Below are 55,774 nucleotides of genomic sequence, written 5' to 3' on the forward strand. Positions count from 1 at the left end.
GTTTCGGTAAACAAATCTATAACTTCTTTCAGTTTCGAACCATCGCATTGCGCCATGTAGTGATAAGCCAGAACGAGCATAGAGTCGCCGGAGAGAATGGCCGTGTTGGCATCCCATTTTTTATGCACGGTAGGCCTACCGCGCCTGATCGCGGCATTATCCATCAGATCATCGTGCAACAACGTGTAATTGTGGTAGGTTTCGATGGCGCAAGCCGATGAGAGTATGCTCTGCGGATCGTCTTTGTAAAGGTTATAGGCAAGCAACATAAGTGTAGGACGTATACGCTTTCCGCCCAACGAAAGCACATATTTAATGGGCTCGTAAAGTGTATGTGGCTTGCGTGCATACTGCAAATTGTCGAGATATTCGTTGAAGATATTCAGGATTTCGTCTGCTGTCATTATCGTTGATCATTTAGTTTTATTACAGTTTAAATACCACCGGTATGGCGAAGAGCGTACGACAAGGTTTGGCATTCTCTATACCCGGTTTCCATTTAGGCATCATGCGCATGACGCGCAGTGCCTCTCTGTCGAGCAAAGGATGTATGGATTTCTCCAGTTTAATATTCACAATGGAGCCGTCTTTGTTGACTATAAAGGAAACGACCACCTTGCCTTCTATCTGTTGTTGTTGCGCCAAAATGGGATACTTCAGGTTTTTGGTGAGCCATTTCATAAACTCTACCATCCCTCCGGGGAACTCCGGAAGCTGTTCTACAATACGGAAATTAACCGGCTTTTCATCGTCCATGGGGATTTGAGGCAATGCTTGTGTTACGTTGTCATCCTTTGTAAGGCCCTCACCATCGCCGATAAGCAGCGGATTAGTATCGGGAGAAAGCCTTTCTTTGCCCTCCACAGGGCGGTCGACGGGTTTTATTCTTTCGGTAACCGATGGAGATGTTGGCGACGGAGCGGTCGAAATCATGTCTTTCCTGTCCATATAAGGTGCCAAATCCATCTCGTTTTGCAGCTCGTCGAGTATAGACTGTCTGTCCTGTTTTGCCGGTTTGTTGTTGTCGGTATATTCGAATGCGACAAATAGAACCGCAAGCACAAGTATCAATCCTAATAGAAAACCTGTGGTACGCTTGCCCTCCAAATCTGCTCTATTTGTCTTTTTCGCTTCCAAAATACACTTACAATAATCAGTATGTTATTCCGTTATATACATCGTAAATCATTTACAAAAATACTGTAGATATTTGAAAAAAGTGTATCTTTGCCCATAAATTAATGAAATTAGATGAAAAAAGTTGCTTTAGTTCTCCTTTTTTCGCTTATTGCGACAATGGTTTATGCTCAAGAGAGCCGAACTGTATATAATTTTCTGCGCCTTCCTGCGGGAGCTCATGCGGCAGCTTTAGGCGGCGATAATATAACGATAATAGAGGATGACGAGGCGCTTATTTTCAACAATCCGGCACTGTTATCCTCGGTGAGCGACAAGACAATTAACCTGAACTATATGAATTATATGGCCGGAGTGAATGTTTTGAGCGCTTCTTTCAATAAGATAATCAAAGAAAAACTCTCTTTAGCGGCATCGGCCCAGTACATCGATTACGGTAAGATGAAAGAAGTAGACGCGAACAACGTGCAGACAGGAGAGTTTACCGCAAAGGACATTGCCGTTAGCGGTTATCTTTCGTACATGCTTACCGACCGTTTAGCGGGCGGAATTACGGCAAAAATCATCACTTCTTATATCGGGAATTACAATTCCATAGCCATGGGAGTGGACTTAGGAGTAAACTATTACGACTCAGAACGTGAATGGTCGCTCTCTTTAGTGGCCAAAAATCTGGGCGGACAGCTCAAAGCATTCGACGTAGGTTATGAACCTATGCCTCTCGATTTGCAATTTGGCGCAAGCAAACGATTGATACACACCCCGTTCAGGGTGTCGGCAACGCTGGTAGACCTTAACCATTGGAATTACAAGTTCATCAATCATGCCGTGTTCGGCGTAGATGTAATTCTGTCGCCTTCTATCTGGATCGGCGCAGGGTACAACTTCCGTCGTGCCGACGAGATGAAAATAGCCAACACAGACGGTGAAAGTAACCACGGTGCAGGGCTTTCTATGGGCGGCGGAATTAACCTCGAACGCTTTAAGATTAATCTTGCATACGGCAAATACCATGTGTCGAGTTCTTCTTTAGTTATCAGTTTGGCCTATAATTTATAATAGGTGTTGCAGCAAGAACAGGCAAGAAACGTTTCCGAATATACTGAAAATATGAAAAAGATCATCATAGCAATCGACGGATACTCGTCGTGTGGTAAAAGTACGATGGCCAAAGATTTGGCCCGCGAGATAGGTTATATTTATGTAGATACGGGTGCCATGTACCGTGCAGTTACGCTCTATGCCCTTCGTAAAGACTTGTTCCGGCCCGATGGCAGCGTAAAAACAGGGGAGTTGGAGGCATGTATGCCCGATATCGATATCTCTTTCCGGTTGAACAAGGAAACTATGCGCCCCGATACTTATCTGAACGGCGAGCTTATAGAGCACGAAATACGCACGTTGGAGGTAAGTTCGCACGTGAGTCCTATAGCAGCCGTTCCGTTTGTACGCCATGCTCTCGTGGCACAGCAGCAGCAGATGGGGAAAGAAAAAGGCATTGTGATGGATGGCAGAGATATCGGAACCACGGTATTTCCGCATGCCGAACTGAAGATATTCGTAACGGCTTCGGCAGAAGTAAGGGCACAACGTCGCTTCGATGAGTTGAAAGCAAAAGGCATGCCTGCCCGTTTTAACGACATTCTACGTAATGTGCAAGAACGCGATTATATTGATACACACCGAGAAATATCCCCCCTTCGCAGAGCTGAAGATGCCATATTGCTTGATAACAGCAACATGACGATCGACCAACAACGGCAATGGCTTATCGACAGGTATAACGAATGTGTGGGATAGGTATGCCCTGTATCGGTGCCACACCGTATGTCTGTTGCCGTTACATGGGCAGCCTGTTTATAGAATGTTAAATGTTTGGTGCGGATATATAAAAATCGTACCTTTGACGTCTAATTATATTAGCGGCGGTTTGCTGCCCGTGCGGCGGCGATGCCTGCCGGATTTTCATATCGATAATAACCCTTAAAATGAAACAATCGATAGTAAAAATAACGATTATCATCTGCCTGATATCTTGTTGTGCCATGCTTTCGCAGGCTGCGCCGAGTGCGGATAAGCCCGTTGCGGCAGACACTTCGGCTGCGCAAACCGACTCCATAAGCATGGAAGACCGGCTGAACAGCTCTCTCGCAGCGGCTTCCGATACCGTTACAATGCCTGTGGAAGAAGGAAGCATACACCATTCGCTGAAAACAAAGTTTATCGAAGGCAATGCCGGATTTATGTCGCTCGTGGCATTGGCATTGGTAATAGGCTTGGCATTCTGTATAGAAAGGATTATTTATCTTAGCCTTTCGGAGATTAATGCCAAGAAGTTAATGGCCGATGTCGATGCAAAGATTGCCGACGGAGATATCGAGGGTGCCAAGAATTTGTGCCGAGATACGCGCGGACCTGTAGCCTCTATCTGCTATCAAGGGCTTTCGAGGATCGATGAAAGTATCGATAACATCGAACGTTCCGTAGCTTCATACGGCACGGTGCAGGCATCCAACCTCGAAAAAGGGTGCTCGTGGATTACGTTGTTTATAGCCATGGCGCCGTCGCTCGGCTTTTTAGGAACGGTAATCGGCATGGTTATGGCGTTCGATCAGGTGCAGATGGCGGGCGATCTCAATGCTACAGTTGTGGCAGCCGGTATGAAGGTGGCCCTTATTACAACCATCTTCGGTATCATCGTGGCATTGATATTGCAGGTATTCTACAATTATATCCTTTCGAAAATAGACCATATTACCGGTCAGATGGAAGAGTCGGCCATCACACTCCTCGATTCTATCATGAAATATAAGCTAAAACAATGAATATAAACGGTTGGAAGAGGCTTTCTGCAGAGCAGATTTCGCAACGCATATTGTATGTGTTGACAGCTGTAACCGTACTTGTATTCGGCTTATTCTATTCGGTTGGCTTCGACAGGCTGTTTACAGATAATCCCGACTTCAACGCTCCGCTTTTCACAGATGTACTGTTAGGGCTGATATATTTTATGCTCTTCGTGGCGTTTGCCGTAGGTGTATGTGCACTTGTGGGAGAGAGCAGGAAACGCAGAGACGAGGAGCGTGTAGTCAACGGCATACCCGCGACCAAGATATCCGTTGCTGTTTTCGGCGGTACTCTTGTTCTGTTGGTGCTTTTCGGGTTGTTGGGATCGTCGGAGCCCATAATGATTAACGGAAGAATGTTTACCGATCGTCTTTGGCTGAAAGCCACCGATCTGTTTATAAATACCTCTTTAGTGCTGCTGTTTATAGTAGTTGTCGCCGTTATTTACGGTTCCACGAAGTATTATCGTAAGAAAGAAGGCAAATGATAATTAAGAAACGTCGGCATCGGGTGCCCGGACTTAACACCACGTCTACGGCAGATATCTCGTTCATGCTGCTCATCTTTTTCCTCGTAACCACATCTATGGATGTGGACAAAGGCCTTCTGCGGCAGTTACCTCCCGCACGTAACGAGAGCAAACAGCAGATAACGGAGATAGACAGGCACACGCTGATGACGATAAAGATAACTTCTGCCGACGAAATTCGGATAAACGATCGCCCTGTAAAGGCATCGGAATTGCAACAAAAGGTGGAGGCATTCGTGTCGCGCCTTGGAGATAAGCATCTTATTTCGCTCGATACTGATCCTTCAGCAAGCTATCAGGCGTACATAAATGTACAGAACGGCCTTGCGGCAGCCTATCGCAACGTGCGCAACAGATTGGCTTCGAGGCAATTCGGAAAGCCGCTCGAGGCCTGTACTTCGCAACAGAGAGAGGCTATACGTGATGTGTGTCCCATGCGGATCATGGAAAATTATGGCCAAAAGGTAGGGGAGAGCAAGCCATGAGCATATTTGAACGACGCCGATACGAGGTGCCCGGGCTCAATACAGCCTCGTTGCCCGACTTGATTTTTACGGTTCTGTTCTTCTTTATGATCGTAACGCACATGCGTAAGGTTACGCTCAAAGTGCAGTATCGTGCGCCCCATGCCACGGAACTTACACGACTTACCAAGAAAACAGCCGTATCTTACGTGTACATAGGCAGGCCTGAAAGGCAGTTGCAAGCGGTGGCCGGCAGCAGTACACGCATACAATTGAACGATAAGTTTGCCACAGCGAACCAGATTGTCGACTACATCGAGGCCGAAAGAAACCGTATGTCGCCCGAAGACAAGCAGCAAATGACTGTTTCGGTCAAGGCCGATAAAAGTACTAAAATGGCTGTAATTACCGATGTAAAGCAAGCTCTTCGGCGTGCAAATGCACTAAAAATCAGCTATTCGGCTACCAAGGAGCAATAAAATATGTGCCGGATTATTACTTTTTAGAATATAATTGTTGTAAATATAATTATTTTATTCTAACTTTGTGAGCAAATTATAATATAGTATGACGCATCATAATTTAGATTTATTGGATAGGAAAATCCTTAAATTAGTGGCAGAAGACGCCCGCATTCCATTCCTTGAAGTGGCACGAGCATGTAATGTTAGCGGCGCTGCAATACATCAACGTATTCAGAAACTTACTAATTTAGGTGTCTTAAAAGGTTCGCAATTCATCATCGATCCCGAGAAAATAGGCTATGAAACATGTGCTTATATAGGCTTATACCTAAAGGATCCCACTAAATTCGATGAGGTTGTAGAGGAATTGAAGCGCATTCCGGAAGTGGTGGAATGCCATTATACCACCGGTGGTTTCGATATGTTCATCAAGATATATGCACTTAATAACCATCATCTGATGAATGTTATTCACGATAAATTGCAGCCCTTGGGGCTTTCACGCAGCGAAACAATCGTTTCGTTCAATGCGGTTATCGACCGTCAATTGCCGATTATCGACCTTCCGATGGCCGAACAAAGCAATGAAAACGAAGAATAAACGAAAATGATGGATAGGTTTATCCATCATTTTTTATTTGATATAGTCTGTAAAAGCGTATTCATACGCATGTTTGTCGTCCTTTTCGTGTTTTTCTTTTTGTACTGCTTTCCATCCTTCATAAGGCGGGAAATAGGCGTCGGCATGCTCCGGAACATCGTTGACCTCGGTTAATAACAGCCTGTCTGCTATGCTCAAAGCCTGCTTGTAGAGGCTTGCACCACCTATTATATATATGTCTTCCTCCGGCGAACAGTGCTTCAAGGCCTCGTCGAGCGACTTGTAGCAGTCGCATCCGGCAAATGTATCTTGGGTTCTGCTTAGCACAATGTTTCTTCTATTGGGCAAAGCGCCCTTCGGAAGCGACTCGAAAGTGCGTCTGCCCATAATAACTGTGTGCCCTGTAGTGAGCATCTTAAAACGCTTGAGATCGTTGGGAAGCCAATAAATCAGTTTATTTCGGTAGCCTATGGCACGATTCTTGGCCACGGCGGCAATAATGTTAATTCGCATATCGTTAGCTGATAATAAGGAAATGAGAATAAGATACGGCAGCCGGAAAGGCTCTCCGCCCTCTGTTCATACCGACACTTGTGCACTTATATGCGGCAACGGATCGTAATCTTTGAGCTCGAAATCTTCGAAATGGAAAGCAAATAAGTCTTTTACATCGGGATTTAAAAGCATTTTGGGCAATGCTCTGGGGGTGCGAGACAGTTGTAGTTTCGCCTGTTCCAAGTGGTTCAAATACAAATGGGTGTCGCCTGTGGTATGGATAAAGTCGCCTGCTTTCAGTCCTGTAACCTGCGCCATCATCATCAAGAGCAACGCATAAGAGGCGATATTGAATGGAACTCCGAGGAACGTATCGGCACTTCGTTGGTATAATTGCAACGAAAGACGGCCGTTAGCCACATAGAATTGGAACAGACAATGGCAAGGCGGCAGCGCCATATCGTCCACTTCAGCCGGGTTCCATGCACTTACAATCATCCTACGACTATCGGGATGTTGCCTTATCTGGTTGAGTACGTTCTGGATTTGGTCTATTGTACCGCCCTTATAATCAGGCCATGAGCGCCATTGATGGCCGTATACCGGGCCTAAGTCGCCGTTCTCGTCGGCCCATTCGTTCCATATTCTTACGCCATGTTCCTGCAGAAACCGCACATTAGTATCGCCCTTAAGGAACCAGAGCAGCTCGTAAATGATGGATTTCAGATGGAGTTTCTTTGTTGTAAGCAATGGGAAGCCCTCTTCGAGGTTAAATCTCATCTGGTTACCGAATATGCTTATGGTGCCTGTTCCCGTACGGTCGCCTTTCTTTACGCCCTCTTTAAGGATGCGGTCAAGTAGGTCAAGATACTGTCTCATATTTATTTGTCGTTGATAAGTTTATAAAGTTGCGGTGCTACATCGGGCATATAGGTGCTTTTAATGCGCCATTCTTGGGGATAAAGATTATTGGAACGGCTGCCAAGATGCTTCTCGAAGCCTAACGGCATGCCCATGTAAGTTATCAATACGAAACCTTTCGGGGTGCCGATAGGTAACGTTACGGCTTCTTTACGCAGGAAACGTATCGCTTGTTCGTAAGGAAGTTCTGCGATAGGGAACGCTTCTCTATCGAGTAGGAGCGACAAAGCGAGCGATTGGTCGGGTACGATATCCTTGCCTTTTACCTCGCCTAAGCGTATTCCGGCATGGAGAACGCGCAGCTTATCGGCAACTGCGTCGTACAAAGACTGCATGTCTTTCGGAATGGCGATGAGGCTGTAGCCCTCTTGCATGATATTGAAATCGTCGCTATTCTGTAGCCATATCGTATTGAGTTTTACCGGCTGCCGGCCTTTATTCTGCTGTTTAACGGTTGTCGATGGCTTTCTGTCGACCTTACCCCCGGGCTTTCGCAGCACTGCCATGAACAAACCTTCGCCCTGAACGCAATCTTTATCGCCGACGTATCTCGGTATAAAGCGATAAACCGGTGCATCGAAGCCCGATAGAAGTGATCCGCAGATGTTCCACTCCTTGCAGATGTCTACGCCGACCGGTTCGCCTTTCAGCTCTTTACATATCCATTGTACGTTCTCCTCGTTCTCTTTAGCGTTGAAAGTGCAGGTGGAATACACGAGCAGACCGCCCGGACGAAGGCATTCCCAAGCACTTCTAACGATCTCACGTTGCAATCTGCTGCACTTATCCACGTTGCCTATGCTCCATTCTTTTATGGCATTGGCATCTTTACGGAACATTCCTTCGCCCGAACAAGGCACATCGCAGAGAATTACATCGAACATCAAGCCGGCCTTGCGGTACTCTTCAGGATAGTTATTCGTAACGATTACTTCCGCTATACCGCATTTTTGCACGTTTTCAGACAATACCTGTGCCCGCTGTTTGACAGGTTCGTTGCACACGAGCAGGCTACCTGCCGGCAATACCACGCGTGCCAAGGTGGATTTTCCCCCCGGGGCGGCACACATGTCGAGCATGGTCACCGGCCCTGTAATATGTTGCCGGAGCACTTGGGCGAGAAACATAGACGACTTTTCCTGTACGTAGTACACCCCTGCATGCAACAACGGATCGAATGTAAAATTAGGTCTGTCGGCGAACCAGTGCCCATGTTCGTACCATTCCACTGTGCCCTTGCTGCCACAGATGGCGAAAGACGCCCCCTTGAACGGATTTGTACGCACGAAAGCATGCGGCTCTTCCGCCAGTCCTTGCAGCAACTGTGCGTACAGTTCGCTACCCATAAGTTTTTCGGTATAAGCTTCAAATTCTTTTGGAAGTTTCATCCGATTGCGCTATATTTATCTTGCAAAATTAGAAAAAAAAATGTTTCTTTGCAACTTATTCATCCTCTGTTGCGTCAAACTCATAGAAAAATTAAAAATAAAATAAATATGAAAAAGTATCTCATTGCATTGATTTTGGTGCTGGCATGTACTGCCACAACCGTCGAAGCTATTCCCAAGCACCGGCATCACCTGCAGGTAACGGTGACGGACACTAATGATAAACAACCCCAAGAGAGCATCGAAGCCTATTCGGATACCGCTTCTGCTGCCGATACAGGCAGTAAAGACACCGTTTACACCGTAGATACGTCGGCATCGGGTTCGTATAATCCCGCCGATTATGATAATCCCTTCGATTATCTTATATACACTCCGGGAAGCGGAATTGCCAAGACTATCTTTGTTATAGGCATCTCCATTTTCTTGTTGCTCATTATTTTGGCGCCGTTTATCGTGATTATTTATTTGATCAGGTATCTTATCAAACGTCACAACGATAAGGTGATGTTGGCCCAAAAAGCAATGGAAACCGGTCGTCCTATCCCCGATGAAGTAACTCAAACGGTACATCGAACGTCTGAATACAATCGCGAAAAAGGCATTAAAAATATATTCTTGGGATTGGGACTGATGGCTCTGTTCTATTTTCTTGGTGCCGAAGCGCTTGTCGGAGTAGGTGCCTTGGTAGCTTTCATGGGTGTCGGACAGTGGGTAATCTCACGCAATTCACGCAACAACCGTAACGACAACGAACAAGAGTTTTAAAGGGTGAAAGGTTTAGACGATATCTCTCTCGTTACTCAGGCGGCTGTATTTCACGACAAGAAGGCCTTCGGCAAGCTCGTTGTGAAGTATCAGTCGCCTATACGCAGGTTCTTTATTAACCAAACAGCGGGCAACGAGCAGTTGAGCGACGACCTTGCACAAGACACGTTCATAAAGGCTTACACCAATATAAGTAGATTTCGCGGGCTGTCGAGCTTCTCTACATGGCTCTATCGCATAGCCTATAACGTGTTTTACGACTATATTCGTAGCAGTAAGATTACCGAAGATATCGATACGCCCGCCGTGGTCAGGTGCAATACCGCCGGCACTGATACCAACTTGAAGATGGACATTCACGTGGCGCTTGCCATACTTACCGATGCCGAACGTACCTGCATTACTTTACAACTGATGGAAGGACAACCGATAGACCACATTACCGAGATTACCGGAATGGCACAAGGAACGGTGAAATCGCACCTCTTTCGGGCCAAACAGAAACTCTCTACCTACTTAAAACAAAACGGATATGATGGAAAATGATGATAAACTCTTGCAACAGTTCTTCGATACACACCGACAGGACATAGCCGACAACGGATTTAGCCGGCACGTTATACGTAATCTGCCGGTGCGTGTAAATCGGATAGGACGTATATGGACAGCACTTTGCACGGTTGCCTGTATCGTTTTTATCTTTGTATCAGGTGCTTTAGATTGGCTTCTCAACCGGATTATAAGTCTTTATGGCGATGTTGCCGGCATGGTGTTGTCGGCGCGTCCCGGCCTGTTTACGCCGTTCCTTGTTTACGGTGTTGTGTTTGGCATTGTGGGCTTCTTTACTTATAAGGTAGCTTCGTCTGATCGATTGGCCATGTAAAGCAATTTTTAATTCACAATCTATAATTCATAATGATATTCCATACATGCAGAGAAGCTCAATTATGAATTATGAATTGTGAACTTCGAACTACCGTAGGTATTATCTGCGATATGTATCTTGATACCCCTTAAACGAGATGTCCACCACGTTTTCGGGGCGTATGCGGAAATTGTAATCGTCCGTCACATGGTCTATATTGTCGGTAACTCGCAAAGTAAACGTACCTTCCTGCCAATGTGTGAACCTGTTGTCTTGTCTGTAATATCTGTAATCTTCCACCCAAGAACCGAAATCTCCTGCAGTCAATACCCGTATGGGTTCGGTAATGTTGTATTGTATTTTCAGTTTGGGTGTCTTATAGCTTTCCATCGTTCCTTTTCCGGCTATGGTGAAATCTAAGGATTTATTATTTTTGGCCGCCCAATTTACGGTCCATGTTTCGTTCGTACAGCTGAAGGCATACCGATAGGGTTCGTCTCTGTCGTCATTATTTGCGTTTCTTTCATCGTTTGAAAAGTAGTAAGACGCCTTCGGAGCACAATTGCTTTCGCTTATAGTCCATGTATCCGAGTCTGCATCTTTTATTTTCAAATTGTAAAAAATGGTATCTCCGTTGATGCCCGATGATGCTTGGACAGTCCACGTACTGCTCTCGAAATCTTTGAATGTTACCGTGTAATACGGTCTGCTGTCGCGGTTCATCGAAACAAGGTTATATATCTTTTGGTTATGCATCGGATCGGTTCCCTCTTCAAGTTTAGCATATTTAAAGTATAGTTCTTTCACCGAATCGCGCTTTTCGGGTGTATCTTGCCGGATATATTCCCCAAATTGTCGGGCAAAACGCAGCAAATCGGTGAAACAGGTGAGCGTTTGTTCGGTATATCTCAATACTATACGGCCGGAAGAGGTGGCACGATAGTCATCTCCCGATGTCCAACACCCCGTTAAAAGCAGGCAACCGAGTGCCGCAAGCAATATCTTTGTTTTCATAACTTTTTTGTTTTTATGGTTTTAAAATCTGTATCCGGCACCGCAACGCAGTACGCCCAATGCCCCTACTCCAAACTCGGCGTAGCCATAGAGACGCTTGCCGACCATCGCACCAAGTAGGGTTGCGTGCACGATAGGGTTTATCTTGTGGCTGAAACCGGTGTTGTAAAAGCCCTTGTACATGCGGTCTGTGGCTCCTATGGCTATGCCGCTGTAGAATTGTTCTATCGGGGCAATAGAGTAATAGTATCTGCAACTTGCCAATAAAGTGATATTGTGCATGTGGAAAGAGCCATTTCTATTATTCGAGATAATATCGTATCTGTGTCGGTAAGTGTGCTGCCATGCGGCTTGTGCGCCCAATGCCCAATGGTTAGACAGGTGATAATGGTAGGTTATATCTACGCTCAAGGTCTGACGTATCTCGGAGAGAGTATATTTACCGCTATTGTATTCGTAGAGTGGACTACTCCTGTCGAGCTCCATAGAAGGCATGTCGTCGAAGCTCTTGTGGTTGGTATAGTAGCCTATACCGATAGAAAACTCGTTCTTGGGAGTAGAAATTGCGGTCTTGGAAACTTCTTGCGCCTGAAGAAAGTATGCAGAACAGACTGCGAATGCAATTAAAAAAGTGCGTTTGTTTATCATGAATAATGTTTTTTTACATGGAAAACGCAGGGAATAGAAAAATCTTGCATCGTTCTATGCAAGATTTTCTATTTTTGCAGTTAGCTATATAGAAACAGGCTATAGAATACGTATGAATATGGAACACTGTAAAAATAAAAAAGGTATATGTGCCTTTTCGCTCCGCCTGATGGCGCTTTTGGCCGTCTTGGTGGCCGTAAGTTGCGGCGTAGAAGATAATGACACCGGCACCGGCGGCGGCATTTATAACAACTCCGGTGCATCTTCGGGCGGCGTCTACGGCACATACGAGGGTAAATGGAAGGCCGATAATCGGGATTTGGGCACGGCCGTATTGAAAGTAGATAGCCATTTGGAGTTCTCAGGTTTGCCGCTTACCGAACTTCTCAGCAATATCGTGACCAAAGAGGAGGTAGCTTCGGCCGCCGTATCTGCCGCGGGCGATGCCTATAGAGTGCCTTTCATACAGACCGCTTACTCGGCTACGTCGCTCTATTTCAATATAACAAAGCTCGATTATACGTTTGTCTACACCCTCGAAGGTACCCCTCATGAGGTGGAAGTTGTGATGGCTGCCACCGGTTCCGTGGCCGTGTACGACAAACAGAACGGCAGTTTCGTGGTGCTGTTGAAGGTAATCGGTTTCACTGTAGACGGTGTGAAGACGGCGAATTACGGTAAGGAACAAACGCTGATGTTTAATTCTACGGCGAGAAGAAGCGCAAAGTGAAGTCGGAACAAGAGCTTTTGCAAGCCATAAACGGGGGAAACAGGGCGGCCATGCGCGAGCTGTACGACCGCTATTCGGGCTATGCCATGGCGGTAGGGTTGCGCTATATGGCCGATGCCGATGCCGTAAAAGACGTGCTGCAAGACAGTTTCGTAAAGATATTTACCGGTATCGGGGCGTTCGAATACCGTGGAGAGGGCTCGCTCAAGGCATGGGTATTGCGTGTAGTTGCCAACGAATCGCTCACTCAACTGCGCAGATATCATCATTTCGCGGTAACAGACGAGATGCCCGATATGCCCGATGAGAATGTTCCCGATACCGAAGATGTGCCCCTGAGCGTAATAATGCAGATGATAGAGCGGTTGCCTGTGGGCTACAGAACGGTTTTCAATCTCTTTGTTTTCGAACAGAAAAGCCATAAGGAGATAGCTCTGTTGCTCGGTATCAAGGAAAATTCTTCGGCTTCGCAGTACTTCCGAGCCAAGAATATGCTGGCAAAAATGATTGAAGAATATAAAATAACTACAAAGATATGAAAGAAAAAGACTGGACAGAACGGCTTCGCAAGCGTATGGCAGACCATCGGGAACCTGTCGACGAAGGTCTGTGGGCGGCGATAGAACAGTCGCTCGATGCCGGTAGAGGGCGCTCTAAAAGGGCAGTCTTCATATCTTTGCGCCGCAGGATGGCGATTGCAGCTGCGGCGGTAGTGCTGCTTGTGGGCACTGCCTATGTGCTTCTGCGTCGGCAGGGTGGCGAGGCAGGGCAGACGGTCCGCGTGTATCGTGCAGACAGGAATATGGGGTATCGGCCGCAGGCAGGCACTCTATCGCCCACAGGCGTACTGTCTGTTCCCGATAAGGGTATCGTTTATTCGCCGAAGGTTTCAGAACCGCAGGGAACATTGCCTGTAAACGGTACGGACGAACAGCTTGTTTTAGCACAGAATACTGTAGAGAAAACACCTGTGGAACTACCGCCTGACTCAAGCGAGTATGCTGTTTCTCATCAGAAGAGTACGTATTTGCAAACTGTACCTTATATATATAACGGTGACGGACAGCCTGTCTTGCGGCACCGGAGCGAAGAAGCACGGGTGTCGATGAACCTCTATGCTTTTAATTCCATGGGCGATTATCAGGGGCGTACCGGTACGATGATGACTGAAAACATGATTGGCATTTACGATATTCCCACCCCGCAGCCCGGAATGATGTATGCTAAACACGAGCCGGTATATATGGCCGATACGCACGAAGAAACGCATCATCGGCAGCCGATAGCCTTCGGATTGTCGGTAAGCTACAGGTTAACCGACCGTTGGTCGGTTGCTTCGGGCATGGTTTATACCCGTCTGTCATCGGATTTCGATAAGATTATTGGTGCCGACCGTATTACCAAGCGCCAAACATTGCACTATATAGGGGTGCCGCTCACGCTGAATTACCGTATTTGGGGCAATAAACGATTGGCTGTTTATGCCGGTGCAGGCGGAGAAGCCGATATGAACGTGGCTGCCAAAACGACAACCGAGGGCGTTAATCATACTATCGATAAGGATAAAATGCAATGGTCGATGAACGCATCTGTAGGCATTCAGTATAATATATTGCCGCAGTTGGGGGCTTATATGGAGCCCGGAGCGAAGTATTACTTTAATAATGGGAGCGCTATGGAGAACTTCTTCAAGGATAAGCCCCTAAACTTTAGCCTGCAAGTAGGCCTGCGTTTCAATGTTAAATAAAGAGAAACGCATCGCTGTTTCCTGTTTTTTCCTATCCTATCCGGTATGCATTGAGCGTTGCAACGATATGTTGAACCTCTTCGTCGGTAAGCGTTTGGTTACATGGAATGCTCAGTTCCTCGCGATGTATCTTCTCTGTAACGGGGAAAGAGCGGTCGTTCCACTCCCGATAACATGCCTGACGATGGGGCGGAATGGGGTAGTGAACGATGGTTTGTATACCCTTTACGGCCAGAAAATGCTGCAGATGGTCGCGCCGATGGCATAGAATAGGGAAGACATGCCACACGTTATCGGCCGTATTTGCTATGGGTAAAGTCAATAGAGAGTTCTCTATGTGCTGCAAATAATACTGTGCAATCTCTTTACGCCGTGCATTCTCCTGATCCAGATACTTCAGTTTCACGTTCAATACTGCGGCCTGAAGCTCGTCCATACGGCTGTTGATGCCCCGATAAGTGAACACATATTTGCGCGAAGAACCGTAGTTGGCGAGCGTGCGCACGGTGTCTGCCAGCGTTGTGTCGTCTGTTGTAACGGCTCCGGCATCGCCCATAGCGCCCATATTCTTACCGGGGTAGAAGCTGTGAGCTGCAGCATGTCCGAGCGAACCCGTATGTCTGCCGTCGGTAAACGTACAGCCATGCGCCTGTGCATTGTCTTCTATCAGCCGTAGACCGTACTTCCGGCACAGTTCGCCGATAGGTGCGGTAAAAGCGCAACGCCCGTACAGGTGCACGATCATGATGCCCTTAGTGCGCCGAGTGATATGTCTTTCTATGATAGATTCGTCTATATTGAACGTATCTGGGCATGGTTCCGCCAATACAGGTACGAGCCGGCACTCCGAAATGGCGAGAATGGAAGCGATATAGGTGTTGGCCGGCACGATTATTTCGTCGCCTTCGTTCATCCAGCCCATCTCCATATAGGCGCGAAGAATAAGTTTCAGCGCATCCAAACCGTTGGCACAGCTCACGCAGAAGCGCGTTCCGATGTAAGCGGCATAGGCTTCTTCGAACGCTTTTACGGCGTTTCCCCGCAGATACCATCCGCTTTCAACCACCTTGTTTACAGCCTCTTTGAGTTCTGCAAGGTGCATCTCGGTAACTCGTTTCAGGCTAAGATATTCTATATCGTACTGTTCCATCGGTCGTATATGTTTTAATTAACACTGCCGTTTCCCTCATCTCTCCTCGCTCTTTTCTTTTCCTTCCTCCGTTCTCTCTGCGGTTATAAGCTGTAAAACATCCATCCTTCACCTCTCATCCTTCATCTGTTGGGCAGGAAAGACTTGCCACTCGTACCAGTCCCAGCACAGTCCGCGACCGCCGAACCCCTCCTTTTGACGGATCAGAGACTCGTTCAGATAGCGTCCTCTGTCCTCTGTAGAGCGGCCGAAATCAAAGTATCGGCAGTCTGCATAGTCTTGATTGATCAGACAGTCGCATATGGCATCGATGGCGCCCCACCGCTTTCCCTCCGGATTGGCTGCAATGTACTGGGTGTGGACAACCTGTTCGGTTGCGTAAACCACGATGCCTGCCACCGTCCGTCCGTCTTTATACGCACAGTAGAGTGCGATATTGTCGGGGAAACGCGATGCGAGCAATTCTATTTCCTGCAAGGAATGTACGGGCTTTACGCCGTATTTTTGACTGAGATTTTCGGAGAGTATCTGCCAAAAGTCTGCGAAATCGTTGCTTTTCTTTACCGTTACACCGTTTGCAACTGCACGTTTAAACGCCCGTCTGCGCATGTAACTCCACTGCAAGGGATGCCCCATATCGATAACGGTACCTATATCTCGTGCGGCAAGATGTGCGTCGCAGGTGCGAAAGATGGCATAAAGGTCTTCCTCGGCAGGCATAAGATGATACACCCAAGGCACGCATTTGTAGAGCATATGGCGGATGCCTTGCGCAGCAAGATAGGCATTGAGTTCTTGAAAGAGCGTTATGATACGGGCAGCAGAAGCATCTATTCCCATTACGAGACCGCCGTAAGTGAGCCCCATGTGCGACTGTATAGCGTCGCCGTTTATATTGGCCGGCAGCACTGCATATAACTTCCCGTTGAGGTAGAACATCAGTGAATGATCCTTAAAACGGTCGCTGTGATAGTCCATGTAGCTACGGTCGAAGAGGAAAGTGCCGTTCTTCGATAGCGCTACGAAAGCATTCCACGCCTCTCGATCTGTGTTTTTATCATATCTTTTGATGTCGAACATTTGCGGTATTCCTTATGTATGTCAGAAAATCATCGTACTCCCGAATGTAATCTTCCTCACAGAAAGGATCAGAAGCCAGTACCAAACAGACCGCTCCGGATGAGAAATCGTTCAGCGTTCTCCATGTTCCAGTGTCGACAAGCAGCCCTTGATAGGGATGATTGAGCAAGTAAGAACGCCGCTCTTTGCCGTTATCGAGTGTGACGTTGAAACTGCCTGCCACCGCTATAATCAACTCCAAGCAATGCTTATGGGCATGCCCTCCGCGATTCTCCCCGCCCGGTATGTCGTATATCCAATATGTCCGTTTGATATCGAAGGGCATATCCTTGCTTCCTTCGGCCACTGTAAGGTTGCCTCTCGGATCGACTATCTTCGTTAGTTCTATGATTTTCCCGACCGATATGCTCATGATGTTTGTTTATTATATAACGCAGATTTTCGATTTTAGTATAGAAAAAACGATTTTTATAGGTCTTGTATTTGCGAATAGCGGTGTATCTTCGGATAAAAGAGTGTTTTTGCAAGGGGGATAGAATGCCTGTTTAATGAGGATAGGCGGATGGTCTGTCGGACATAGGCAGTATGCCTGTTCGGCGAATTTTGTATGGATAGGCCGTACGGTGCGTATCGGAAAAGGAGTAAAACTGCGCGTGTTCAGCGTATAACAGTATCGGCAAGGCGTTTTGCCTTGGCTCTGAGAGCATCCATGTCGGCATCTGTTTCGCCGTAGCACAGTACTACTCCCATGCGTCGCCCTACGTGTTGGGAGGGCTTCCCGAATATCCTAACGCGGGTATAGTCTTCTTTCAGGGCATCTACGAGGTTGTATCGTGGCTCGTGGTTGGCGTCTTCTTTGGCAAGAACCACGGCAGAACAACCGCTGTGTTCCAAATGAATACCGGCGATGGGCAGCCCCATAACGGCACGAAAATGGAGTTCGAACTCGCTTAGGTTGGTGGTGTGTGCCAGCGTTACCATGCCTGTATCGTGCGGACGCGGCGAAAGTTCCGAGAATATTACTTCGTTCTCTTCGGTCAAGAAGAACTCTACACCCCAGATACCTGCACCGGTGAGCGCCCTTGTAACCTTGTAGGCCATGTCTTCGGCGTGCCTTAAAGCGGTGCTATCGATACGGTATGGTTGCCAACTTTCGCGGTAATCGCCGCCTTTCTGCACGTGTCCGATGGGCGGACAGAATAGTGTCGGGCCATTCATTTGTGTTACTGTGAGCAGCGTGAACTCGCTTTTAAAGCGGATAAACTCCTCGATGATGAGTTCTTTCACATCGCCCCGACTGCCTTGCATGGCATTGTCGAATGCTTTATGTAGTTCGTCTTCGGCGCGTACGATGCTCTGTCCGTGGCCCGAGGATGACATTAAAGGTTTGACAACACAGGGAAATCCGATCTTCAGAGCGGCACTCTTGAACTCGTCGAAGGTGCGGGCGTAGAAATATTTTGCCGTGCGCAATCCCAATTCCTTTGCAGCCAAATCGCGTATGGCCTTACGGTTCATGGTGAAATTCACGGCACGTGCGCTCGGTACAACCTGTATGCCTTGGCGTTCGAAATCGAAAAGACGCTCCGTGCGGATGGCTTCTATCTCAGGTACGATGATATCGGGGCGGTGTTTCCTTACCGCTGCGTCCAACATATCGCCGTTGAGCATGTCGAATACTTCGCGCTCATCGGCCACCTGCATGGCAGGGGCGTTGTCGTATTTGTCGCAGGCTATGACGAACTGACCGGCTCTCTTGGCTGCGATGGTGAACTCTTTACCCAGTTCGCCGGAACCCAAAAGCATGATTTTTTTCATAAGGTATCGGTGGATTTTGATGTGTGTATGAACTGTTTTACGGTTTGCCATTCGGGTGTGACGGCAAGTCTGTGCAGGTTGCGGTCGATATTTTCCATCGTTGTTTCCGGCTCCTCGCCCCGTTTCTTGGCAATGGTATAGATAGAAAGTTGCTCGTTTCCGAAGAGTCCGAAGTAGCTCTTGAGCGCCTGTTCGTCGTCTGCGGAAAGCAAATGGAGTATATGTTCGATGTAATGTTCTACTTTGTGGTTCACGCAATCGGGCTCCTTACCTAAGCGAATAAGGAACGATTGCAGTTCTGTAGCAAGCACATTCATGGGCAATAAGTTATCTGTTGCCGTACATTTGCTCGTAATATTTTCGGTAATCTCCCGATGTTACCTCCTTTATCCATGCTTGGTTTTCGAGGTTCCACCGTATGGTCTTGACGATACCTTCGGCAAACATCGTTTCCGGATACCATCCCAAATCGTTCTTGATCTTGGTGGGATCGATGGCATAGCGTTGGTCGTGCCCCAGTCTGTCGGCTACGAAAGTAATCAATTTATCGTTGATCCAATCAATAGATATATCGCCATGCTCGTCTTTCACTTGCTTTTTCAGCACCTTGCGCAGCTCTTTGTCGCTGCTCATCATGTCGTGTATGGTCTTTATGGTGAGTTTTACGATGTCGATGTTCTTCATTTCGTTATGGCCGCCCACGTTGTATATCTCTCCTTCCTTGCCTTGGCGTACCACCATGTCGATGGCTTTACAATGGTCTTCCACGTACAACCAGTCGCGTATATTGTCTCCCTTGCCGTACACGGGCAACTGTTTACCTTCGAGAATGTTATTGATTATCAGTGGTATGAGCTTCTCGGGAAAGTGGTAGGGGCCGTAGTTGTTGGAGCATCTCGTGATGCTTACCGGCATGTGATAGGTGTCGTGATAGGCCATGACGATAAGATCGGCACTGGTTTTCGATGCAGAATACGGGCTGTGAGGGCATACCGGTGTCTGTTCGGTAAAGTATCCTTCGGCGCCGAGCGAACCATATACCTCGTCTGTAGCCACCTGATGAAACCGCTTGCCCGACTTCCAAACGGGATAACCCTCTGCGTCTTTGCCGGTTACCCATGCCCGACGTGCGGCATCGAGCAGGTTTTGAGTACCGAGAATATTAACGGATAAGAACAATTGAGGATCCTCTATCGAGCGGTCTACATGGCTTTCAGCAGCGAAATTCACCACGAAATCGATGTCATTATCGGCAAAGAGTCGGTCGGTAAGGGCACGGTCACGGATGTCGCCCTTTACGAAGAAGCACCGTTTATTGTCTATATCGCCCTTGATGGTGCCGAGGTTGCCGGCGTAAGTCAAAGCATCTAACACGATAATTTTGATATCCTCAGTCGGATATTTCTTGTTCAACAGGTACTTAATGTAGTTTGCACCGATGAAACCTGCACCTCCTGTTACGAGATAAGTCTTCATATATTTTTTATATTTTAGTGATTATTCTATATTCAGAGAATACTTTTTCCTTTCTTGATGGATTTTCCGGCGGCCTTATTCTGTCTTTCCGGCAATGTTGTTCATTGCTTGTCGGACAGCAATATAACCTCGCAATCGGTGAATTTGTTGCTTTCTATCGTCAGTCTTACCAACGTGCGTTCCTTCTGCCAGCCCTGTATACCGGCGGCACCCGGATTTATATGGAGCAAATTCAGTGTATGATCGTACTTTATCTTTAAGATGTGAGAGTGTCCGCTGATAAAAAGTTGAGGCGGAGAAGCATAGATCATGCCCCGTACGGAGCGGTCGTAATTGCCCGGATAGCCGCCGATATGCTTCATAAGTACATCGACATCCTCGCATTTGAAGCGCAGTATTTCGGGATACATGCGGCGCAGATCGCCGCCGTCTATATTGCCATGCACCGCTCTCAGAGGCCTGAAAGCGGCCAACCGTTCAGCTATTTCCATCGTACCTATATCACCTGCATGCCATATCTCATCACAGGGTTCGAAATATTTCAGATATCTGTCGTCCCAATAGCCGTGCGTATCGCTGATAATTCCTATCTTTTTCATTGCTGCTTTTAGGGCTTTGTCGCGGTTATTTATTCCAAGTTGAATTTCTTTCTGATGAATGTAGCGATGAATTTTTCCGTTTCTTCAATGCCTAAAACGGATGAATTGATGCAAAGATCATAGCTTTCGCTGTGCCCCCATTTCTTGCCTGTGTAATAATTATAGTACGAAGAACGCTCGTCTTCGCGATCGATAATATATTTCCGGGCGGCATCTTCGTTGAATTGGTGCCGCTTGCAAACGGCTTGGATGCGCCTTTCAAGGTCGGCAGTGATAAAGATATTCACCGTATTCTTATAGTTTCGCAGCACATAGTCGGCTGTACGTCCCACGAAGACGCAACTGCTTTCATCGGCAGCCTTACGGATTGCGTCGCTTTGAAAGCGGAACAAACTCTCTTGAGAGAAGTTGTTGTTATAGAAATTATTATCGCCGATCAGCGGTGCATGCAGATGGAAAAGCGATTTGAAGAACCCTTTACGCTCGTCGTTTTGCTCGAAAAACTTCTCACAAAAGCCACTTTCCTTGGCTGCAAGGTTCAACAATTCGCGGTCATAGAACTTACAACCGAAGTCGTTTGCAAGCAATTTGGCGATTACTCTGCCGCCGCTGCCTATCTGCCGGCCTATGTTAATGATTATTTTCCTATTGTTTTCCATTGGTTGTTTGTTTGAATTGAACTTTAAATTTACGGATGTATGCCGTCATAATCCACATGGCAACCAAGGCTGCAGTGAAGTCTGACGACGGCAGGGCATACCAAACGCCGTCGAGTCCGAACCAACGAGGAAGCGTAATGAGCAGAGGTAACAGAAACAAGAGCTGCCTCGACAGCGAGAGGAAGATACTTATTTTTACTTTGCCGATGCACTGAAAGAAGTTCGTCGTTACCATCTGATAGCCGATGATGGGGAATACAAGCATGTTGATCCGAATGCCTTTGATGGCCAAAGCTATGAGTGTTTGGTCGGTAGTGAACAGTCTGGCGCAGTAATAAGGTAGAAACGTCGCCACCAACCAGCCCGTTGTCATGATCAAGGTGGCGGCAATGATGGAATATTTCAGTACGTCCATCAGTCTTTCATATTTCATAGCGCCGTAATTGTAGCCCGCTATAGGCTGCATACCTTGGTTAATTCCCATCACAAACATTACGAAAATGGTCGAAATACTGTTAGCTATACCGTAAGCACCTACCGCCATATCGCCTCCATATTTTACGAACTGATTGTTCATGAAGATAACTATAATGCAGGCACATGCATTCATCAGAAACGGTGAGATGCCTATCCCGATGATGTTTTTTACCAGATCAGCCTTCAATTTGTATATGCCTCGTTTCAGATGAAGTAACTCCTGTTTGTTACTGAATAACTTCATTTGCCAACTCAAAGCCAATATTTGAGATATAACCGTGGCGAATGCCGCCCCTCGGATGCCCCAGTGCCACCACCATATAAATATAATGTCGAGCAAGATGTTCATGGCTACCGTGAACATAGTGGCGAACATTGCATGACGGGGCTTGCTTGCAGCGCGCAAAACAGCATTCATTCCGAAGTACATATGTGAGAAAACGTTGCCCGAGAGTATCACTTCCATGAAGCTACGTGCATAAGGTAACGTATCGTTACTGGCTCCGAAGAAGCGCAAGATGGGATCGAGAAAGATGAGACATATTATGCCGAACGACAATCCGACAATCAAATTCAGCGTTACGGTGTTACCTAAAAGATGCTCAGCCGTACTGTAATCTTTCTGTCCGAGCTTCACCGAAATGGCTGTGGAGGCACCTACACCGACAGCAGCCCCAAAGGCTGCGGCAAGATTCATTAATGGGAAAGTGATCGTGAGGCCCGATATAGCCATGGGACCTACAACTTGTCCGATAAACATACGGTCGATCATGTTGTAGAGAGAGGCCGCTGTCATGGCGACAATCGCAGGTAATGCGTATTGTACAAGCAGCGAACCCACAGGTTTGGTGCCCAGTTCGAGTGTAGCAGTTTTATTATCCATTCAGAAAATCATACGGCATTAACTGCCACAAAAGTACGAAATTTATTTCATAAGCTCCCCGTAAATGCCGAATAAATGTACAAAAACACCCTGCTAAATTGCCGTTTCTCGATATTATATCGTATTTTTGCATTCGATAAACAATATGTCTATCAGATGCGAAAGGCCGTTACATTATACGAACTTAATCAGCTTGTAAGCGATACTATAGCCGCTTCTATGCCCGATGAGTATTGGGTAGAGGCGGAATTGGCAGAGATCCACGAGGTCAGGGGGCACTGCTATATGGAGCTGATACAGAAAGAACCTTTCTCGAATACGCCTGTCGCCAAGGCTACAGCCAAGTGCTGGAAAACCAAATGGATGCAGATACGTCCGCATTTCGAACGCATTACCAAACAAAGAATGCACGCCGGACTGAAAATAATGCTGAAAGTACATGCCGATTTCCATGCTGCTTACGGCTTTGCATGGATTGTTACCGACATCGATCCTGCCTATACGATGGGCGATATGGCACGGAAAAGGCAGGAAATAATAACCGTATTGAAGCGCGAGGGTGTATTCGAACTGCAGAAAGAACTCGTGCTCGGCATGTTTGCACAGCGCATAGCAGTGGTGTCGAGTGCCAATGCAGCGGGCTATGGCGACTTTTGCAACCAGCTTGAATGCAACGAATACGGCCTGCATTTCGACATCGAGCTCTTTCAGGCAGTGATGCAAGGCGAGCAGGTAGAGCAGAGTATCATTGCTGCACTGAATGCCATCAACGAACGTATCGACGATTTCGATGTCGTAGTGATTATACGTGGCGGCGGCGCCACCAGCGATTTGAGCGGTTTCGATACCTTGGCATTGGCAGAAAACGTGGCCAATTTCCCCCTTCCCATCATCACCGGAATAGGTCATGAGCGCGATGAAAGCGTGTTGGATATGGTGTCTTACGCCCGTGTAAAGACTCCTACCGCTGCTGCAGCATATCTTATCGGTCATTTGGCAGAGGTTCTTGCAAGGGTAGAAGACGCCCGCAGCCAAATCGTAAGCTATGTGCGCCGACGTATGGAGCACGAAAAATTACGGCTGAACGCCCTTTCCAATAAAATTCCTATCCTGTTTTCGGCAGTCAAGGTATCGCAAACGGCTCGCTTGAACAGTTTGTTCATGCGCACTGTATCGGCCATGAACCGGCATCTGACGGCCGAGAAACATCATTTAGACATGCTTTCGGCGGCTTTGTTTCCATCGGTTCGTCGACGTATAACGGCCGAATATCATAGGTTGGAGATGCTTGTACAGCGGACAGATGCCGTAAATCCCGACATATTATTGCGAAAAGGCTACAGTATAACGCTGCACAACGGCAAACTGTTGCGCGATGTACGTAGTTTGAGAGTAGGCGACGAGATAGAAACAAAGGTGGAACACGGCTCGGTGAGGTCGGTGGTAAAGGCCGAAGAATAGAACGATAACGGGCGCAGACTGCCCCCATATAAATAAAGATGTACCCATGACAAAGGAATTGAACTACGAAGAAGCGGTAAAACAACTGGAAGATATCGTGGCTAAAATGGAGAACGACGAACTCGACATCGACCAGATGAGCGGGCAACTCAAGGTGGCTCAGAGGCTTATCAAGCAATGCAAAGACAAATTGACGAAAGCTGATGCGGAGATAAAAAAGATACTCGATAATGAATGATTATACACAAAATGTGCATGTTTTGTGATGATATCACCGTAAAACGAACAAAATAATTGCGATATTACATATTTATTTGTAATTTTGCAATAGATGATAATGATATTGTGTTAAAGAAATAACGTTATGAAAGATTTAGATTGGTCTAATCTGTCGTTCGGTTATCTGCCGACAGATTATAATGTTCGTTGCTGTTATCGCAACGGAAAGTGGGGCGAGATAGAGGTTTGTTCAGACGAATACCTTAAACTTCACATGGCTGCAACCTGTTTGCATTACGGGCAGGAGGCATTCGAAGGACTGAAAGCCTATCGGTGTCCTGATGGCAGGGTGCGTGTGTTCCGCATGGATGAGAATGCCCTACGTTTGCAATCTACATGCCGCGGCATCCTTATGCCCGAGGTTCCGAGTGAATTGTTTATGGAGATGGTAACGAAAGTGGTACGGCTTAATCAGGAATACGTGCCCACCTACGAGAGCGGAGCCACGCTTTATATCCGTCCGTTGCTCATCGGTACGAGTGCCGAAGTGGGTGTACATCCGTCCGATGAGTACATGTTTCTTATCTTTGTTACACCGGTTGGCCCTTATTTCAAGGGCGGATTTGCGAGCAATCCCTATGTTATCATCCGCGATTACGACCGCTCTGCTCCGCTCGGAACGGGTATCTATAAAGTGGGCGGCAACTATGCAGCCTCTCTGAAAGCCAATTCTATTGCTCATGAAAAGGGCTACGCGTGCGAATTTTACCTCGATGCAAAAGAGAAAAAGTATATAGACGAGTGTGGTGCAGCTAACTTCTTCGGCATAAAGAACAACACTTATGTTACGCCGAAGAGCACGTCTATCCTGCCTTCTATTACCAACAAAAGCCTGATGCAACTGGCAGAAGACTTCGGTATGAAGGTGGAGCGTCGGCAGATACCCGAAGAAGAACTTGCCACATTCGATGAGGCTGGCGCATGTGGAACGGCCGCAGTGATCAGTCCGATTAGCTATATAGACGACTTAGACACAGGGAAACGCTACGATTTCGGGCCAAATCCCGGTCCTATATCTACCAAACTCTACAACCATTTGCGGGGCATACAGTACGGAACAGAGCCCGACGTGCATCATTGGACTACGGTTGTAATCGGGTAGAAAACCTCTTTTCCTGATTTCCTTTTTCGCTTCGTCGCCGGCAGGCCTATTGTTTATCGCCGATAAATGGTATGCCTGTCGGCGATATATATATTGCCTGATATCGACAGGCAGTATATCTTTTTCTGCTAACTTTTTGTATTGTGGATGATTTGCATTACCTTTGCAAAAGATAGGCTGCACCGTCGTGTATGGCACAGCCGTTATTTTATCTCACTGACTAATAACTATGAGCAAGGGAAAATTAGCTAAATTCGCTGAAATGAATACCTTCAGCAATGTGTTCCAATACCCGTTTTCCGTGATACAAAGCGTGCCTTTCACCATGAAAGGGCATTGGCGTGAGCAATATTTCGGCAACCCGAACCCGATAGTGCTCGAACTCGGCTGCGGAAAAGGGGAATATACCGTGGGTTTAGCTAAGCTCTATCCCGACGTGAACTTCATCGGAATAGACATAAAGGGGGCACGTATGTGGAACGGAGCTAAGTTTGCGTTGGAACAGGGGTTGAAAAATGTGGCGTTCCTGCGTACGAATATCGAGCTTATCGACCGCTTCTTCGCCCCCAATGAAGTGCAGGAAATATGGTTAACCTTTAGCGATCCGCAGATGAAGAATGCCCGCAAACGCCTCACTTCTACCTATTTTATGGAGCGATATCGCCGCTTTATGGTCGACGGAGGCATTGTTCATTTAAAGACAGACTCCAATTTTCTCTTTACATACACCTCGTATATGGTCGATGGAAATACGCTCCCGTTGCTCTTCCGCACCGATAATCTGTATCAAACCGATGGGCTCGATGCCGAAACATCCAAGATACTCTCCATTCAGACCTATTATGAAAGCATGTGGATAGAACGGGGTTTGAACATTAAGTATCAGAAGTTCCGCCTTCCGCATGCCGGTATGCTTACGGAACCCGATGTGGATATACCCCTCGATGAGTACCGTAGCTACCATCGTTCGAAGCGTAGCAGCCTCGAAACCGGTAGATAAATCAACCACACATATACCATAATGAAAACTAATTTGGCTCTTCTTGCAGCGGTATTCGTCTTGTGTACCGCTGCTGTGCGGGCACAGAACCGCAAGGATGTTACCTCTTTTGTAAACCCGTTGATAGGAACCGATGGCATGGGACATACCTTCCCGGGAGCTTGTGCACCGTTCGGAATGGTGCAATTGAGTCCGGAAACCGACACCATTCCCCACAATGTGGATGGCAAATACCAAGGAAACGTGTACGCTTATTGTGCGGGGTATCAGTATCACGATCCCACGATTGTGGGCTTCAGCCATACTCATTTGAGCGGTACGGGGCACTCCGACCTCGGCGATGTGATGCTTATGCCGCAGACAGGTCGACTTCTGTTAACGCCGGGCACGGCATCCGAGCCCGATAAAGGCTATCGTTCGCGCTACTTGCATGCCACCGAAAAGGCCTCGGCAGGGTATTACGAGGTTACTCTCTCCGATAACAACGTGCGTGTTCAGCTTACTGCAACACCGCGAGTGGGTGTGCATAAGTACACTTTTCCGCAGGGACAAGACGCCCGTCTGATACTTGATCTGCTGCATGGCATATACAATTACGATGGTAAAGTGCTGTGGAGCAGCTTACGGATAGAGGATGATACGCTGATAACCGGCTATCGTATCACTAACGGATGGGCTCGTACCGGCTATACATACTTCGCCATCTCGTTCAATAAGCCCATTCTGTCTTACGGATACCGTGACAGGAAGCGCCCTAAATACCAAGGCTTTTGGCGTAAGTTCGACCTTTATCACGACTTCCCCGAGATAGGCGGGCGCGATGTAGTGGCCTATTTCAACTTCGATAACAGCCGTTCGCAGGCGTTAACCGTAAAGGTCGCCCTCTCTGCAGTGAGCACCGAAGGGGCACGAAAGAACCTTGCAGCCGAGGTCGGCGGCATGAGTTTCGAAGACGTGTATACCGCCACGCGGGCTTCTTGGCAGCGTGAACTCGGCATAATAGACTGCCACGGCACCGATGACCAGAAGGTTATGCTCTACACTTCGTTATATCATACGATGATAAATCCATCGATTTATATGGATGTAGACAGGAAATATCGCGGGCTCGACGGCAATATTCACGAGGCAACCGATTTCGATAACTACACCGTTTTCTCGCTCTGGGACACTTATCGTGCCGAACATCCGCTGCTAAACCTACTGAAAACCGACCGTAACACTAATATGGTGAAGTCTATGATGGCCCATTGGCGGCAGAGTGTGCACCATGTGTTGCCGGTATGGAGCCTTATGGGCAACGAAGGATGGTGCATGACGGGCTATCATGCCGTTACGGTATTGGCGGATGCCATCGTGAAAGGCGCCCCTATCGATAAGAACGAGGCCTTCGAGGCAATGGTTTCTACGGCTACATGGCCTCGTTTCGCCGGTCTTAAAGAGTATATGAAGTTGGGCTATGCTCCCTATGATCACGATGCGACCGCGGCATCCAACACGCTCGAATATTCCTTCGACGACTGGACAATCTATGCCGCAGCTCTGAAAGAGAGGCGCACTGGCATTGCCGAACAGTTTGCCCGTCGTGCCTTGAACTATCGCAATACGTTCGATCCTGCCGTGGGTTTCGCCGTTCCCCGTTATGCCAACGGCAGTTTTAAGAAAGACTTTGATCCGTTTCAGACCTATAACGAGGGTTTTATAGAGGGCAACTCGTGGAACTTCTCGTTCCATGTACCGCAGGATGTCTATGGTCTTATCGGCGTTATGGGTGGCGAACAAGCCTTTTTGAAGAAGCTCGACGAGCTTTTCGAAATGGATCTACCGGCGGTATATTATAAGGATAACGAGGATATAACGGCAGATTGCCTCGTCGGAGGTTATGTGCACGGCAACGAACCCAGCCATCATGTGCCGTATCTTTATGCATGGACGTCGGCTCCATGGACCGCCCAACGCCGTTTGAGGGGCATTATGAACAAGATGTATCGCAATATGATACGCGGACTTGGTGGGAATGACGACTGTGGACAGATGTCCGCGTGGTACATTTTTACCGCTCTGGGCTTCTATCCCGTATGCCCCGGCAGCGATCAATATGTGCTCGGAGCGCCTTATATGCCCTATATGAATGTGACGTTGCCCAATGGAAAGCAGCTGGTCGTCAGGGCCAACAGGGTTAGCGACAAGAACTGTTACGTGCAGAGCGTGAAGATGAATGGCAAACCTTATACGAAACTCTACGTTACCCATGCCGAATTGCTCCGCGGGTGCACGCTCGAATTTACGATGGGCAGCAAACCCAACAGGAAAAGAGGCTTGGCCCGTGAAGACAAACCCTATTCTATGACCGTGGGAGAATAAACATTTCATAATCATATAATCAACAGGTAAAACTCTATGAAACACTCTCTTCCGGCAGCAGTCCTCATGACTGTTTGCGCAGTATTGCTTGTTTCGTGCGGCTCCATGCGGCAGTCAGGTCGTATAAACGGTACATCTAAGGCCGATACATCCATGATGTACGACCGATACATGGGCCGTATAATCTTCTTAGACAAGGCGCCTGATACCGAAGGCTCGCGCATCTATCACTCGATTATCCCCGATCCGGATGCGTATATCCGTGCGGTTGCCCGCACTGTATTGCAAACCTTGTACTTCTCTCCGCACGATAGTATTCCGCCATGTCGTACGCTTCGTTACACTATAGAGGATGTAGACGGCATTTCGGCGAAGGATGGAGGAGGCGGAGATGTAAGCATTTTCTACAGTACACGCCATGTGAAACGTTCTTTCGAGCACCATGATACGGCGCGAGTCGACTTTGAAACGCGCGGTGTATTGCTGCACGAACTTACTCATGCCTTTCAGTTAGAGCCGCAAGGCATAGGCAGTTACGGTAACAACCGCACCTTTTGGGCCTTCATAGAGGGCATGGCAGATGCCGTAAGAGTAGCTTGCAACGGCTTTCACGGCGAGAAAGACCGGCCCAAGGGAGGCAGTTATAAGGACGCATATCGCCATACGGGCTACTTTTTCAATTGGGTTCGCGAGCATAAAGATAAGGACTTTCTGCGCAAGATGAACCGTTCGACGCTCGAAGTGGTGCCGTGGTCGTGGGACGGAGCCGTGCAGTACGCTCTCGGCAATGACTATACAATGGACAAACTATGGCAGGAATACCAGCTCGCAGTGGGCGATATCAAGAAATAAACCTATCGACATGAACCGACATATCTTTCTTATATTGACGCTTGCCGTAGCACTCGGCGCCGTTGCCAAGCCTGAACAGCAACCACGGAAACTCGTTTCGTACGTCAATCTTTTTGTGGGTACCGACGGCTACGGCAACGTTTACCCGGGTGCGCAGATACCTTTCGGAGGCATACAGATAAGTCCCGACACCGACGAACACTTTTACGATGCGGCTTCGGGCTACAAATGGAACCGACAGAGCATACAGGGATTTTCGTTAACCCATCTTAGCGGTACGGGTATTCCCGATATGGGCGACTTCTTGTTTATGCCCGGAACGGGCATAGTCAGGCTGGATGCCGGTACCGATGAGGCGCCCGACAGCGGTTATCGCAGCAGGTTCAGGCACGAAGACGAACGGGCCACCCCCGGATATTATGCCGTGCATCTGCTCGATTACGGCGTAAAAGCCGAGATGACCGCAGGGCTTAGGAGCGGTATCTTGCGATTTACTTATCCTAAGTCGTCGGAATCGTTCGTGTTGATCGACTTCCAACATACGTTGTGGCAACGTTGTGCGTGGTCAAACATACGGGTTGAGAACGATAGCACTATTACCGGTTACCGCTTGATACAAGGGTGGGGGCCGGAACGCCATATTTATTTCACGGCTATATTCTCCAAACCGTTCCGACAGTTCATGGTTTATCAGAACAAAAAGCCTGTGGTTTATAACGGTAACCGGTTCAGGAGTAACCGCGAGGCATGGGGACAAGGGCTCGTGTTCACGGCTTCTTTCAATACCGAAGAGGGCGAACAGATTACCGTGAAGACGGCCATATCGGGCATAAGTACCGCCGGTGCCAAGCTCAACTTGCAGGAATTGCAGGGCAAGACCTTCGACTCGTTGAGGCAACTTGCCGAGGATAAGTGGGAAAAAGAGTTGTCGAAATACCGCATAGAGGGCACGCCTGAGCAGAAAGAAACGTTCTATACGTCGGCTTATCATGCCGCCCTGTGCCCGTTTGTCTACGACGATGCCGACGGCAGATACCGCGGGTTGGACAAGAATGTGGAGCATGAAAACGGCTTTACCAACCGCAGCGTGTTCTCTCTGTGGGATACCTATCGTGCCCAGCATCCGCTGATGAACCTCGTACACCAAGATGTTCAGGCCGATGTAGCTAACTCTTTGCTGGCTCATTACGATAAAAGTGTGGAACGAATGCTGCCGTTTTGGTCGTTCGGAAGTAACGAAACGTGGTGCATGATAGGCTATCATGCCGTGTCGGTGCTTGCAGATATGATCTGTAAAGGGGTGAAAGGTTTCGACCGCGAGCGGGCTCTCGATGCCATGGTTGCCACGGCTATGAACCGTAACTACGACGGATTGACCGATTACAATGCCAAAGGATACGTGCCATATGACAAAGAACAGGAGTCAGTCTCTAAGACTCTCGAGTATGCATACGACGACTATGCCATTTATAAGGCTGCAAAAGCACTGGGAAAAGTCCAAACGGCAGACTTCTTCCTTAAACGTGCGCTTAATTACCGGAACCTTTTCGATCCCGAAACCAAGTATATGCGTGGACGAGCAACCGACGGTACGTGGCGTACACCTTTTGCTCCGGTGGCTTATCAGGGCCCCGGATCGGTGAACGGCTGGGGAGATATTACCGAAGGATTTACCGTGCAGTATCATTGGACGGTACCGCACGATGTGCAAGGACTGATAGATTTGATGGGCAGAGATCTGTTTCGTGCCCGTTTGGATTCGCTCTTTACGCTGATACTCCCACAGGATATCCCGGGTGCACATGATATCCACGGGCGCATAGGGGCCTATTGGCACGGCAATGAGCCATGCCATCATGTGACATACCTTTATAATTACATCGGTGAAGGGTGGAAGTGTCAGCGACGAGTGCGCGAAATAGCCGACCGATTCTATGGGAATACGCCCGCTTCTCTATGCGGAAACGACGATTGCGGGCAGATGTCGGCGTGGTATATCTTCAATTGTATAGGCATATACCCCGTGGCTCCGGCAAGCGGATACTACAACATAGGCTCGCCGGCATTGCCTGCAATAGACGTAACCATGAGCAACGGCAACCATATTCGCATGACAACGAAGGGCTGGAACCGCAAGGCGGTATATATAAATAAAGTGTATGTGAACGGTAAACCTTACTCGAAATCGTATCTTACATGGGATGACGTGCAGAAAGGCATCGACCTTCATTTCGTTATGAGTACCAAACCGAACCGTCGGTGGGCCGTGCGAACGGAAGATATCGCACCCTCTTTGTCGACCGCACGGTAATTCTTGCACTGTCGCAGGCCGTAACAACTTTGCCTGCCAATGGCATGCAAGGGAGATAAAGGTATGGTTCAATCAAGGTAAATGCACGGTTTAAGCCCGTTATGCAATAGTTGTAACGGTCTTATACCGTGCATTTATCTCTCGTTTCTATCTCGTCTTTTATCATTTCTCCCAGATGAATGGGTGAACAAGGTACAAGAAAAACGCACTTGCTTTTGATAGGAAAAAGCGGCAGAGCATAAAATAGGGTGACGAGGATAAGCCGTATAATCCTGATAACTTGTTTGGTTGCTTATCTCAGGTCACCCCTTCAGCCGCCTTATCGCAATAAGACGGTGGGCGACAAGCAGTTGTGGAGTCGCCCTTTATATATCTCTCTTACAAAACAAGCGGTGTGTATTCCAGTCCCCAAACTTTGGCCACGGCCTCGTAGGTTACCTTGCCGTCGGCCATGTTTACGCCTTTCATGAGTGCCGGATCGTCTTTGCAAGCCTGTCTCCAGCCCTTGTCGGCCAGTTGGATGGCATATCTGAGCGTAGCATTCGTTAGCGCTATGGTCGACGTATTGGGAACTGCGCCCGGTATATTGGCCACTGCGTAATGCAATATGCCGTCTGTAATATACGTAGGATCGCTGTGCGTGGTCGGATGAGACGTCTCGAAGCAGCCTCCTTGGTCTATGGCAACATCGACGAGCACCGTTCCCGGTTCCATCAGACCGAGCATATCGCGCGTGATAAGGTGCGGTGCAGCATCGCCGGGAACCAGCACCGAGCCGATTACAACGTCGACATCGTGCAGTTGTTGGCGGATGTTGTGCTCCGAAGAATAAAGAGTATGCACGTTAGGCGGCATGTATGCGGCAAGTTGTTTCAGCTTGGGCAGCGAGATATCGGTAATGATAACGTCGGCACCCATGCCTGCCGCGATCCTTGCAGCGGCCTCTCCTACGGTTCCGCCGCCCAATACAAGCACTTTAGCCGGCATTACTCCCGGCGCTCCAGCCATGAGTTTACCCTTTCCGCCCTTGGTTTTTTGAAGGTAATAGGCACCGTTTTGCGCTGCCATTCGGCCCGCCACTTCGCTCATGGGTATAAGAAGAGGCAGCGAATGGTCGGCCTTTTCTACCGTTTCGTAGGCGATGCATACGGCATGGCTCTTAATCATAGCATCGGTGAGCGGCTTATCGCACGCGAAATGGAAATAGGTGAATACCACCTGATCCTTACGGATAAGCGGATATTCCGGCTCTATAGGCTCCTTAACCTTTACGATCATGTCGGCTGCGGCATATACCTCTTCGATAGAGGGCATTATTTTAGCCCCGACAGACTCGTATGCGGCGTCGTTAAACCCACTGCCTACGCCAGCCGTATGCTGTACTAAAACCTGATGGCCGTGCCTGATAAGTTCGGCAACTCCCGCGGGCGTCATGCCTACGCGGTTTTCATTGTTCTTGATTTCTTTTGGAATACCTATTTTCATCATAAACTTTATGCTTTAAATGGTTTATCTTTATGTCGCAAATATAATGAAATCTCTATTACGTTGTTATCGGTATATCGCATTTTTAATCTTTTTTTATATGTGGTATATATACTGAAACGATGTCTTACCTTTGTCCTAAAAAACAGGATATGTTTTGTAATTACTGAATTTTATGTTATCTTTGTAGCGGATAAAATAAAAACTCATCTACTATTATTACAGGTTTTAACAGTGAACAACAGGCTTGTGAGTTGCTGTTTTTGTGCTTTATGACAACATTGATCGGTATTGCCAGAACGAGAATATCTGTGGTAATTGCCCTCATATTACCGTTCTTTAGTTTAGATATTTTGGCGCAATATAACATCGGGTTGCACTTGATGCGAGGCTTTCCTGCAATGGAGAGCGGATACGAAAAGGGTGTGTCGGCTTGCTTTGCGGGTGCGATAGGGCGCCAACTTATTATGGCTGGCGGGTGCAATTTCCCCGATATACCTGCAGCAGATGGCGGGAAAAAGAGATATTACAAAGGTATTTATGCTGCAAAGATCGGGCAGGGCGATAGCTTAGAGTGGCGGCACATAGGAGATTTACCTGTAAAATCGGCCTACGGTGTGGCCGTAATATGGAAAAAAGCATTATTTGTATAGGCGGTAATAATGCGTCGGAAGCACTGAACGCGGTAGTGCAAATAAAGATAAGAAAAGGGAAGGCCGTTGTTACACGATTGCCTTCGTTGACTTGTGCGCTCGATAATATGACGGGAAGTGTTGTGGGGAATTGCATTTATGTGGCCGGCGGAAATCGGAATGGCGTAGCCGTAAATACGGTATTATGCCTAAATCTCGAAGATATTGCAGGAGGATGGCATGAGGTTGTTGCCTTTCCGGAGACGGCACGCGTGCAACCTGTGTCGGGAGGATTTAAGAAGTCTGTGTTTAAGATGTGGGGAGGTTTTGCTCCGCGCACGGCAAATAAAGCTGCAACTTTATCTATGAATGGCGTTGCTTTGGCCGTTGGAAAGGCTTTGTGGTACGATCTTCCGGCGCCGGTCGGTATGAATAACGAAGAAATATTTCTTGGCGGGGTCGCTTCGGTGATGCTTTCAGACGACAGAATGCTCGCTATAGGCGGTGTAAACAGGTTGGTTTTCCTTCGTGCACTGAATGAACAGCAGTCTGATTATCTGCGTCATAATGCGGAATGGTATAAATTCAATCCACATATATTGCTGTACGAAGATGAAAAGTGGCACATTATCGGTACGAATAACATTACGGCCAGAGCCGGTAGTTCGCTTGTGCGAATGCGCGATACTATATATATAATAGGTGGAGAATTGATGCCCGGTGTGCGTACTCCTACTGTTTACCGCATGAAACTGAGGCGATAGATGCCATGAAATGTAAATCATTCAACTGATAACCGAATATATGATGAAAGAAAAAAAGTATTATCCTTGGGTTGTGGTGGGCCTGCTTTGGGCAGTAGCCCTGCTGAATTATATGGACAGGCAGATGCTCTCGACGATGCAGGAAGCCATGAAAGCAGACATCGCAGAACTGAATAAGGCCGAAGCCTTTGGTGTATTGATGGCGGTTTTTCTATGGATATACGGCATTGTGAGTCCGTTTGCGGGTATCGTTGCCGATAAAGTAGACCGCAAATGGCTTGTTGTAGGCAGCTTGTTTGTATGGTCTGCAGTAACATTTCTTATGGGATTTGCTCAAACCTTCGACCAACTGTATTGGCTACGTGCACTGATGGGAGTGAGTGAAGCGCTGTATATTCCCTCTGCATTGTCGCTTATTGCCGATTGGCACGAAGGTAAATCGCGTTCACTTGCTATCGGAATACACATGACAGGGCTCTATGTAGGACAGGCGATCGGTGGTTTCGGGGCGACCGTTGCTATGATATTTTCATGGCATACAGCCTTTCAAGGGCTCGGAATGGTGGGCATCGTTTATGCTGTTCTGCTGGTTCTGGTGCTGAAAGAGAACCCTAAACATCGGGCAGAGCCTGCATATGAGAATGCTAAGCCCAAGAAAGTGGGCATTCAATTGTTTAGAGGATTGGGTGTAGTTCTGTCTACTTGGGCATTTTGGATTATCCTCTTTTATTTCGCGGTGCCCAGTCTACCCGGATGGGCAACTAAGAATTGGCTGCCTACATTGTTTGCGGAAAGTTTGCATATTCCCATGGCGAGTGCCGGACCTCTATCGACCATCACCATAGCCGTATCGTCTTTCGTGGGTGTTATCGTCGGGGGAATACTCTCGGACCGTTGGGTTCAGCGCAATATTCGTGGTCGTGTGTACACGAGTGCCATAGGTCTGGGCATGACAATCCCCGCCCTTATGCTGTTAGGATTGGGCCATAGTCTCGTTACTGTTATAGGTGCAGGAGTTTTGTTCGGTATAGGTTTCGGTATTTTCGATACCAATAATATGCCGATCTTGTGCCAATTTATTTCGTCGCGTTACCGTGCTACGGCTTATGGAATTATGAATATGACGGGCGTATTTGCCGGAGCAGCTGTTACACAGGTATTGGGTAAATTGACTGACGGTGGCAGTTTAGGATTGGGTTTTGCACTTTTGGGTGGCGTAGTTGCCGTAGCTTTAGCGCTTCAACTTATTTTCTTGCACCCTAAAACGGATAATATGGAATAACAATATTGATAAACAAACATTATATGGAAAAGATTATAGGACTTATAGACGCGCCGTTTACGCCTTTTTATGAAAACGGTGATGTAAACACAACACCCATTAAAGCGTATGCAGATATGCTTGTGAAGAACGGTTTAAAAGGCGTTTTCATCAACGGTTCATCGGGTGAAGGCTACATGCTTACCACGGATGAGCGTAAACTTTTGGCAGAGAAATGGGTGGAGGCTGCCCCTGAAGGCTTTAAAGTTATCGTGCATGTGGGCAGTTGTTGCCTGCGCGAAAGCGAGAATTTAGCCCGCCATGCTCGGCAAATCGGTGCATGGGGCATCGGTGCCATGGCTCCCCCGTTCCCCCGTATCGGCAGGATAGAAGAATTGGTCAAGTATTGTGAAACTATTGCAGCAGCTGCTCCGGACCTTCCATTCTACTATTATCACATCCCAGCCTTTAACGGTGTCTATCTTCCCATGCTCGAATTATTGAAATCTGTCGATGGAAGAATTCCTAATTTTGCAGGTATCAAGTATACTTACGAGAGTCTCTATGAGTACAATCAATGTAGGTTGTACGGAGAAGGAAAATACGATATGCTCCACGGACAGGATGAAACGATTCTTTCGAGCCTTGCTCAAGGAGGTGCGCGCGGAGGTATCGGCGGTACTACGAATTATAACGGACGTGAACTTACGGGCATTATAGAGGCATGGAACCGTGGAGATATCGATACTGCACGCGAGAAACAGGACTTCTCGCAGGCCGTAATCAATGTGATATGTCGTTTCCGTGGCAATATCGTAGGTGGAAAACGAATTATGAAACTTATAGGTTTTGACTTGGGACCTAACCGTGTTCCGTTTCAAAACATGACCGATGAAGAAGAACAGAATATGCGCCGAGAACTTGAAAAAATAGGTTTTTTCGAGCGTTGCAACCGATTTTAAAACATAAACAGTTATGGATTATCAGCAATATTTAAGAAAATGGTCGGCCTCATATAAGGCAGATCTCACAGACGATATTATGGCTTTCTGGCTCAAGCATGGGCTTGATAAGAAGCATGGAGGTATTTATACCTGCCTTAATCGTGACGGAAGTTTGATGGATACCACTAAGTCGGTGTGGTTTCAGGGGCGTTTTGGCTTTATCGCAGCCTATGCCTATAACCGTATAGAGAAACGTCAAGAGTGGTTGGATGCCTCGAAGAGCTGTATCGATTTTATCATTCAGCACTGCACCGATGCACATGGAAGGATGTATTTCGAGGTAACTGAAGACGGTACTCCTTTGCGTATGCGCCGTTATTTATTCTCCGAATGCTTTGCAGCCATTGCAATGTCGGAATATTCCATTGCCTCCGGAGACAAGAGTTATGCGGAACGAGCGCTCGAACTCTTTCGTTTGATCTTGCATTACAAGAACACTCACGGGCTTTTGGAACCCAAATATCTGCCGTCATTGCAATGCCAAGGGCACTCTTTAACAATGATATTAATCAATACGGCATCGCGTATTCGGGCGGCAATCGATACGCCTGAGCTCACTGAACAGATTGACCGATCGCTCAAAGAGTTGCAGACGTACTTTTTACACCCTGAATTTAAGGCCGTATTGGAGACCGTGGGATTGCACGGAGAGTTTATAGATACATGCAACGGGCGCATGATCAATCCCGGACATTGCATAGAAACGTCGTGGTTTATTCTCGAAGAAGCGCGGCAACGTGGATGGGATAAGGAACTTACAGCATTGGGATTAAAGATATTGAACTGGTCTTGGGACTGGGGATGGGATAAGGATTTCGGCGGTATAATTAACTTCTGTGACTGCAAGAACTTGCCTTCGCAGGATTATTCGCAAGACATGAAGTTCTGGTGGCCGCAGACTGAGACCATTATTGCTATGCTCTATGCCTATCTCGCCACAGGTGAAGAGGAATACTTACGGCGACATCAGATTATTAGCGATTGGACCTACAGTCATTTTCCCGATCATACGTTTGGCGAATGGTATGGGTATTTGCATCGTGACGGTACTGTGGCGCAGCCTGCAAAGGGCAATATATTCAAGGGACCTTTCCATATTCCCCGCATGATGATTATGGGTTACACCCTTTGTCAAGACATTCTGAATAAATCAAAATAAATTTCTGACGATGAACAGAGAATTAGATTTGTCCGTATCTACCTACGGAATTGCACGTCAATACGACTATTCGGTTGTGTTACTGCCATGGGGCGCTACCGAACCCCATAATTTGCATTTGCCTTATATGACCGATTGCATCCTCTCGCATGATATTGCTGTAGATGCTGCGCAACAAACTTTCGAACGTTACGGTATACGTTGCATGGTGATGCCTCCTGTGAATATGGGTTCTCAAAATCCGGGACAGCGCGAACTCAGTTTCTGTGTACACGCCCGATATGAAACACAAAAGGCAATTCTTACCGATATCGTGGCCTCTCTCAACTATCAAGGATTTCGCAAATTGCTGATCGTCAACGGACATGGAGGCAATACCTTTAAGAACATGATCCGCGACCTATCCGTGGAATATCCCCATTTCGTGGTGGCAACCAGTGAATGGTTCAAACTTATGCCTGCCAAAGAATTCTTCGATACCCCGGGAGATCATGCCGATGAAGTAGAAACTTCGGTGATGATGCATTATCATCAGGAGCTCGTAAACCTCGATGAAGCAGGGGCAGGCGATGCAAAATCGTTCGCCATTCCTGCCTTGCAGGAGGGACGTGTATGGATTCCGAGGGCATGGAACCGTGTTTCCGTCGATACCGGAATAGGCGATCCGCGCGGTTCTACGGCCGAAAAAGGACGGATATTTGCCGAAGCCGTGGCCGCGAAATATGCCGAATTTATACGTGACTTTGCCACTACTGCACCTGAAGATATGTACCGTTGAACCGAAGAGTGCATCGTCTGTCAATGCGTAATGCCCGCACTATAGCCCGAAAGGATTTTTCCTTTTGGGCTTCTCTATTATTCGTATATTTTGATTATCTTTGCAACGAGCCCGTAAAACTATTGTTTCGACAGGCATACAGATACAATAAATTTTAGAAACATTATGACATTATATCCAAAACTCATCACGGATGCCTTAACTACAGTTATCTATCCCGGTACGAAAAAGAACTTGATAGAAAGCGAAATGCTTGCCGATGATGTAAGAATAGACGGCATGAAAGTGGCGTTCACCCTTATCTTTCCGCGCGAAACCGATCCGTTTTTAAAGTCTACACTTAAGGCTGCAGAGGCTGCCATACACTATCATGTAGATAAAGACGTGGAAGTTACCATCGCTACAGAGTTCAAATCGGCCCCACGACCGGAGGTCGGAAAGCTGTTACCTCATGTAAAGAACATCATTGCAGTGAGCTCCGGCAAGGGCGGAGTGGGCAAATCCACCGTTTCTGCGAACCTTGCGATTGCCTTAGCCCGCCTTGGTTATAAGGTTGGATTGCTCGATACGGACATCTTCGGGCCGTCTATGCCGAAGATGTTCGGTGTGGAAGACGCAAAAATATATTCGGTGGAAAAAGACGGCAGGCAACTCATAGAGCCGGTAGAGCAATATGGTGTGAGGCTTTTAAGCATCGGTTTCTTCGTTAATCCCGACACTGCAACGCTGTGGCGTGGCGGTATGGCCACATCAGCCCTAAAGCAATTGATTGCTGATACCGATTGGGGAGACCTCGATTACTTTATTCTTGACACGCCGCCCGGTACGAGCGACATCCATCTTACATTGCTTCAGACGCTTGCCATTACGGGTGCAGTCATCGTAAGTACACCGCAGAGCGTGGCTTTAGCCGATGCCCGTAAGGGAATAGACATGTATCGGAACGAGAAAGTGAACGTGCCTATCCTCGGTTTAGTGGAGAACATGGCATGGTTCACACCTGCCGAACTGCCCGAAAACAAGTATTATATCTTCGGTAAAGAGGGCTGTAAGAACCTTGCCGAAGAGATGAATTGCCCCTTGTTGGCGCAAATTCCGATCGTACAGAGTATTTGCGAGAGCGGCGATGCGGGCAAACCGGCTGCTTGCAATGTAGGTTCAGCGACGGGACAAGCCTTTCTGAATCTTGCACAGGCGGTGGTTACGGTGACCAACCGGCGCAACAAAGAGCAGAGTCCGACAAAAATAGTGCAGGTAGATAACAACTGATAGGGGTGGTAAATACGATATACGAATTTGCGATACTATAGGTGCGCTTTTCTGTAAAATATAATATATTGCGCCTGCAAGCAGAATAAAAAATGTTATTGCTATCATAATCGTGCAAATAAGAAGTGGGTATAAAAAGTTTGTTTTTATTTCTTATCGGCACGATGGTGTCGCTGTTCGAACTCTTCTTTGCCTATGAAGTTCTGTCCCCCGATAGCTCCGCCGCCGTATTGCAGTACAACTCGGCGGTTCAGAACGATCATCGCGTCGTCTGACGTCAGCTCTTTGAGTTCATTATCTGTTAGAGGTATGTCGTACAGACAGAAATAATAGGCGCCCATGCTTACGCGGCGAAAGAGCAATACGGCCGGATTACGACTGTAGTTGTCGATGTCTATCCCTCGGCAGCCCACGGCCTTGAGCCGCCGGTACAACGTTTCGAGCCGTTCGGGAGTGATGCCTGCCGCCCGCGCCCGCCTTGTTTCCAGCACGCCGATGCTGTCTATTTCGCGATTATAGCTAATGCTGTGGCGCCCTTTTAGGAACAAACGGTCCACCTTTCCGTACCTGATGAACTCCACAGACAGCCGCGTGCTGTCGGGTAGACTGTGGCGGATGTCGTTTACAAGCGTCTGCATATCGCGGCCATATTGCCGGTAGTGCGCTTCCATCGTGTCGGCATCGCACGTCTGACCGGTCTGTACGTCGGCGACGGCAAGCATACAAACCAGCAGCATGTTGATAGTGTGCAGCCATAACAGTTTGCGGCTATGGCGGTTGTTGCTGAAAAGCGACCGCACGAAAGAGTAGAGATAAAGGCAGGCCACGGGGATTGTGATGAACCATAATGCCGCGAATAAGAATGTAATAACGACCATCGTGCCGTTTATATCGGCGGCAAAACAGAACACAAGCAGCAAAAATAATAGGAATAGGGTGGATATGCCGGTGGCGATATAGCACAGAATGATGCTGAACGGCATTCTTTCTATGGAGTTCGGCTCTGCTGTTTCTGCGGGCAAAACACTGCGCTCGGCACGCTTTGTTCGGCGGAATGCAAGCGCTGCCAATGCAATGGAAAGTACAAAGAATAATGCAATTATTATCATGTGGCGTGTACTTGTAACGAGTGCTGTTTCTGCCTTATCCGGCGGTTCTTATATTCTTGGGCCTACAGATGTTCCATATAAACGTTTCAGATGGGTAATGTAAGGCGCTTAGAATGCTTATCTAAAGTATTTGCACGGCCTATTTGTCGCTGTCGTGGTTTATGTATTGAGGAATAAGGGATTATATATTTTCTTAAAATGCGTGGAACGTAATCGTGGCGAGGGACTGAAGTGTTGTTTATACCTGCCTGTTTTCGAGGGCCGATTTCGCCTTTGCAGCAGCGATATGTTTCTTCATCATGTTGATTTGTTCGATGGCGTGCCGGCGTGCAAGTATAATCTGATAGCGGTAGATGAGGCAGGTAGCGAAGAAATATACTACCACCTGTGTCCATAGAGCCTGATACTCGGCTTCGATATCGGCAAGAGTGCCGCCCATAGAACTGATGCGCAGGAAGCCTCGAACGCCGAAAGTGGAGGGGAAAATCGTGGCTATACCTTGCCAAATGCCCGGGATATTCGCCTGTGGCCATGATATACCTGTCATGAAGAGGAAAGGAACAGAGGTGAAAACCACCAGTAACATTACGTTCTCTCTGTAGCGTACAAGGCACGAAACCGCCATGCCGAAGAAGATACAAGAGCACAGGTAAGGTACCAACAGGCCTACAAGAGCGCTGGCAGATGCCATAGTTGTATAGCCGAACAGGCGCGGAACAACGAGGGTAAGATAGGCAGCCATGACGGCGTAAACCATGAAGTAACACATCGACTTGCCCAGCACGATGCGGAAAATGCCGTTATAATGCTTGCTTACGGGTACGAGGTCTTTGTAACGGTTGTTCTCTCGGGCCGTGCCGGCAGCAAGACCTATGCCCAGCAGAAGCGTCTGCTGGATGATGACCATGAGCACTCCGGGGATGATGGCATTGCCGTATCCGCCCGTTGAATTGAATATCTGTACCTCTTCAAAGGCAAGCGGTTGGGCGGTAATTTCCTCGTCTCGGGTGGTAAAGTCGTTGGATTGTGAAATCTGTATGCCGCTGTTGAGCTGCGAAGCCACTGCCTGTGCCGTTTGATAAATGGCTTTGTAGGTAAGCATGAGGCTCATGTCGCAGTACACGCCCACATGAGATTGGCCGCCTCCGCGGTAGAGGTCGGTGCCGAAGTCGGCCGGGAAATAAAGCACGCCGTGCACCTGTTGCTTGCCTACAAGGGCTTTTGCCTCATCTAAGTTGTTGCAATAATAGGCCGCTTTGGTATCAGGAGAGGCGTCGAATGCACGGATAAATTCGCGCGAAGCATGACTGTGTGAGAGGTCGACGATGGCAACGGGCACTTCGCGTACCACTTCATTGTTGTATATCCACGAATAGAGCAGGGGGTAAAGCAAAGGAACAAGGATGAAAAAGATCAAGACACCCTCGTCTTTAACGGTGGCTTTCATCTCTTTGGCCCAGATGTAACACATGTCTCTCAGCCCTTCAGCGGTTCTATGTCGTAGTCCTTTGTTGTCCATCTTGCAGTTATGGTATGTATATATAGGTGAGCAACGCTTTCCGCATGTTCCTGATGGTGATGAGAGGAAGCAGGGCCATCAGGAACAGAGCCATGATATTGGGCCATGCGTTGCCGAGCGGAAAACCGTTGAAGATGCCGATTTGATAAATCATGTAGTAGTGGCGTAGTGGAAACAGCTGTGCTATGGCCTCGATCATCGGGTTCATTGCGAACACTGGATAGGTGGCCCCGCACACCGAGAAGCTCACTACAGCCCAGAGAGAGCATACGCTCATCGACATTCGGAGTGATGGCATCAAGCCGAAAGCGAATATGCCGAACCCCTGACAGGCCATGAGTGAGAGCAACGTAAGCAGAAGTATGGGGAACAGACCGCCCGGATGAGGGAACGACAATACATAATAAATGTAGAAATCGAAGCCGAGAAAGACAAGCAGGAATATCAGAAATTGCGGCAACATCTTACCTGCGAGCGCCACGAAGATGTTGTTATCGGCTAAGGCAAGCCACTCCTTGGAGCGCTTAAACTTGATTTCGGTGCCGATAGAGTAGGGGGTGATAAGGAAAATAAAGAGCATGAGCAGGCCCGGAACCATTGCTGTACTCAAATAAATGTTATAGTTGGCCCACGGATTTCCTATCATGTGCAGGTCTATGGCTATGGGTTGAAGGTAATTGCGTATCTCTCTGCCGGTCTTGCCAAGTGCGGATAACTTGGCCGAACCTACCGCTGCAGAGCCTAAGGTAGAGATGGTTTTAAGGTCGCGAAACAGGTTTGAGCCTGCTACAAGCGACACGCTGCTGTAATAAAACGAAATTTTGGGGCGGCGTGAGGACAATAGACCGTCGGTAGTTCCCTTGGGTATGAGTAGAAAGGCATAGATTTCGTTGCGCTGGATGGCTTGTCGGGCCTCGTTGATATTGGGATAATGAGCTACGACACGTGTCGTTTGGAAAGCATCTAAATTGCGTATGAGTGCGCGAGTTGTCGATGTGTTGTCTTGATCTACTATGCCTACGGGCATATCTTCGGGTGTCCCTTCGTTCATCAGCGATGTAAAGAAGAGGATAACCACAATGGGGAACACGACCATACAGAACCCGTAGATGGGATTGCTGCGCAGGAAACCGCATTCGCGGAGGGCTATTCGGTATATCTGACGAATGGTTTTCGTAACGAAAAGTTTTATTGTTCTTCCTTAATAATCAACGACATTCCCGGACGAAGACCGTCGAATTTCTGCAAAGGCCGTGCCTTTACCTCGAATGTTTTCAGATCGTATTGGCCGTTGGCCTTGGTTGCTTTCCACACGGCATAAGATCCTTGGTCTTTAATGTAGTAGACCTTCATCTTGATATCTTTGTTGAAAGCGGGCGAAAAGGCTGTGAACACACTTCCTACCTTCATGCCTTTCAGCTGGTCTTCGCGCACGTTAAAAGTGCCCCACATATCTTTCATGATCGATATACTCATGATTGGCGAGCCTATACCTACCAGTTCGCCCACTTTGGGGTACACATCACTGACCTCACCTTCTACTTGCGAGACCTGTACGGTTTCTTTCAAAAGCGATTTTACCACATCTACAGCCCCCTTGGCAGCTTGCGCTTGCTTGGCTGCAGCGCGTTTCTCTTCTTGGCGGGCGCCGTTTTTGGCAAGGTCGTATTGGCTCTTTGCGGCCCTTACCTGTGCTTCGGTAGCCTTATAGGCGGCAAATGCTTCGTCGCGTTTTTGGGCGCTCATTACCCCTTCATCGAACAAATGCTGCACGCGCTTGTAGGATTTTTCTGCGATGGTGAGTGCAGCTTCTGCCTGTTGCCAAAGCTCGTAAGCACCCCGTATCTGCTCTTTACGCGCGCCGTTGTCGGCCATATCGCTCATTGCAGCGGCTGCATCTTTCGTTGCTTCGGCCACTCTTTGCTGCGCACTTACCTCGGGTACTTCGAGAATAGCAAGGGTGTCGCCCACATGTACATAGTCTCCCTCCTTCACACGCAGGTCGACAATGCGGCCCGGCAGCTTGCTCGACACGCGGTATTCCGATACTTCGACTTCGCCTTGTACTATTTCCGGCGTTCTTCCCAACGTAAAAAATCCGATGATTGCTACAATTACAACCACTGCTGCAAATCCGATTACAGCAAGAAGAATGTTGGTATGTTGTGTTTTTGCTGACATAATTCTTTCTTCTCTTTATTATTGTAATGTGCCAAGAGCCTTGTTCAGGTTCACTTGGGCTAATTTTACTTCGACCTCGGCATCTATCTTTTGGCTCTGTGCCTGTTGCCATGCAGTTTGCGCAGCCATGACATCTGTCGATTCCATAACACCCTCGCTGAAGCCAAGATTGGCACAACGAAGGTTCTCTTCAGCACTCTTTATGTTCTCATTTGCCATCAAAAGCCGTTTATAGGCTTCCTTTACTTTGAAGCGACTCTGTGTAATTTGCAACGCTATTTTTTCTTCCGCATCGCTGAGTTCCATCATTGCAATATTCGTAGTTGCCTTGGACGCTCTTATTTTATAGGAACTCTCGAACCAGTTCCATACGGGTATCTGCACGATAAGTCCTACGTTCCAAACACCCGAGAAGTTTCTTTGAAATCCGTTGAATACATTGGGGTTCGAGATAAGATACCCGCCTGTGAGCGCTACATGGGGCAGATATTCGGCACGTATGATACGTGTATTCTGCTTACTTATATCGATTGTGTTTTGTAGCATTTTAAGTTCGGGGCGGGAAACGGCAGAAACATCGGTTGTATCTTCGGCGGGATATGACGCATAGAGTGTTTCTTTGTATTCGTCGTAGAGGCGGATATCTTTGTCTAAAGGCAGTCCGCAGAGCTGGCACAGCAGCATTTTGGCGAGCGATAGTCCGTTTTCTACCTGTGTTATCTGCATTTCTGCTTCGTTTACTTTTACGTCTACTTTCAGTCCATCTGCACGGGTTGCCACCCCTTCTTTGATCATTTTCTTTACATCCGAGTCGAGTTTCTTCACCAAATCTCGGTAGCTTATGGCCAGTTTTTCTTTTTCTCGCAGCGATACAACCGTCCAGTAAGCCTGATCTATATTATATAATGTGGTTTGAGTTCGCAGGTTTAAGTCGTTTGCAGCCATTTGTTCGGTGATGTTGGCAATCTTGTTGGCGGCGATAATGGCGCCTCCCATGTAGACCGGTTGGCGAAGCAGCACGGCTCCAGACCATACCTGTCGGGTGTCGGTGCGGAATGCATCGTTAATGGTTTGGCCCAATTGGTTTCCTGCTTGTGCCAGAGGGGTACCCAAGGTGTTGAGCAAACTTCCCATCTGTTGCCCCACTTGCGGTGTTATGATGCCCTGTTGCACCATATTGGTGATAATGCTGTTCAGATTGGTGCCGATGTTTCCCGATACGGTGGTGCCCAAATTGCCGAGTGCATTCTTCTGCCTGTCGTTGAGCAACGATATTTCTTTGCTGAACAACTCGTATCCCCCTATGGCGTCTACCTTAGGAAGGTACTTGGTACGCATCGCTTTACGGGCGTTTCTTGCCACATCTTGCTTTAATCGGGCTATGTTCAACTGCTTGTTGTTGCGCAATGCCATCGCTCTACAACTGTCGAGTGTGAGCATCTGTTGTTGCGCTTCAACGGGTAAGAGTGCGCCGATAAGCATGAAAAACGTTAATACTTTCTTCATTTTATTTAAAAGTAAAACTTCTTGATCCAATCATGTTTCCGTCGGCAAAGATACTTACTTGGTAAGTACCGCTTACGAGTGCTTGATCTACATTCCAATAAGTGGTAACTGAGGTCTGCTGTCCACCGTACTCAATGGTCTTTTTCATTGAGCATTGCAGTGTGCGGTTTTCGTATTGGAATGCACCTCCGTTACCCAAAATAGAACCTGTTGGCGAGATTATTCGTACATAAATTGTGCGCATGCCGTTGGTTGCAGTAACGTTTTTTGTTATGCTGAAACTTACTTGTACGGTATTGCATTTCGAAATTCTATTAGTTGTTTTGCTGTGTTTGTCTATCAACGACATTTCTATACCTACCGCATCGAGTTGCGAGGCAATGGCTATTTTTTCCGAGAGCGATGCTTTTTCTGTATTTAGGCCTTCGATCTGTCGCGTGGCTTCTGCATATTGACCTTTCACACGAGTATTCTCTGCCGTCAGATTTTGGTTCAGCCGGTTCAGCGAGTCTATTTCTATAACATAGCTGCGAAGCACCTGTCGCACCGTGGCAAGTTCTTTTTTCAGCCGCGCAATCTCGCGTGCGTCGCTGCTTTTTACTTGTTTTAGCTCTTCTAAAAGTCGTTGTGTCTTTTCTTGTTCGGCTGTCAATTGCGCCACAATGGAGTCGTTAGATATCTTAGTACGCATCTCGCTGTATTGATTAGCGAACTGCTGATACTCGTTTTCCATCTCTTTTTTATCGAGTTCTGCCAGCTCTTGCATCGCTTTGTTGGCTTCTTTCTGCTTGTTCAGACTAAAAGTAAGGTATATAATGCCGGCAATAAGAAGCACTCCGACAATGATAATGGGGATTAAGACATTTCTCTTCATAAAAGAATTCTTATTATATAAAACAAGTACGCAAAGTTAAAATTTTTATCTTAATTAGCAAAGAATTTCAGAATACCAAATCTTTATTATATTAAAAATTTGCATTTTTATGGAAAAAAAGGACAATATTAAATTTTAATTTGTAATTTTACGGCCTAATTGAAAATATTACAAAGTGAAGAAAAGTGGTTATATATATAAGGTGTTCGACCTGTATTACGACGGTTTTCGCCACATGACGATCGGTAAAACATTATGGATAGTAATTCTTATTAAGCTGTTTATCATGTTTGCTGTGCTCAAAGTTTTTTTCTTTCCTGACTTTTTAAAAGAGAAAAGCAATGCAGGTCATGAAAACGAATATGTATCTAAAGAACTTTTGGAACGCTCTGGAAAATAGGCAAACACAAGCTGTTTAAAATATTATAAACCTAAATAAATTATGATTAACAACTTATTATTAGACATTTCTGCTGGAACTATCGACTGGTCGAGGGCACAATTCGCCTTGACGGCCATCTATCATTGGCTGTTTGTTCCACTTACTTTGGGGCTTGCAGTGGTAATGGGAATCGTGGAGACATGCTATTATCGAACCAAAAAACCTTTTTGGAAGGATGCTGCCCGTTTTTGGCAAAAGCTCTTCGGTATTAATTTTGCCATGGGAGTTGCCACGGGTATTATCCTTGAATTCGAGTTCGGTACCAATTGGAGTAACTATTCGTGGTTCGTAGGCGATATATTCGGCGCACCTCTTGCTATAGAAGGAATTATCGCATTTTTTATGGAATCTACCTTTGTAGCCGTGATGTTCTTCGGTTGGAAGAAGGTTTCGTCTGGTTTTCATTTGGCCTCTACATGGCTTACCGGCTTGGGCGCAACCATTTCGGCTTGGTGGATTCTTGTTGCAAATGCATGGATGCAGTATCCTGTTGGCTGTGTTTTCAATCCCGATACGATGCGTAACGAGATGGTATCGTTCTTTGATGTGGCTCTTTCACCCTTTGCCATCGATAAGTTTTTCCATACTGTTACATCGTCGTGGATTATCGGTGCCGCTTTTACCGTAGGGGTGAGTGCGTGGTATCTGCTGAAAAAACGTGAGCAAAAACTGGCTGTAGAGAGCATTAAGATAGGGAGTATCGTCGGTTTGATTGCCTCTGTTCTTGCTGCAATTACGGGTGATAATTCTGCTTATATGGTGGCCAAAGTGCAGCCGATGAAACTTGCAGCAATGGAAGCTCTATATAATGGCGGAACCGATCAGGGCCTTACAACCGTAGCATGGGTAGACCTGTTCAAGCAACCTGATTATGCTAAGGAGAAAGAACCGGCTTCTCGTATAGCCATTCCCAATGCACTTTCTATCCTTGCTACGCATGATTCTCATGGATATGTGCCCGGTGTGAACGACATTCTCAATGGGTATACCAAAGCCGATGGTACCAAAGAACTCTCATTGCAAGAGAAAATAGAGCGTGGAAAGAAAGCCATTAGCGCTATGAAAACCTATAGAAGTGGCGATAAGAGTGCTGCTGTAAGGAAAACGATACAAGACAATATGCCTTATTTCGGATACGGTTATGTGAAGTCGGCCGATCAGATCGTGCCTTATATTCCGCTTACGTTCTGGTCTTTCCGTATCATGGTAGGTTTAGGAATAGTATTTATTTTGTTCTTTATCGTGGCTCTGTTCTTTGTTTATAAGAAAGACATTGCCAAACAACGTTGGCTACTTGTGTCTGCTATAGTCCTTGTTCCGTTGGCTTATATCGCAAGCGAACTTGGATGGGTAGTAGCCGAATTGGGCCGACAGCCATGGACTATCCAAGACATATTGCCCACATGGGCGGCTGTTTCCGACTTGCAGCCCGGTTCGGTTATTCTTACATTCTTTATATTCCTTGTACTTTTCACCGCGATGCTCGGCATAGAGATCAATATTCTTTGCAAGCAAATCAAGAAAGGTCCCGAGCATACTGATATTGAACAGATTGTTAACAATTAATCTTCTAAAAAAACAATAACAATGAGTTATATATTTTTGCAACATTACTGGTGGCTCTTGGTTTCTTTGTTAGGGGCTTTATTGGTCTTTCTGATGTTTGTTCAAGGCGCTAATTCGCTTATTTTCAGTCTTGGACGTAATCCTCAAGAGTATCGGATGGTAGTTAATTCTACCGGACGTAAGTGGGAAATCACCTTTACAACACTTGTTACTTTCGGTGGGGCATTCTTTGCATCGTTCCCATTGTTCTATAGTACCAGCTTCGGAGGTGCCTATTGGCTGTGGATGGTTATACTTTTTTCGTTTGTACTGCAGGCGGTGAGCTACGAATTTCAGAACAAGAACGGCAATTTGCTCGGTGCTAAAACCTTTCAATGGTTCCTGATTATCAACGGAATCCTTGGTCCCTTGTTGCTCGGAGGGGCCGTTGCAACGTTCTTCGATGGCTCTAATTTCCTGATAGACAAAATGAATATTACCGAAGGATTGCAGCCCGTAATCAGTCGTTGGGCAAATGCAAGCAACGGACTCGATGCATTGCTCGATCCTTGGAATTTGGTGTTCGGCTTTTCTGTGTTCTTTCTTGCCCGCATACTCGGTATACTTTATGTAATAAATAATGTGGAGCATGAAGAAATAAGGGCTCGCGGACGTCGCCAATTGCTTATCAATACAGTACCTTTTCTTATACTGTTTCTGTCGTTCTTGGTGCGTACGTTGCTCAAAGACGGCTATGCATACGATCCTGTAACGGGAGTTATCTCGATGGAGGCGATGAAGTATCTGCATAATTTACTCGACATGTGGTACTTAACTGCGATACTTCTCGTCGGTGTGGCATTCTTACTCTTTGCCATTATCAAAACTGTAATGAACAAAGATTATATACGCGGCATCTGGCCGGCGGGTATCGGAGTGGTATTAGCGGTGCTGGTATTGCTGCTTTATGCCGGATGGAACAACACTGCCTACTATCCCTCTAATGTCGATTTGCAGAGCTCGTTAACGATAGCCAATAGCTGCAGCAGCGAATTTACGTTGGGTGCAATGGCCGTGGTATCGCTTTTTATCCCGTTTGTACTGGCATATATCGTTTACGTATGGCGCGCTATGGACAGTAAGAAGATAGATAGTGAAGAGATAGAACAAGAAGATGCTTATTAAGAGATTAATTTTAACGGCGCTCTCTGCAGTGCCTTTCGTACTCATGGCGCAGGTAGACAGCTTGCGCCATGAAGTGTTGTTGCAGACGAACAAGGGCGACATTCGCCTTGTGCTTTATAACGAAACGCCTCGCCACCGCGACAATTTTCTGAAACTTGTGCGTTCCGGTTATTATAATGGTAACTTGTTCCACCGTGTGATAGCCGGTTTTATGGTGCAATCGGGCGATTCTACGAGCCGACATGCCGCTGCCGGAGCCGTTACGGGCAACTATTCGCCCGACTACACCCTACCTGCCGAAATCGTATTTCCGCAATATTTCCATAAAAGAGGGGCGCTGGCGGCTGCTCGCGAGCCCGACCAGACAAATCCGGAGCATGCATCTTCGGCAAGTCAGTTCTATATAGTCTACGGAAAGCGCATGAGTGAAGACATGCTTGACCGTGCACAGAGCCGACTCGATATGGCTACCCACGACAAGATAAAACTGACTCCGGAGATAAGAAAAGCATATTTCGAGCAGGGTGGAACGCCGCATCTCGACGGCCAGTATACGGTTTTCGGCGAGGTAGTGGAAGGAATTGATACCATTAGAAATATACAACAGGCCGAGACGGATGCCAATGATCGGCCGATAGAAGATATCAGAATATTGAAAGCTACAGTTGTGAAATAACTGCTTTCGGTGCACTTCCGTATACTCGTTTGGCCTCCTTTGCAGCTTCTTCGCCGCGTAGTTTCTTGCTCTGCAGGTAATCTTTCAGGATGAGAGATTTCTCCTTGAACTGATATTCCTTCTGCAGAGTGCCGATAAGGGCACGCAGTTGCATGTTGCGATAGTGCATGTTCTCGTCGCCGATACCTATTCTTGAAGAGAAAAACACATTCTCTTTGTTTCGCGGATCGGCGTTGTGGGCAGCTTTCTGCAATACTTTTCGGTGCTCGATGGCGGGAAACAGCTTCGACAGTTCGAACGTTCCGGCATGGCGTTCGTTGAAGAAATCGGGCGAAATAGCGTGTTCTTGTTCGTTTACTTTGCTTGCCAGATAGGTGAGAACGTTGTTGGGACCGAACTTCGCCGTGCCGTCTGCGAACACCGCACTGCGTATCAGTGCCGAATAGTAATAGGTGTCGGCTGCCGAAAGCGATATGCCTACGCACACTCGATTATCCATCTTATAGGCGTCGTTGGCGCTCTGTCCGCGACGGTGCACATAAAATTCGCCGAAATGGTTCATCTGTAGCTCGTTGCTATGCACGTAGGGATCTTCGAAAACGCCGGCTCTGTAGAAATAACTTTCGAGTTCTATCGGGTACAGAGTGATGCCTTCGATGCTGAAGCAATAGCGGTTGAGCAAGAGGTTGGTAGTCTCTTGCAGCGACTTAACGATGGTATCGCCGTTTTGCAGCGTACCCAGTTTTTCGATAATTTGTTCTAATTCCATGTTTTTATGTTTTAACTGTCTTGGTTATCTGTTTCGCTTGTTGCCGTTATCGGGGCGGTGTAGCTTACTTCTACCTTAAAAACACGCCGCATACATATCAATAGATAAGCATTGAACAGCATTTGCAGCCAACGTAAGAGAACAAGAAGATAGTCTTGCAACTGGTCTGTGAAGAACATTATTAGCAGTACAATAGGGGTAAGAGCTATTGAACAGAGCAGGAAAGCTATGCCCAATTGTCTGATACGACCGCTGTGTCGGAATGTCAGAATGCAGCCTATCCAAATCTGGATAATGCAATAAATGAAGTTCAACGCTTGGATGATGATATTTAATCCAAACGAATTTGAAAAGCTATGGATATAAGAGATGTGCATAAATACGGTGCGCAATACATACAGAGCCCCCATTGCGAGCCACAGATTGCTCAATGTGTTGCTTATGCTCGTGCTGTTTTTCTGCAGCTGATACAGCATCCATAGCCACATAATGGTATTGATGAGCAGAACGGTGTATCGTACTGCCGGCGACAGAATGAGTTCTACGAGCACGTAATAGCCGTTGTAGCCCGTGATGGGTATTGCATCGGGTGCGGGATAATTGCTTAATACGAAAGTTACAAGAGAGAGTATCAGCCACAAACGGAACTGTTTGTCTTGCTTCTGATTTACAGTGAAGTGTGTCATAATAATTGTTTTGCGGTCTGTTTTTTATACTTTTCGGGGTGTACCCGATACGTTTATTTACACCTTATTATATATATAGGGCTCGGCACCTCTGGTTTTGCATGATACAGGAACGGTGTGCGTGTTCCTTATTTCTCCTCCGGATCTTGTGTAAGTTCGGTAATTTTCTTCATCAGTTCTTTCATCCGGTTCTGAAACGTCGACGGTCTTTCGTGCTCATGCCGGCTGTCGGTTTGTGGCAGAGAGGTCGTTTGCGGAGTTCTTTCGTAGCCGTTTTCGGGCGTTTGTTGTCTGCGTTCCGGTGCCGAAACTGTCTTTTGCGAGCTTGTTGCAGAAAGCTCGTTGGCAATAGAGCGGCCGCCTGCCGTCGTTTCGCCGGCAGTATCTTCTTGCTCTTCCGCCTCTCCGCCGGCATATACCGTTACGGGTATGCCGTCTATGTCGGTCTTAACAACGGGGCGAGTTATACATTTCGCTGTATTTCCGGCAACATTTTCTGTTGTTTTCAAGTCTGTGTGTTGATACGATTTATAGAGCTTACCGATCATACTTTCAAAATAATCTTCGTCTAAACCCTCTGTGCAGGCTCTGTTATTGTACTCGAAATCGTCGGCAAACCCCGTGGCAAGGATGGTTACTTTGGCATCTTCGTCGAGACTGTTGTCGTCTGAAACGCCCCATATCACGTCGATATTCGGATCGAGTGCATCCATGAATGCGTCGATTTCGGTCATTTCTCTGACAAAGAGCGGGTGTTTTTCGCTCGTATAGATATTGAACAGTATGCGCCGGGCCTTATCTATGTCGTTGCCATAGAGTAGGGGCGAGTCCAGTGCATCGATAATTGCCTTCTGTACACGGTGCTCGCCGCCGGCACGTCCCATAGCCATGATAGCGCCTCCCCCGCCGCGCAGTGTCGTTTCAACGTCGCAGAAGTCGAGATTGATATCCCCCTCAACGGTGATAAGCTCGCTGATTGACTTGGTTGCATCGCAAAGTATCTGGTCTGCACGGCGAAATGCGTTCTTTATGGTTACTTCGGAATTGGTGTAGATGTCGCAGATGCGTTCGTTATTGATAATAAGCAACGCGTCTACATTGCGCCGCATCTCCTCTACACCTTTGAGGGCTTTGATGATTTTGCGCTTCTTTTCGAAGTAGAACGGTATGGTTACGATACCTATAGTAAGTATGCCCATGCCTTTGGCCGCACCTGCAATAACAGGAGCCGCACCGGTTCCTGTGCCTCCACCCATGCCCGCAGTGACGAACACCATTTTGGTACCGTCGTCTAACAGGCGTTTGATGCTGTCTATACTTAGCTCGGCGGCCGCCTTTCCTATTTTCGGATCGGCGCCGGCCCCCAGACCTGTGTCGCCTATAGGTACCTTGACGGGGATCGGCGACTTGGCAAGAGACTGGCTGTCGGTATTGCATACGGCAAACGTTACGTTCGTAATGCCTTCGTTGTACATATTCTTAACGGCGTTACATCCGCCTCCGCCCACGCCAATTACCTTGATGATGTTCTTTGTTTTATCCTCTGTGTAGCCGAAATCCACTAAAGGCGTTGCCATTGTATCGAATTCTTCCATGCTCTCTATTTTCTGTTTATTCTATGTTTATTTGCAAAAATATATTATTATTTCGAAATAACAAAGTTTTTGCAAGGCTTGCATGTGTTTATCGGGCTCTGGGGGTATCGCAGACAGACGTATGGTTCAACGGGCTTAGACCTTGTATCAATGTAGAATAGATGGCATATCTGTCTCGGAAGTATTTATAAGTTGTTTCTCCGATGTAGGAAGTTTGGCGGAAAATGATTATATTTGCAGCGTGAATACAGAGGCTGAAAATATAGCAAATGAGATACATGAACGCGTGCTGAAGCTGCAATGGATGGGGCGTAACGACCTGCTGTTGCAGAGCATAGGAGTGCCTCTATTGGAGCAACTTCGCATAGAAGCGGCCAAAGGAACACTGAGTCCGCTTCGTATAACGGCCGATTATCGCTTCTTTCTGACCGCTTATAATAATAAAGAGGTGGAGCTTTCACCTATTCATAAGGCGGTATATTTGTTATTTCTGGACCATCCGGAAGGCATAGAATTTAAGAAACTCGGCGATTATAAGGCCGAATTGAGGTCGCATTATGCGAAAACGTGCCGATGGCTCGATACTGTAAAGGTGGTAGAAGCAGTTGATAGGCTGGTTGATCCGCTCGATAATGCTATCAATGAGAAGTGTTCGCGCATCAAGAATGTCTTTTTGTCGCTGATGGACGAATATAGTGCCTCTTATTACATTATAAGTAGTCGTAATCGCAAGCATGTTCAAGGAGCGTCGCATATATGGTTCGAGCGTCTGAAGTTGATAACACTCCCCCGAAATATGGTGATTTACGAGGCAAAGACATAAGGAGTATCCTCGTTTTTTGTTTTTAATATTATTTTTTTTCTTTCTTTTTTCATTTTCTTGTTCAAATATTTGGCGGTTTTATATTTTTGTATTACTTTTGCCGTCGCTTTCCCTCAGATGTGGGGGTAGTATGTTAGAAAGAGTTCTTTGACTAATTTACATAGGAGACAGAAGAAGTAGTACGAAAAAGCTATCCGTAGCCATGTCTTTTTATTTATTATTTTGATGTGTTTTATGGATAGGGTAGGAAAATCATTCGACTTTGTCATTTATATCCTTGATTCGGGTTATATTTTGTCATTTGCATATCGTTTGTGATCCAATTTGAGCTAACTTATGAGCGTTTTAATACAGACATTTTAGGTATTTGGTGATATTCTTTT

At 47.2% G+C, this 55,774-nt stretch carries 58 protein-coding genes (1 of these 58 cut by a window edge); 32 read left to right on the forward strand and 26 right to left on the reverse strand.

All coding sequences use genetic code 11. The features are described 5' to 3' along the window. Together HMPREF0663_RS02535 and HMPREF0663_RS02540 are read right to left on the reverse strand one after the other, a co-directional pair. Window positions 1–407, reverse strand: partial view of a polyprenyl synthetase family protein gene (locus tag HMPREF0663_RS02535; RefSeq protein ID WP_187115902.1) — the beginning only. It extends 568 nt beyond the left edge of the window; 407 of the gene's 975 nt are visible here — the first part of the coding sequence; it begins with the start codon at window positions 405–407; its stop codon lies off the left edge, out of view. 19 nt (window positions 408–426) lie between these two features. Then, entirely contained in the window at window positions 427–1,137 is a 711-nt protein-coding gene (locus HMPREF0663_RS02540) for an energy transducer TonB (RefSeq protein ID WP_004368558.1), read from the reverse strand. A 114-nt stretch (window positions 1,138–1,251) separates the two neighbouring features. On the opposite strand from HMPREF0663_RS02540, the gene porQ reads away from it, so the two are divergent. The 7 genes from porQ (at window position 1,252) to HMPREF0663_RS02575 (ending at window position 6,042) form a co-directional block, all read left to right on the forward strand. Next, window positions 1,252–2,196 (forward strand): type IX secretion system protein PorQ, encoded by a 945-nt coding sequence (gene porQ / locus HMPREF0663_RS02545; RefSeq protein ID WP_004368559.1) that lies wholly within the window; start codon window positions 1,252–1,254, stop codon window positions 2,194–2,196. Window positions 2,197–2,247: 51 nt separating this feature from the next. Then, window positions 2,248–2,937: a (d)CMP kinase gene (gene cmk, locus HMPREF0663_RS02550; RefSeq protein ID WP_036859918.1), complete on the forward strand. Its 690-nt coding sequence runs from the start codon at window positions 2,248–2,250 to the stop codon at window positions 2,935–2,937. 188 nt (window positions 2,938–3,125) lie between these two features. Further along, window positions 3,126–3,962 carry a MotA/TolQ/ExbB proton channel family protein gene (locus tag HMPREF0663_RS02555; RefSeq protein WP_004368561.1) on the forward strand — a complete coding sequence of 279 codons (837 nt, stop codon included), beginning with the start codon at window positions 3,126–3,128 and terminating at the stop codon, window positions 3,960–3,962. Then, the gene (locus HMPREF0663_RS02560) at window positions 3,959–4,471 is read left to right on the forward strand and encodes a hypothetical protein (RefSeq protein ID WP_004368562.1); all 513 of its coding nucleotides are present in this window, start codon (window positions 3,959–3,961) and stop codon (window positions 4,469–4,471) included. The genes HMPREF0663_RS02555 and HMPREF0663_RS02560 overlap by 4 nt, the downstream gene beginning before the upstream one ends. After that, on the forward strand, window positions 4,468–4,998 hold the full coding sequence (locus tag HMPREF0663_RS02565; protein ID WP_004368563.1) for an ExbD/TolR family protein: 531 nt from the start codon (window positions 4,468–4,470) through the stop codon (window positions 4,996–4,998). Before HMPREF0663_RS02560 ends, HMPREF0663_RS02565 begins: the two co-directional genes overlap by 4 nt. After that, on the forward strand, window positions 4,995–5,456 hold the full coding sequence (locus HMPREF0663_RS02570; protein WP_004368564.1) for an ExbD/TolR family protein: 462 nt from the start codon (window positions 4,995–4,997) through the stop codon (window positions 5,454–5,456). The genes HMPREF0663_RS02565 and HMPREF0663_RS02570 overlap by 4 nt, the downstream gene beginning before the upstream one ends. Window positions 5,457–5,544: 88 nt before the next feature. After that, the gene (locus HMPREF0663_RS02575; protein WP_004368565.1) at window positions 5,545–6,042 is read left to right on the forward strand and encodes an Lrp/AsnC family transcriptional regulator; all 498 of its coding nucleotides are present in this window, start codon (window positions 5,545–5,547) and stop codon (window positions 6,040–6,042) included. A 33-nt stretch (window positions 6,043–6,075) separates the two neighbouring features. Here the strand turns inward: HMPREF0663_RS02575 and HMPREF0663_RS02580 are convergent, their stop codons facing one another. The 3 genes from HMPREF0663_RS02580 to HMPREF0663_RS02590 form a co-directional block, all read right to left on the reverse strand. Beyond that, complete coding sequence (locus tag HMPREF0663_RS02580) at window positions 6,076–6,555, reverse strand: dihydrofolate reductase (RefSeq protein ID WP_004368566.1); 480 nt, start codon at window positions 6,553–6,555, stop codon at window positions 6,076–6,078. Window positions 6,556–6,621: 66 nt separating this feature from the next. Continuing rightward, window positions 6,622–7,416: a thymidylate synthase gene (locus tag HMPREF0663_RS02585; protein WP_004368567.1), complete on the reverse strand. Its 795-nt coding sequence runs from the start codon at window positions 7,414–7,416 to the stop codon at window positions 6,622–6,624. Between the two features lie 2 nt (window positions 7,417–7,418). Then, a complete protein-coding gene (locus HMPREF0663_RS02590) occupies window positions 7,419–8,846 on the reverse strand; it encodes a methyltransferase RsmF C-terminal domain-like protein (RefSeq protein ID WP_004368568.1) in 1,428 nt (475 codons plus the stop codon). A 108-nt stretch (window positions 8,847–8,954) separates the two neighbouring features. Between HMPREF0663_RS02590 and HMPREF0663_RS02595 the strand changes: the two genes are divergently transcribed. Genes HMPREF0663_RS02595 through HMPREF0663_RS02605 form a run of 3 tightly spaced genes read left to right on the forward strand, consistent with a single transcriptional unit; the run spans window position 8,955 to window position 10,497 of the window. Beyond that, entirely contained in the window at window positions 8,955–9,614 is a 660-nt protein-coding gene (locus HMPREF0663_RS02595) for a DUF6249 domain-containing protein (protein WP_004368569.1), read from the forward strand. Window positions 9,615–9,617: 3 nt separating this feature from the next. Beyond that, complete coding sequence (locus HMPREF0663_RS02600) at window positions 9,618–10,160, forward strand: RNA polymerase sigma factor (RefSeq protein WP_004368570.1); 543 nt, start codon at window positions 9,618–9,620, stop codon at window positions 10,158–10,160. Continuing rightward, entirely contained in the window at window positions 10,147–10,497 is a 351-nt protein-coding gene (locus tag HMPREF0663_RS02605) for a DUF5056 domain-containing protein (protein WP_004368571.1), read from the forward strand. The genes HMPREF0663_RS02600 and HMPREF0663_RS02605 overlap by 14 nt, the downstream gene beginning before the upstream one ends. Window positions 10,498–10,599: 102 nt before the next feature. Here the strand turns inward: HMPREF0663_RS02605 and HMPREF0663_RS02610 are convergent, their stop codons facing one another. Together HMPREF0663_RS02610 and HMPREF0663_RS02615 are read right to left on the reverse strand one after the other, a co-directional pair. Beyond that, a complete protein-coding gene (locus HMPREF0663_RS02610; protein ID WP_004368572.1) occupies window positions 10,600–11,493 on the reverse strand; it encodes a hypothetical protein in 894 nt (297 codons plus the stop codon). 21 nt (window positions 11,494–11,514) lie between these two features. Next, window positions 11,515–12,141 (reverse strand): hypothetical protein, encoded by a 627-nt coding sequence (locus HMPREF0663_RS02615; protein ID WP_004368573.1) that lies wholly within the window; start codon window positions 12,139–12,141, stop codon window positions 11,515–11,517. Window positions 12,142–12,259: 118 nt separating this feature from the next. On the opposite strand from HMPREF0663_RS02615, the gene HMPREF0663_RS02620 reads away from it, so the two are divergent. The 3 genes from HMPREF0663_RS02620 to HMPREF0663_RS02630 are packed head-to-tail and all read left to right on the forward strand — an operon-like array spanning window position 12,260 to window position 14,618. Next, window positions 12,260–12,871: a DUF4840 domain-containing protein gene (locus HMPREF0663_RS02620; protein ID WP_231375182.1), complete on the forward strand. Its 612-nt coding sequence runs from the start codon at window positions 12,260–12,262 to the stop codon at window positions 12,869–12,871. After that, window positions 12,868–13,410: an RNA polymerase sigma factor gene (locus HMPREF0663_RS02625; RefSeq protein WP_004368575.1), complete on the forward strand. Its 543-nt coding sequence runs from the start codon at window positions 12,868–12,870 to the stop codon at window positions 13,408–13,410. The genes HMPREF0663_RS02620 and HMPREF0663_RS02625 overlap by 4 nt, the downstream gene beginning before the upstream one ends. Next, a complete protein-coding gene (locus HMPREF0663_RS02630; RefSeq protein WP_004368576.1) occupies window positions 13,407–14,618 on the forward strand; it encodes an outer membrane beta-barrel protein in 1,212 nt (403 codons plus the stop codon). The genes HMPREF0663_RS02625 and HMPREF0663_RS02630 overlap by 4 nt, the downstream gene beginning before the upstream one ends. Window positions 14,619–14,649: 31 nt before the next feature. Here HMPREF0663_RS02630 and HMPREF0663_RS02635 read toward each other — a convergent pair whose 3' ends face one another. From HMPREF0663_RS02635 to HMPREF0663_RS02675, 9 genes are all read right to left on the reverse strand, one after another. After that, window positions 14,650–15,768 carry a DegT/DnrJ/EryC1/StrS family aminotransferase gene (locus tag HMPREF0663_RS02635; RefSeq protein WP_004368577.1) on the reverse strand — a complete coding sequence of 373 codons (1,119 nt, stop codon included), beginning with the start codon at window positions 15,766–15,768 and terminating at the stop codon, window positions 14,650–14,652. A 108-nt stretch (window positions 15,769–15,876) separates the two neighbouring features. Beyond that, window positions 15,877–16,848 carry a GNAT family N-acetyltransferase gene (locus HMPREF0663_RS02640; RefSeq protein WP_004368578.1) on the reverse strand — a complete coding sequence of 324 codons (972 nt, stop codon included), beginning with the start codon at window positions 16,846–16,848 and terminating at the stop codon, window positions 15,877–15,879. After that, window positions 16,826–17,260 carry a sugar 3,4-ketoisomerase gene (locus HMPREF0663_RS02645; protein ID WP_004368579.1) on the reverse strand — a complete coding sequence of 145 codons (435 nt, stop codon included), beginning with the start codon at window positions 17,258–17,260 and terminating at the stop codon, window positions 16,826–16,828. The genes HMPREF0663_RS02640 and HMPREF0663_RS02645 overlap by 23 nt, the downstream gene beginning before the upstream one ends. Window positions 17,261–17,505: 245 nt before the next feature. Further along, on the reverse strand, window positions 17,506–18,666 hold the full coding sequence (purT, locus tag HMPREF0663_RS02650) for a formate-dependent phosphoribosylglycinamide formyltransferase (RefSeq protein WP_016665545.1): 1,161 nt from the start codon (window positions 18,664–18,666) through the stop codon (window positions 17,506–17,508). Then, entirely contained in the window at window positions 18,663–18,983 is a 321-nt protein-coding gene (locus HMPREF0663_RS02655) for a hypothetical protein (RefSeq protein ID WP_004368583.1), read from the reverse strand. The genes purT and HMPREF0663_RS02655 overlap by 4 nt, the downstream gene beginning before the upstream one ends. A gap of 10 nt (window positions 18,984–18,993) precedes the next feature. Then, a complete protein-coding gene (rfbB, locus tag HMPREF0663_RS02660) occupies window positions 18,994–20,142 on the reverse strand; it encodes a dTDP-glucose 4,6-dehydratase (protein WP_004368584.1) in 1,149 nt (382 codons plus the stop codon). Between the two features lie 101 nt (window positions 20,143–20,243). Continuing rightward, on the reverse strand, window positions 20,244–20,741 hold the full coding sequence (locus tag HMPREF0663_RS02665) for a metallophosphoesterase family protein (RefSeq protein WP_004368585.1): 498 nt from the start codon (window positions 20,739–20,741) through the stop codon (window positions 20,244–20,246). A 29-nt stretch (window positions 20,742–20,770) separates the two neighbouring features. Further along, window positions 20,771–21,400, reverse strand: a complete 630-nt coding sequence (locus HMPREF0663_RS02670; protein ID WP_004368586.1) for a cytidylate kinase-like family protein — start codon at window positions 21,398–21,400, stop codon at window positions 20,771–20,773. Next, window positions 21,387–22,760, reverse strand: coding sequence for an MATE family efflux transporter (locus HMPREF0663_RS02675; protein WP_004368587.1), 1,374 nt, complete (start codon window positions 22,758–22,760; stop codon window positions 21,387–21,389). Before HMPREF0663_RS02675 ends, HMPREF0663_RS02670 begins: the two co-directional genes overlap by 14 nt. A 156-nt stretch (window positions 22,761–22,916) precedes the next feature. Here HMPREF0663_RS02675 and xseA point away from each other — a divergent pair, with 156 nt between their 5' ends. The 7 genes from xseA (at window position 22,917) to HMPREF0663_RS02710 (ending at window position 32,129) form a co-directional block, all read left to right on the forward strand. After that, complete coding sequence (gene xseA / locus HMPREF0663_RS02680) at window positions 22,917–24,221, forward strand: exodeoxyribonuclease VII large subunit (RefSeq protein WP_187115901.1); 1,305 nt, start codon at window positions 22,917–22,919, stop codon at window positions 24,219–24,221. 46 nt (window positions 24,222–24,267) lie between these two features. Next, a complete protein-coding gene (xseB, locus tag HMPREF0663_RS02685) occupies window positions 24,268–24,459 on the forward strand; it encodes an exodeoxyribonuclease VII small subunit (RefSeq protein WP_004368589.1) in 192 nt (63 codons plus the stop codon). A gap of 126 nt (window positions 24,460–24,585) precedes the next feature. Then, window positions 24,586–25,602 carry a branched-chain amino acid aminotransferase gene (locus tag HMPREF0663_RS02690; RefSeq protein WP_004368590.1) on the forward strand — a complete coding sequence of 339 codons (1,017 nt, stop codon included), beginning with the start codon at window positions 24,586–24,588 and terminating at the stop codon, window positions 25,600–25,602. A 229-nt stretch (window positions 25,603–25,831) separates the two neighbouring features. Further along, window positions 25,832–26,602, forward strand: a complete 771-nt coding sequence (trmB, locus tag HMPREF0663_RS02695) for a tRNA (guanosine(46)-N7)-methyltransferase TrmB (RefSeq protein WP_004368591.1) — start codon at window positions 25,832–25,834, stop codon at window positions 26,600–26,602. A 21-nt stretch (window positions 26,603–26,623) separates the two neighbouring features. Further along, window positions 26,624–28,966 (forward strand): GH92 family glycosyl hydrolase, encoded by a 2,343-nt coding sequence (locus tag HMPREF0663_RS02700; protein ID WP_004368593.1) that lies wholly within the window; start codon window positions 26,624–26,626, stop codon window positions 28,964–28,966. A 66-nt stretch (window positions 28,967–29,032) separates the two neighbouring features. Continuing rightward, window positions 29,033–29,818 carry a basic secretory protein-like protein gene (locus tag HMPREF0663_RS02705; RefSeq protein WP_004368595.1) on the forward strand — a complete coding sequence of 262 codons (786 nt, stop codon included), beginning with the start codon at window positions 29,033–29,035 and terminating at the stop codon, window positions 29,816–29,818. A 10-nt stretch (window positions 29,819–29,828) separates the two neighbouring features. After that, window positions 29,829–32,129 (forward strand): GH92 family glycosyl hydrolase, encoded by a 2,301-nt coding sequence (locus HMPREF0663_RS02710; RefSeq protein WP_004368596.1) that lies wholly within the window; start codon window positions 29,829–29,831, stop codon window positions 32,127–32,129. Between the two features lie 378 nt (window positions 32,130–32,507). Here HMPREF0663_RS02710 and ald read toward each other — a convergent pair whose 3' ends face one another. Then, on the reverse strand, window positions 32,508–33,614 hold the full coding sequence (gene ald / locus HMPREF0663_RS02715) for an alanine dehydrogenase (RefSeq protein WP_036875747.1): 1,107 nt from the start codon (window positions 33,612–33,614) through the stop codon (window positions 32,508–32,510). 272 nt (window positions 33,615–33,886) lie between these two features. Between ald and HMPREF0663_RS02720 the strand changes: the two genes are divergently transcribed. The 7 genes from HMPREF0663_RS02720 (at window position 33,887) to HMPREF0663_RS02750 (ending at window position 40,481) form a co-directional block, all read left to right on the forward strand. Beyond that, a complete protein-coding gene (locus HMPREF0663_RS02720; protein WP_004368601.1) occupies window positions 33,887–34,267 on the forward strand; it encodes a hypothetical protein in 381 nt (126 codons plus the stop codon). Further along, a complete protein-coding gene (locus HMPREF0663_RS02725) occupies window positions 34,243–35,010 on the forward strand; it encodes a cyclically-permuted mutarotase (RefSeq protein ID WP_004368603.1) in 768 nt (255 codons plus the stop codon). Before HMPREF0663_RS02720 ends, HMPREF0663_RS02725 begins: the two co-directional genes overlap by 25 nt. Window positions 35,011–35,053: 43 nt before the next feature. Then, entirely contained in the window at window positions 35,054–36,292 is a 1,239-nt protein-coding gene (locus HMPREF0663_RS02730) for an MFS transporter (RefSeq protein WP_016665547.1), read from the forward strand. 23 nt (window positions 36,293–36,315) lie between these two features. Then, complete coding sequence (locus HMPREF0663_RS02735) at window positions 36,316–37,233, forward strand: dihydrodipicolinate synthase family protein (RefSeq protein WP_004368607.1); 918 nt, start codon at window positions 36,316–36,318, stop codon at window positions 37,231–37,233. A 13-nt stretch (window positions 37,234–37,246) separates the two neighbouring features. Then, window positions 37,247–38,434 (forward strand): AGE family epimerase/isomerase, encoded by a 1,188-nt coding sequence (locus tag HMPREF0663_RS02740; RefSeq protein WP_004368609.1) that lies wholly within the window; start codon window positions 37,247–37,249, stop codon window positions 38,432–38,434. A 10-nt stretch (window positions 38,435–38,444) separates the two neighbouring features. Continuing rightward, complete coding sequence (locus HMPREF0663_RS02745; protein ID WP_004368611.1) at window positions 38,445–39,212, forward strand: creatininase family protein; 768 nt, start codon at window positions 38,445–38,447, stop codon at window positions 39,210–39,212. 165 nt (window positions 39,213–39,377) lie between these two features. Next, window positions 39,378–40,481 carry an Mrp/NBP35 family ATP-binding protein gene (locus tag HMPREF0663_RS02750; RefSeq protein ID WP_004368614.1) on the forward strand — a complete coding sequence of 368 codons (1,104 nt, stop codon included), beginning with the start codon at window positions 39,378–39,380 and terminating at the stop codon, window positions 40,479–40,481. A 146-nt stretch (window positions 40,482–40,627) separates the two neighbouring features. Here the strand turns inward: HMPREF0663_RS02750 and HMPREF0663_RS02755 are convergent, their stop codons facing one another. The 6 genes from HMPREF0663_RS02755 to HMPREF0663_RS02780 all read right to left on the reverse strand — a co-directional run bounded on the left by HMPREF0663_RS02755 (window position 40,628) and on the right by HMPREF0663_RS02780 (window position 47,670). Beyond that, on the reverse strand, window positions 40,628–41,590 hold the full coding sequence (locus HMPREF0663_RS02755) for a hypothetical protein (RefSeq protein ID WP_004368615.1): 963 nt from the start codon (window positions 41,588–41,590) through the stop codon (window positions 40,628–40,630). 238 nt (window positions 41,591–41,828) lie between these two features. Next, on the reverse strand, window positions 41,829–43,109 hold the full coding sequence (locus HMPREF0663_RS02760; RefSeq protein WP_004368616.1) for an ABC transporter permease: 1,281 nt from the start codon (window positions 43,107–43,109) through the stop codon (window positions 41,829–41,831). 7 nt (window positions 43,110–43,116) lie between these two features. Further along, window positions 43,117–44,205, reverse strand: coding sequence for an ABC transporter permease (locus HMPREF0663_RS02765; RefSeq protein ID WP_004368617.1), 1,089 nt, complete (start codon window positions 44,203–44,205; stop codon window positions 43,117–43,119). A 92-nt stretch (window positions 44,206–44,297) separates the two neighbouring features. Continuing rightward, complete coding sequence (locus tag HMPREF0663_RS02770; protein ID WP_004368618.1) at window positions 44,298–45,290, reverse strand: HlyD family secretion protein; 993 nt, start codon at window positions 45,288–45,290, stop codon at window positions 44,298–44,300. An 18-nt stretch (window positions 45,291–45,308) separates the two neighbouring features. Next, window positions 45,309–46,796, reverse strand: coding sequence for a TolC family protein (locus HMPREF0663_RS02775; RefSeq protein ID WP_036875731.1), 1,488 nt, complete (start codon window positions 46,794–46,796; stop codon window positions 45,309–45,311). A gap of 1 nt (window position 46,797) precedes the next feature. Continuing rightward, window positions 46,798–47,670 (reverse strand): DUF8429 coiled-coil domain-containing protein, encoded by an 873-nt coding sequence (locus tag HMPREF0663_RS02780; RefSeq protein ID WP_004368620.1) that lies wholly within the window; start codon window positions 47,668–47,670, stop codon window positions 46,798–46,800. A gap of 175 nt (window positions 47,671–47,845) precedes the next feature. On the opposite strand from HMPREF0663_RS02780, the gene HMPREF0663_RS02785 reads away from it, so the two are divergent. Genes HMPREF0663_RS02785 through HMPREF0663_RS02800 form a run of 4 tightly spaced genes read left to right on the forward strand, consistent with a single transcriptional unit; the run spans window position 47,846 to window position 51,518 of the window. Beyond that, window positions 47,846–48,070 carry a DUF4492 domain-containing protein gene (locus tag HMPREF0663_RS02785; protein ID WP_004368621.1) on the forward strand — a complete coding sequence of 75 codons (225 nt, stop codon included), beginning with the start codon at window positions 47,846–47,848 and terminating at the stop codon, window positions 48,068–48,070. Window positions 48,071–48,115: 45 nt separating this feature from the next. Further along, the gene (locus HMPREF0663_RS02790) at window positions 48,116–49,678 is read left to right on the forward strand and encodes a cytochrome ubiquinol oxidase subunit I (RefSeq protein ID WP_036875749.1); all 1,563 of its coding nucleotides are present in this window, start codon (window positions 48,116–48,118) and stop codon (window positions 49,676–49,678) included. A gap of 21 nt (window positions 49,679–49,699) precedes the next feature. Further along, on the forward strand, window positions 49,700–50,842 hold the full coding sequence (locus HMPREF0663_RS02795; protein WP_004368623.1) for a cytochrome d ubiquinol oxidase subunit II: 1,143 nt from the start codon (window positions 49,700–49,702) through the stop codon (window positions 50,840–50,842). Further along, window positions 50,832–51,518 (forward strand): peptidylprolyl isomerase, encoded by a 687-nt coding sequence (locus HMPREF0663_RS02800; RefSeq protein ID WP_004368624.1) that lies wholly within the window; start codon window positions 50,832–50,834, stop codon window positions 51,516–51,518. The genes HMPREF0663_RS02795 and HMPREF0663_RS02800 overlap by 11 nt, the downstream gene beginning before the upstream one ends. On the opposite strand, the gene HMPREF0663_RS02805 is transcribed toward HMPREF0663_RS02800, so the two are convergent. From HMPREF0663_RS02805 to ftsZ, 3 genes are all read right to left on the reverse strand, one after another. Beyond that, on the reverse strand, window positions 51,502–52,287 hold the full coding sequence (locus HMPREF0663_RS02805) for a hypothetical protein (RefSeq protein ID WP_004368625.1): 786 nt from the start codon (window positions 52,285–52,287) through the stop codon (window positions 51,502–51,504). The genes HMPREF0663_RS02800 and HMPREF0663_RS02805 overlap by 17 nt on opposite strands. A gap of 11 nt (window positions 52,288–52,298) precedes the next feature. Continuing rightward, on the reverse strand, window positions 52,299–52,973 hold the full coding sequence (locus HMPREF0663_RS02810) for a hypothetical protein (protein ID WP_004368626.1): 675 nt from the start codon (window positions 52,971–52,973) through the stop codon (window positions 52,299–52,301). A 128-nt stretch (window positions 52,974–53,101) separates the two neighbouring features. Beyond that, complete coding sequence (gene ftsZ, locus HMPREF0663_RS02815) at window positions 53,102–54,568, reverse strand: cell division protein FtsZ (RefSeq protein ID WP_004368627.1); 1,467 nt, start codon at window positions 54,566–54,568, stop codon at window positions 53,102–53,104. Between the two features lie 241 nt (window positions 54,569–54,809). Here ftsZ and HMPREF0663_RS02820 point away from each other — a divergent pair, with 241 nt between their 5' ends. After that, window positions 54,810–55,391, forward strand: coding sequence for a hypothetical protein (locus tag HMPREF0663_RS02820; RefSeq protein WP_004368629.1), 582 nt, complete (start codon window positions 54,810–54,812; stop codon window positions 55,389–55,391). The last annotated feature ends 383 nt before the right edge of the window (window positions 55,392–55,774 follow it).

The organism is Hoylesella oralis ATCC 33269, assembly GCF_000185145.2.
GTDB lineage: Bacteria > Bacteroidota > Bacteroidia > Bacteroidales > Bacteroidaceae > Prevotella > Prevotella phocaeensis.

Excerpts from the sequence above, each read along its gene's own strand:
- porQ (WP_004368559.1), top strand. The coding sequence starts at position 1,252 with ATGAAAAAAGTTGCTTTAGTTCTCCTTTTTTCGCTTATTGCGACAATG.
- cmk (WP_036859918.1), top strand. The coding sequence starts at position 2,248 with ATGAAAAAGATCATCATAGCAATCGACGGATACTCGTCGTGTGGTAAA.
- HMPREF0663_RS02555 (WP_004368561.1), top strand. The coding sequence starts at position 3,126 with ATGAAACAATCGATAGTAAAAATAACGATTATCATCTGCCTGATATCT.
- HMPREF0663_RS02560 (WP_004368562.1), top strand. The coding sequence starts at position 3,959 with ATGAATATAAACGGTTGGAAGAGGCTTTCTGCAGAGCAGATTTCGCAA.
- HMPREF0663_RS02565 (WP_004368563.1), top strand. The coding sequence starts at position 4,468 with ATGATAATTAAGAAACGTCGGCATCGGGTGCCCGGACTTAACACCACG.
- HMPREF0663_RS02570 (WP_004368564.1), top strand. The coding sequence starts at position 4,995 with ATGAGCATATTTGAACGACGCCGATACGAGGTGCCCGGGCTCAATACA.
- HMPREF0663_RS02575 (WP_004368565.1), top strand. The coding sequence starts at position 5,545 with ATGACGCATCATAATTTAGATTTATTGGATAGGAAAATCCTTAAATTA.
- HMPREF0663_RS02580 (WP_004368566.1), bottom strand. The coding sequence starts at position 6,555 with ATGCGAATTAACATTATTGCCGCCGTGGCCAAGAATCGTGCCATAGGC.
- HMPREF0663_RS02585 (WP_004368567.1), bottom strand. The coding sequence starts at position 7,416 with ATGAGACAGTATCTTGACCTACTTGACCGCATCCTTAAAGAGGGCGTA.
- HMPREF0663_RS02590 (WP_004368568.1), bottom strand. The coding sequence starts at position 8,846 with ATGAAACTTCCAAAAGAATTTGAAGCTTATACCGAAAAACTTATGGGT.
- HMPREF0663_RS02595 (WP_004368569.1), top strand. The coding sequence starts at position 8,955 with ATGAAAAAGTATCTCATTGCATTGATTTTGGTGCTGGCATGTACTGCC.
- HMPREF0663_RS02605 (WP_004368571.1), top strand. The coding sequence starts at position 10,147 with ATGATGGAAAATGATGATAAACTCTTGCAACAGTTCTTCGATACACAC.
- HMPREF0663_RS02610 (WP_004368572.1), bottom strand. The coding sequence starts at position 11,493 with ATGAAAACAAAGATATTGCTTGCGGCACTCGGTTGCCTGCTTTTAACG.
- HMPREF0663_RS02615 (WP_004368573.1), bottom strand. The coding sequence starts at position 12,141 with ATGATAAACAAACGCACTTTTTTAATTGCATTCGCAGTCTGTTCTGCA.
- HMPREF0663_RS02620 (WP_231375182.1), top strand. The coding sequence starts at position 12,260 with ATGGAACACTGTAAAAATAAAAAAGGTATATGTGCCTTTTCGCTCCGC.
- HMPREF0663_RS02630 (WP_004368576.1), top strand. The coding sequence starts at position 13,407 with ATGAAAGAAAAAGACTGGACAGAACGGCTTCGCAAGCGTATGGCAGAC.
- HMPREF0663_RS02635 (WP_004368577.1), bottom strand. The coding sequence starts at position 15,768 with ATGGAACAGTACGATATAGAATATCTTAGCCTGAAACGAGTTACCGAG.
- HMPREF0663_RS02640 (WP_004368578.1), bottom strand. The coding sequence starts at position 16,848 with ATGTTCGACATCAAAAGATATGATAAAAACACAGATCGAGAGGCGTGG.
- HMPREF0663_RS02645 (WP_004368579.1), bottom strand. The coding sequence starts at position 17,260 with ATGAGCATATCGGTCGGGAAAATCATAGAACTAACGAAGATAGTCGAT.
- purT (WP_016665545.1), bottom strand. The coding sequence starts at position 18,666 with ATGAAAAAAATCATGCTTTTGGGTTCCGGCGAACTGGGTAAAGAGTTC.
- HMPREF0663_RS02655 (WP_004368583.1), bottom strand. The coding sequence starts at position 18,983 with ATGAATGTGCTTGCTACAGAACTGCAATCGTTCCTTATTCGCTTAGGT.
- rfbB (WP_004368584.1), bottom strand. The coding sequence starts at position 20,142 with ATGAAGACTTATCTCGTAACAGGAGGTGCAGGTTTCATCGGTGCAAAC.
- HMPREF0663_RS02665 (WP_004368585.1), bottom strand. The coding sequence starts at position 20,741 with ATGAAAAAGATAGGAATTATCAGCGATACGCACGGCTATTGGGACGAC.
- HMPREF0663_RS02670 (WP_004368586.1), bottom strand. The coding sequence starts at position 21,400 with ATGGAAAACAATAGGAAAATAATCATTAACATAGGCCGGCAGATAGGC.
- HMPREF0663_RS02675 (WP_004368587.1), bottom strand. The coding sequence starts at position 22,760 with ATGGATAATAAAACTGCTACACTCGAACTGGGCACCAAACCTGTGGGT.
- xseA (WP_187115901.1), top strand. The coding sequence starts at position 22,917 with ATGCGAAAGGCCGTTACATTATACGAACTTAATCAGCTTGTAAGCGAT.
- xseB (WP_004368589.1), top strand. The coding sequence starts at position 24,268 with ATGACAAAGGAATTGAACTACGAAGAAGCGGTAAAACAACTGGAAGAT.
- HMPREF0663_RS02690 (WP_004368590.1), top strand. The coding sequence starts at position 24,586 with ATGAAAGATTTAGATTGGTCTAATCTGTCGTTCGGTTATCTGCCGACA.
- trmB (WP_004368591.1), top strand. The coding sequence starts at position 25,832 with ATGAGCAAGGGAAAATTAGCTAAATTCGCTGAAATGAATACCTTCAGC.
- HMPREF0663_RS02700 (WP_004368593.1), top strand. The coding sequence starts at position 26,624 with ATGAAAACTAATTTGGCTCTTCTTGCAGCGGTATTCGTCTTGTGTACC.
- HMPREF0663_RS02705 (WP_004368595.1), top strand. The coding sequence starts at position 29,033 with ATGACTGTTTGCGCAGTATTGCTTGTTTCGTGCGGCTCCATGCGGCAG.
- HMPREF0663_RS02710 (WP_004368596.1), top strand. The coding sequence starts at position 29,829 with ATGAACCGACATATCTTTCTTATATTGACGCTTGCCGTAGCACTCGGC.
- ald (WP_036875747.1), bottom strand. The coding sequence starts at position 33,614 with ATGAAAATAGGTATTCCAAAAGAAATCAAGAACAATGAAAACCGCGTA.
- HMPREF0663_RS02720 (WP_004368601.1), top strand. The coding sequence starts at position 33,887 with ATGACAACATTGATCGGTATTGCCAGAACGAGAATATCTGTGGTAATT.
- HMPREF0663_RS02725 (WP_004368603.1), top strand. The coding sequence starts at position 34,243 with ATGGAAAAAAGCATTATTTGTATAGGCGGTAATAATGCGTCGGAAGCA.
- HMPREF0663_RS02730 (WP_016665547.1), top strand. The coding sequence starts at position 35,054 with ATGAAAGAAAAAAAGTATTATCCTTGGGTTGTGGTGGGCCTGCTTTGG.
- HMPREF0663_RS02735 (WP_004368607.1), top strand. The coding sequence starts at position 36,316 with ATGGAAAAGATTATAGGACTTATAGACGCGCCGTTTACGCCTTTTTAT.
- HMPREF0663_RS02740 (WP_004368609.1), top strand. The coding sequence starts at position 37,247 with ATGGATTATCAGCAATATTTAAGAAAATGGTCGGCCTCATATAAGGCA.
- HMPREF0663_RS02745 (WP_004368611.1), top strand. The coding sequence starts at position 38,445 with ATGAACAGAGAATTAGATTTGTCCGTATCTACCTACGGAATTGCACGT.
- HMPREF0663_RS02750 (WP_004368614.1), top strand. The coding sequence starts at position 39,378 with ATGACATTATATCCAAAACTCATCACGGATGCCTTAACTACAGTTATC.
- HMPREF0663_RS02755 (WP_004368615.1), bottom strand. The coding sequence starts at position 41,590 with ATGATAATAATTGCATTATTCTTTGTACTTTCCATTGCATTGGCAGCG.
- HMPREF0663_RS02760 (WP_004368616.1), bottom strand. The coding sequence starts at position 43,109 with ATGGACAACAAAGGACTACGACATAGAACCGCTGAAGGGCTGAGAGAC.
- HMPREF0663_RS02765 (WP_004368617.1), bottom strand. The coding sequence starts at position 44,205 with ATGGTCGTGTTCCCCATTGTGGTTATCCTCTTCTTTACATCGCTGATG.
- HMPREF0663_RS02770 (WP_004368618.1), bottom strand. The coding sequence starts at position 45,290 with ATGTCAGCAAAAACACAACATACCAACATTCTTCTTGCTGTAATCGGA.
- HMPREF0663_RS02775 (WP_036875731.1), bottom strand. The coding sequence starts at position 46,796 with ATGAAGAAAGTATTAACGTTTTTCATGCTTATCGGCGCACTCTTACCC.
- HMPREF0663_RS02780 (WP_004368620.1), bottom strand. The coding sequence starts at position 47,670 with ATGAAGAGAAATGTCTTAATCCCCATTATCATTGTCGGAGTGCTTCTT.
- HMPREF0663_RS02795 (WP_004368623.1), top strand. The coding sequence starts at position 49,700 with ATGAGTTATATATTTTTGCAACATTACTGGTGGCTCTTGGTTTCTTTG.
- HMPREF0663_RS02800 (WP_004368624.1), top strand. The coding sequence starts at position 50,832 with ATGCTTATTAAGAGATTAATTTTAACGGCGCTCTCTGCAGTGCCTTTC.
- HMPREF0663_RS02805 (WP_004368625.1), bottom strand. The coding sequence starts at position 52,287 with ATGGAATTAGAACAAATTATCGAAAAACTGGGTACGCTGCAAAACGGC.
- HMPREF0663_RS02810 (WP_004368626.1), bottom strand. The coding sequence starts at position 52,973 with ATGACACACTTCACTGTAAATCAGAAGCAAGACAAACAGTTCCGTTTG.
- ftsZ (WP_004368627.1), bottom strand. The coding sequence starts at position 54,568 with ATGGAAGAATTCGATACAATGGCAACGCCTTTAGTGGATTTCGGCTAC.